This window comes from Cohnella sp. GbtcB17, from assembly GCF_019091135.1.
GTDB lineage: Bacteria > Bacillota > Bacilli > Paenibacillales > Paenibacillaceae > Cohnella.
In genome coordinates this window covers 1-57,671 of record NZ_JAGXJW010000031.1, presented here as the reverse complement: position 1 = coordinate 57,671, position 57,671 = coordinate 1, and the positions used below count along the sequence as shown (strand labels likewise).

Annotated in this window: 45 protein-coding genes, 1 pseudogene and 1 riboswitch; of the genes and pseudogenes, 34 read left to right on the top strand and 12 right to left on the bottom strand. The window is 62.1% G+C overall.

The window, feature by feature from the left end; genetic code table 11:
* Nucleotides 1-279: 279 nt before the first annotated feature.
* Nucleotides 280-1,221, bottom strand: coding sequence for an NHL repeat-containing protein (locus KVT38_RS17920; RefSeq protein ID WP_217595111.1), 942 nt, complete (start codon nt 1,219-1,221; stop codon nt 280-282).
* Nucleotides 1,222-1,415: 194 nt separating this feature from the next.
* Complete coding sequence (locus KVT38_RS17915) at nt 1,416-2,222, bottom strand: phytanoyl-CoA dioxygenase family protein (RefSeq protein WP_217595110.1); 807 nt, start codon at nt 2,220-2,222, stop codon at nt 1,416-1,418.
* Between the two features lie 117 nt (nt 2,223-2,339).
* Between KVT38_RS17915 and KVT38_RS17910 the strand changes: the two genes are divergently transcribed.
* Complete coding sequence (locus KVT38_RS17910; protein WP_217595109.1) at nt 2,340-3,248, top strand: AraC family transcriptional regulator; 909 nt, start codon at nt 2,340-2,342, stop codon at nt 3,246-3,248.
* A 26-nt stretch (nt 3,249-3,274) separates the two neighbouring features.
* On the opposite strand, the gene KVT38_RS17905 is transcribed toward KVT38_RS17910, so the two are convergent.
* The gene (locus KVT38_RS17905) at nt 3,275-3,859 is read right to left on the bottom strand and encodes a hypothetical protein (RefSeq protein ID WP_217595108.1); all 585 of its coding nucleotides are present in this window, start codon (nt 3,857-3,859) and stop codon (nt 3,275-3,277) included.
* 252 nt (nt 3,860-4,111) lie between these two features.
* On the opposite strand from KVT38_RS17905, the gene KVT38_RS17900 reads away from it, so the two are divergent.
* Complete coding sequence (locus KVT38_RS17900; RefSeq protein WP_217595107.1) at nt 4,112-5,662, top strand: histidine kinase N-terminal 7TM domain-containing diguanylate cyclase; 1,551 nt, start codon at nt 4,112-4,114, stop codon at nt 5,660-5,662.
* Between the two features lie 68 nt (nt 5,663-5,730).
* On the opposite strand, the gene KVT38_RS17895 is transcribed toward KVT38_RS17900, so the two are convergent.
* Both KVT38_RS17895 and KVT38_RS17890 read right to left on the bottom strand, forming a co-directional pair.
* On the bottom strand, nt 5,731-6,798 hold the full coding sequence (locus KVT38_RS17895) for an asparaginase (RefSeq protein WP_217595106.1): 1,068 nt from the start codon (nt 6,796-6,798) through the stop codon (nt 5,731-5,733).
* Between the two features lie 93 nt (nt 6,799-6,891).
* Nucleotides 6,892-7,938, bottom strand: coding sequence for a glycoside hydrolase family 130 protein (locus KVT38_RS17890; protein ID WP_217595105.1), 1,047 nt, complete (start codon nt 7,936-7,938; stop codon nt 6,892-6,894).
* A 129-nt stretch (nt 7,939-8,067) separates the two neighbouring features.
* Here KVT38_RS17890 and KVT38_RS17885 point away from each other — a divergent pair, with 129 nt between their 5' ends.
* Both KVT38_RS17885 and KVT38_RS17880 read left to right on the top strand, forming a co-directional pair.
* Entirely contained in the window at nt 8,068-8,829 is a 762-nt protein-coding gene (locus KVT38_RS17885) for a threonine/serine exporter family protein (protein WP_254639319.1), read from the top strand.
* Nucleotides 8,830-8,844: 15 nt separating this feature from the next.
* Nucleotides 8,845-9,303, top strand: coding sequence for a threonine/serine exporter family protein (locus KVT38_RS17880; RefSeq protein ID WP_217595104.1), 459 nt, complete (start codon nt 8,845-8,847; stop codon nt 9,301-9,303).
* A gap of 187 nt (nt 9,304-9,490) precedes the next feature.
* Here the strand turns inward: KVT38_RS17880 and KVT38_RS17875 are convergent, their stop codons facing one another.
* Nucleotides 9,491-10,645 carry a winged helix DNA-binding domain-containing protein gene (locus KVT38_RS17875; RefSeq protein ID WP_254639318.1) on the bottom strand — a complete coding sequence of 385 codons (1,155 nt, stop codon included), beginning with the start codon at nt 10,643-10,645 and terminating at the stop codon, nt 9,491-9,493.
* Nucleotides 10,646-10,786: 141 nt separating this feature from the next.
* Nucleotides 10,787-13,258: a PAS domain S-box protein gene (locus KVT38_RS17870; protein ID WP_217595103.1), complete on the bottom strand. Its 2,472-nt coding sequence runs from the start codon at nt 13,256-13,258 to the stop codon at nt 10,787-10,789.
* Nucleotides 13,259-13,559: 301 nt separating this feature from the next.
* Between KVT38_RS17870 and KVT38_RS17865 the strand changes: the two genes are divergently transcribed.
* The 10 genes from KVT38_RS17865 to KVT38_RS17820 all read left to right on the top strand — a co-directional run bounded on the left by KVT38_RS17865 (nt 13,560) and on the right by KVT38_RS17820 (nt 27,442).
* Nucleotides 13,560-14,567 (top strand): LacI family DNA-binding transcriptional regulator, encoded by a 1,008-nt coding sequence (locus tag KVT38_RS17865; RefSeq protein WP_217595102.1) that lies wholly within the window; start codon nt 13,560-13,562, stop codon nt 14,565-14,567.
* Nucleotides 14,568-14,584: 17 nt separating this feature from the next.
* Nucleotides 14,585-15,556 carry an N-acetylglucosamine kinase gene (locus KVT38_RS17860; protein ID WP_217595101.1) on the top strand — a complete coding sequence of 324 codons (972 nt, stop codon included), beginning with the start codon at nt 14,585-14,587 and terminating at the stop codon, nt 15,554-15,556.
* A 25-nt stretch (nt 15,557-15,581) separates the two neighbouring features.
* Nucleotides 15,582-16,880 carry a 6-phospho-beta-glucosidase gene (locus tag KVT38_RS17855; RefSeq protein ID WP_217595100.1) on the top strand — a complete coding sequence of 433 codons (1,299 nt, stop codon included), beginning with the start codon at nt 15,582-15,584 and terminating at the stop codon, nt 16,878-16,880.
* A gap of 247 nt (nt 16,881-17,127) precedes the next feature.
* Nucleotides 17,128-18,771, top strand: a complete 1,644-nt coding sequence (locus tag KVT38_RS17850) for a 3-keto-alpha-glucoside-1,2-lyase-like domain-containing protein (RefSeq protein WP_254639317.1) — start codon at nt 17,128-17,130, stop codon at nt 18,769-18,771.
* A 727-nt stretch (nt 18,772-19,498) separates the two neighbouring features.
* Nucleotides 19,499-20,833, top strand: coding sequence for an ABC transporter substrate-binding protein (locus KVT38_RS17845; RefSeq protein WP_254639326.1), 1,335 nt, complete (start codon nt 19,499-19,501; stop codon nt 20,831-20,833).
* 90 nt (nt 20,834-20,923) lie between these two features.
* Complete coding sequence (locus KVT38_RS17840; protein ID WP_217595098.1) at nt 20,924-21,844, top strand: carbohydrate ABC transporter permease; 921 nt, start codon at nt 20,924-20,926, stop codon at nt 21,842-21,844.
* A gap of 12 nt (nt 21,845-21,856) precedes the next feature.
* Complete coding sequence (locus tag KVT38_RS17835) at nt 21,857-22,669, top strand: carbohydrate ABC transporter permease (RefSeq protein WP_217595097.1); 813 nt, start codon at nt 21,857-21,859, stop codon at nt 22,667-22,669.
* Between the two features lie 23 nt (nt 22,670-22,692).
* Nucleotides 22,693-24,492 (top strand): sensor histidine kinase, encoded by a 1,800-nt coding sequence (locus KVT38_RS17830; RefSeq protein ID WP_217595096.1) that lies wholly within the window; start codon nt 22,693-22,695, stop codon nt 24,490-24,492.
* Nucleotides 24,493-24,509: 17 nt separating this feature from the next.
* On the top strand, nt 24,510-26,105 hold the full coding sequence (locus tag KVT38_RS17825; RefSeq protein WP_217595095.1) for a response regulator: 1,596 nt from the start codon (nt 24,510-24,512) through the stop codon (nt 26,103-26,105).
* Nucleotides 26,106-26,161: 56 nt separating this feature from the next.
* Nucleotides 26,162-27,442 carry an extracellular solute-binding protein gene (locus KVT38_RS17820; RefSeq protein WP_217595094.1) on the top strand — a complete coding sequence of 427 codons (1,281 nt, stop codon included), beginning with the start codon at nt 26,162-26,164 and terminating at the stop codon, nt 27,440-27,442.
* A gap of 318 nt (nt 27,443-27,760) precedes the next feature.
* Here KVT38_RS17820 and KVT38_RS17815 read toward each other — a convergent pair whose 3' ends face one another.
* Nucleotides 27,761-28,132 carry a DUF3889 domain-containing protein gene (locus KVT38_RS17815; protein WP_217595093.1) on the bottom strand — a complete coding sequence of 124 codons (372 nt, stop codon included), beginning with the start codon at nt 28,130-28,132 and terminating at the stop codon, nt 27,761-27,763.
* Nucleotides 28,133-28,363: 231 nt separating this feature from the next.
* On the opposite strand from KVT38_RS17815, the gene KVT38_RS17810 reads away from it, so the two are divergent.
* A complete protein-coding gene (locus KVT38_RS17810; RefSeq protein WP_217595092.1) occupies nt 28,364-29,020 on the top strand; it encodes a Uma2 family endonuclease in 657 nt (218 codons plus the stop codon).
* A 128-nt stretch (nt 29,021-29,148) separates the two neighbouring features.
* Here KVT38_RS17810 and KVT38_RS17805 read toward each other — a convergent pair whose 3' ends face one another.
* Nucleotides 29,149-29,769 (bottom strand): GyrI-like domain-containing protein, encoded by a 621-nt coding sequence (locus KVT38_RS17805; RefSeq protein WP_217595091.1) that lies wholly within the window; start codon nt 29,767-29,769, stop codon nt 29,149-29,151.
* 185 nt (nt 29,770-29,954) lie between these two features.
* On the opposite strand from KVT38_RS17805, the pseudogene KVT38_RS34840 reads away from it, so the two are divergent.
* The 7 genes and pseudogenes from KVT38_RS34840 to KVT38_RS17775 form a co-directional block, all read left to right on the top strand.
* Nucleotides 29,955-30,668, top strand: a pseudogene (locus tag KVT38_RS34840) (DUF3900 domain-containing protein); the annotation flags it as partial.
* Entirely contained in the window at nt 30,654-31,346 is a 693-nt protein-coding gene (locus tag KVT38_RS35210) for a DUF3898 domain-containing protein (protein WP_306795331.1), read from the top strand. The pseudogene KVT38_RS34840 and the gene KVT38_RS35210, both read left to right, overlap by 15 nt.
* Nucleotides 31,347-31,442: 96 nt before the next feature.
* Nucleotides 31,443-34,130, top strand: a complete 2,688-nt coding sequence (locus tag KVT38_RS17795; protein WP_217595089.1) for an SLC13 family permease — start codon at nt 31,443-31,445, stop codon at nt 34,128-34,130.
* 151 nt (nt 34,131-34,281) lie between these two features.
* Nucleotides 34,282-36,594, top strand: a complete 2,313-nt coding sequence (locus KVT38_RS17790) for an alpha/beta hydrolase family protein (RefSeq protein ID WP_217595088.1) — start codon at nt 34,282-34,284, stop codon at nt 36,592-36,594.
* A gap of 162 nt (nt 36,595-36,756) precedes the next feature.
* The gene (locus KVT38_RS17785) at nt 36,757-37,407 is read left to right on the top strand and encodes a nitroreductase family protein (protein WP_217595087.1); all 651 of its coding nucleotides are present in this window, start codon (nt 36,757-36,759) and stop codon (nt 37,405-37,407) included.
* 571 nt (nt 37,408-37,978) lie between these two features.
* A complete protein-coding gene (locus tag KVT38_RS35390) occupies nt 37,979-41,053 on the top strand; it encodes a histidine kinase (RefSeq protein WP_217595086.1) in 3,075 nt (1,024 codons plus the stop codon).
* A gap of 18 nt (nt 41,054-41,071) precedes the next feature.
* Nucleotides 41,072-42,235, top strand: coding sequence for a response regulator (locus KVT38_RS17775; RefSeq protein ID WP_217595085.1), 1,164 nt, complete (start codon nt 41,072-41,074; stop codon nt 42,233-42,235).
* A 196-nt stretch (nt 42,236-42,431) separates the two neighbouring features.
* Here KVT38_RS17775 and KVT38_RS17770 read toward each other — a convergent pair whose 3' ends face one another.
* On the bottom strand, nt 42,432-43,583 hold the full coding sequence (locus tag KVT38_RS17770) for a DJ-1/PfpI family protein (RefSeq protein WP_217595084.1): 1,152 nt from the start codon (nt 43,581-43,583) through the stop codon (nt 42,432-42,434).
* A gap of 55 nt (nt 43,584-43,638) precedes the next feature.
* Nucleotides 43,639-43,720: riboswitch (ZMP/ZTP riboswitch) on the bottom strand.
* A gap of 43 nt (nt 43,721-43,763) precedes the next feature.
* Nucleotides 43,764-44,765, bottom strand: a complete 1,002-nt coding sequence (locus KVT38_RS17765) for a helix-turn-helix transcriptional regulator (RefSeq protein WP_217595083.1) — start codon at nt 44,763-44,765, stop codon at nt 43,764-43,766.
* Between the two features lie 160 nt (nt 44,766-44,925).
* Here KVT38_RS17765 and modA point away from each other — a divergent pair, with 160 nt between their 5' ends.
* On the top strand, nt 44,926-45,801 hold the full coding sequence (gene modA / locus KVT38_RS17760) for a molybdate ABC transporter substrate-binding protein (protein ID WP_217595082.1): 876 nt from the start codon (nt 44,926-44,928) through the stop codon (nt 45,799-45,801).
* A 12-nt stretch (nt 45,802-45,813) separates the two neighbouring features.
* The gene (gene modB / locus KVT38_RS17755; RefSeq protein WP_217595081.1) at nt 45,814-46,473 is read left to right on the top strand and encodes a molybdate ABC transporter permease subunit; all 660 of its coding nucleotides are present in this window, start codon (nt 45,814-45,816) and stop codon (nt 46,471-46,473) included.
* Between the two features lie 37 nt (nt 46,474-46,510).
* Here modB and KVT38_RS17750 read toward each other — a convergent pair whose 3' ends face one another.
* On the bottom strand, nt 46,511-48,661 hold the full coding sequence (locus KVT38_RS17750; RefSeq protein ID WP_217595080.1) for a YhgE/Pip domain-containing protein: 2,151 nt from the start codon (nt 48,659-48,661) through the stop codon (nt 46,511-46,513).
* A gap of 238 nt (nt 48,662-48,899) precedes the next feature.
* Here KVT38_RS17750 and KVT38_RS17745 point away from each other — a divergent pair, with 238 nt between their 5' ends.
* The 10 genes from KVT38_RS17745 to KVT38_RS17700 all read left to right on the top strand — a co-directional run bounded on the left by KVT38_RS17745 (nt 48,900) and on the right by KVT38_RS17700 (nt 57,505).
* Entirely contained in the window at nt 48,900-49,640 is a 741-nt protein-coding gene (locus KVT38_RS17745) for a UTRA domain-containing protein (protein ID WP_217595079.1), read from the top strand.
* 210 nt (nt 49,641-49,850) lie between these two features.
* Entirely contained in the window at nt 49,851-50,675 is an 825-nt protein-coding gene (locus tag KVT38_RS17740; RefSeq protein WP_217595078.1) for a PfkB family carbohydrate kinase, read from the top strand.
* A 269-nt stretch (nt 50,676-50,944) separates the two neighbouring features.
* Nucleotides 50,945-51,727 carry a fructoselysine 6-kinase gene (gene frlD / locus KVT38_RS17735; RefSeq protein ID WP_217595077.1) on the top strand — a complete coding sequence of 261 codons (783 nt, stop codon included), beginning with the start codon at nt 50,945-50,947 and terminating at the stop codon, nt 51,725-51,727.
* A 53-nt stretch (nt 51,728-51,780) separates the two neighbouring features.
* Nucleotides 51,781-52,653, top strand: a complete 873-nt coding sequence (locus tag KVT38_RS17730) for an amidohydrolase family protein (protein WP_217595076.1) — start codon at nt 51,781-51,783, stop codon at nt 52,651-52,653.
* Nucleotides 52,641-53,069, top strand: a complete 429-nt coding sequence (locus tag KVT38_RS17725) for a secondary thiamine-phosphate synthase enzyme YjbQ (RefSeq protein ID WP_217595075.1) — start codon at nt 52,641-52,643, stop codon at nt 53,067-53,069. The genes KVT38_RS17730 and KVT38_RS17725 overlap by 13 nt, the downstream gene beginning before the upstream one ends.
* Before the next feature lie 20 nt (nt 53,070-53,089).
* Nucleotides 53,090-53,935 (top strand): sugar phosphate isomerase/epimerase family protein, encoded by an 846-nt coding sequence (locus KVT38_RS17720; RefSeq protein WP_217595074.1) that lies wholly within the window; start codon nt 53,090-53,092, stop codon nt 53,933-53,935.
* The gene (locus tag KVT38_RS17715; RefSeq protein ID WP_217595073.1) at nt 53,932-54,768 is read left to right on the top strand and encodes a sugar phosphate isomerase/epimerase family protein; all 837 of its coding nucleotides are present in this window, start codon (nt 53,932-53,934) and stop codon (nt 54,766-54,768) included. Before KVT38_RS17720 ends, KVT38_RS17715 begins: the two co-directional genes overlap by 4 nt.
* A 44-nt stretch (nt 54,769-54,812) precedes the next feature.
* Nucleotides 54,813-55,664, top strand: coding sequence for a TIM barrel protein (locus tag KVT38_RS17710; protein WP_217595072.1), 852 nt, complete (start codon nt 54,813-54,815; stop codon nt 55,662-55,664).
* A 14-nt stretch (nt 55,665-55,678) separates the two neighbouring features.
* Nucleotides 55,679-56,518: a TIM barrel protein gene (locus tag KVT38_RS17705; RefSeq protein ID WP_217595071.1), complete on the top strand. Its 840-nt coding sequence runs from the start codon at nt 55,679-55,681 to the stop codon at nt 56,516-56,518.
* A gap of 66 nt (nt 56,519-56,584) precedes the next feature.
* Nucleotides 56,585-57,505: a transporter substrate-binding domain-containing protein gene (locus KVT38_RS17700; RefSeq protein WP_217595070.1), complete on the top strand. Its 921-nt coding sequence runs from the start codon at nt 56,585-56,587 to the stop codon at nt 57,503-57,505.
* The last annotated feature ends 166 nt before the right edge of the window (nt 57,506-57,671 follow it).

The window sequence follows — 57,671 nt, the reverse complement described above, 5'->3', positions numbered from 1 at the left end:
CAAATAAATGGTGAAGCAAGGGAAAAAAGTTACTCTACAGGTCTGCGGCCCGTTCTAAATGGTGCCGTAAAGACAGAAAGTTACTCTACAGGTCTGCGGCCCGGTCTAGATGGTGCCGTAAAGACAGAAAGTTACTCTACAGGTCTGCGGCCCGTTCTAAATGGTGCCGTAAGGGAAAAAGTTACTCTACAGCCTCGCGGGGACCGCCGGCTGCGTACCTTCACGCGAAAAAAGCTGTCCCCCGCGCTTACAATGCGGCGGACAGCTTTTTCCATCAACTCAAGCTTGCGGCACCCACTTCGTGATCCGTCCTTCCGGCACCCACTCCACGACGTAGATGGCGCCTTCGCCGTCCACGTGCACCGCGTGCGGGGACACGAACCCGCGCTCCGGCCATTCGGCCGGCGGGATCGCGGGCCATCTGGCGTCCTGCCAGAGCGGGCTCGTCTCGCCGAGCTGCGCGACGACGTTAAATTCGCGATCCGCGACGACGACGCGACTATTGAGATCGGGGATGCAATAATAGTCGCCTGCGCCGACCAGATCGCATGGCAGCATGTAGTCTCCCCCGAACGTGCCGAGGAGCTCGCCGTCCGCCGCATACTGCACGAACCGCCGATGCCTGCGATCGGCAACGTAGACGGTCGTGGCACCGGATTCGGAGCCGTCGACCCACAAGCCGTGCGGCTCGTACAGCTTCCCATCCTCCGCGTCTCCGCGTCCGCCCCAGCTTTGCAGCCAGCGTCCGTCTTTGTCGTAGCGGTGAATCAGATATTCCCCGTAGCCGTCCGCCACGTAGATATCGCCGTTCGGCGCGACGCCGACATCGGTCGGACGATATTTGTCCGGCGTCTCGTAAATGTCGGACAGGGGAGGGACGTCGAGTACCAGCACCTCACGGCCGTCCAGCGTATGCTTGGCGACGCGATGCCTGCGGATGTCCGTTACGTACAAATATTCCGTGCCGTCCGCCCCGCTGGCCAGGCAGAGACCGTGAGCGCCGGCAGCGTATTCTTCGCCCCAAGAGCCGACATATTCGCCGTCCGGCGTAAATATCGCGACCGCATGCCGGCTCATGTTAAACACATAAATTCGTCCTGTCGCATCCTCGGCCAGTCCGTGCGTATACCCGAGGGCGACGCCCTCGGGCAGCTTGGCCCACCCGGAGAGCGGCGAGTAACTCGCCGCCTCCCGGATGCCGTTCTTACGCATATCCGTCATTTTCGATCCGCCTTCCTCATTTTATCGCGCGTTCGTTTTTTTATCGCCGCTCATATTATCGCTTCTTATTCTTATCGTTGCTCGCGCTCGCGGCCTCGTTGCCGCGTCCCGTCGTCTCCGGTCCGCTTCGCGTCTCTTCTCGTCGGCAGCCGCCCGGGCAAGCGCCGGCGCATCCGCTCGGCCTGCACATCGGCTCAGCCCTCCCTGGCGAGCAGCGGGAAACGCGGCCCCGCGATCGGTTGGCCCTTTTCCAGTCCCGCCCCGTCGGTGATGACATGCGCGTCGCCGCTGTAGGTGACGCCGTCCGGCATATAGATGATGGCCAGCACGCGCCTCGGGCGGTCCGTCGAGTTGGCATGCGCGTAGTGGAAGGTCAGGCCGTCGTGGAACGTGCAGCTTCCCGCCTTGAGCGGTACGACGACCGGTTTCTGCGTATCCGCCTGGCCGCCTTCCACGTAGCCGAAAATGTTTTGCGGGTCGGTCAAGTCGATGCCCTTCAATTTGCCCAAGCGGTTCGACTTCGGCACGAAGGCCATGCAGCCGTTGCGTTCGTCCACGTCGTCAAGCGTCAGCCAGATCGACATCATGCCGGGATTTTTTTCGTTTACCGGCCAGTACGGCGTGTCCTGGTGCCAAGGCGTTTCCTTGGAATCGCCCGGCATTTTCCAGAGGCCGTGATCGTGAAATAGACGCATGCCGGACGCGCCGGCCAGCAGTCTCGCCGATTCTGCGAAGCGAGGGTGTGCGGTGTACCGACCCATGCCCGCATGATCGCGCCAGACGTTTACTTTCTGATTGAGCACCCGATAGTACAGACCGCCCTTTTTGTCGGTGTTGACGGCGCGGTCTCCGTCGTTCTGCATCGCTTCCTCCAAATATTCGCGCAGCTCGGCCAGTTCCTCCGGCGTAATCATGTTGTCCACCTGCACGAACCCGTTCTCCCGATAGAAATCGATATGCGCTTGCGTGATCGGCGTTTGTACTTGCGTCTGAGTCGTCATCGCGCTGCAGCCTCCTTGTGATTTGCTGTAGTTCAAGCATAATAGGTAGAGGAGTCGCAGTGGATGGATAGAAGTTCGCCGTATTTGTAAAAAGGTCGGAAAATAAGGAGCGCTTACATGCTTGTCCCGCAGAAAATCGATTACCGCCTGCTGTCGCCCTACGTCCGCTACGTGCACGAGATCGAGATTGCGCCCGGCTCCCGCAACGACGACCGGCATATTTACGATTACGAGTTCATCTTCGTCGTCAGCGGCGAAGGCAGATTGCGGCTCGGCGACCGCGTGCATGCGATGAAGGGCGGCGATCTGTTCTATATCCGGCCGCATCTGAGCAACGCGATGGAGATCGTCGGAGCACAGCCGATGGACTGCTTTGCCGTTCATTTCGATTATATGTACCTGGGAGAGGGACACGAGTTTTCCCCATATGCAGTGTATATGGGGCAGGGCGTGGAGGAGAAGGCGGGACGCCTGCACGAAAGGCCGGCCGTCGAGCCTTCGGAGCTGGACATTCCCGAAGCGATCGCGGTCGGAGACGTGAAGGGCTTCTACGAGACGTTCAAGGAGTTGAACGATTGCTTCAATCGTGCCGGCGTCGGCGCGAGGCTGCGGCTCAAGTCCGCCATGCTGCGGCTGCTCGGGTTAGTATACGAGGAATTGATGACGCGGGAAGGCGTGCGGATCGGGCATCCGCACGCGGATATGGTGCTAGAAGCAATCCAGTACATGGAAGCGCACTACGTGGAGCGGATCGACGCGCAGCTGCTAGCGGGCAGGGCCGGCTTTACGCCCAAGTACTTCGGCACGCTGTTTAAGCAGGCGACTGGCACCACGGTATCGGCCTACCTGCTTCGCTTGCGCATGGAGCGGGCCAAGCAGCTCCTTGCCCAGCGCAAGCTCTCGATCGAGGAGGTGGGCGCTCGCGTGGGCATTGGCGATCTTTATTATTTCAGCAAGCTGTTCAAAAAAACGGAGGGCATGTCCCCAAGCCGGTACGCTTCGTCGATCTCCTGGCCTGCGCAATAGTCTGTCGTGCGCCCCGTCCGAACCGCTCAGGCCGCGAGCTTCTTGGCCAGCGCGGCAGGCTGCTTCTGGGACCAGTTCTGGAGCGCCGTCGTCAGCAGCGGATCGTCGTTTGTCCAGACGCCGCCAGATTGCATGAACTTGCCCTCGCCTGCTTTTCCGGCGATGCGATAGACGTCCGGCGCCTGGCCCTGATCGGCGCGCAGCATGAGCAGGTAGCTCTCCCCCGAGCATAACGGAGAGCTGTCCGGGCCGATCGACTGAACGATGCGGATGTAGCGGGCGGTGCCGCCCTTCAGCCAGTCGCGCACCTCCAGCGTCGTCACGGCCGAGTTGCCGTCCAGCGCATGCGCTTCCGCGATGACGGTTCCGGTCGCGACGGCGTCGGCCGCATTCATCAGGCTCAACAGGCGGGCGGCGTCTCCTTGAACGGCAGGACCGCCCGCGGCATTTTCTTGTCCGTCGGCAGGAAAATCGAGGTGAACGGGAGGCAGCGGCACGATCTGTTCGGCGGGGGACAGGGCAAAGGAAGGCGTCAGCGGACCGTTCAGGAGCAAGCCGCCGGCGATCAGCACGGCTGCGAGCAGGACGGTTCCGAACAGTTTGATCGACATAGGGGCACCACCGTTTCCGAGTTGTCTTTGATCTCTTGACGGAGGCAGCGTGACAAATGTTCCACTTTGACGCAAAGAAACGATCGTTCAATATTTGGAAAAGACGGTTATCGCTAGTTACGCATGAAATTCAAAAATAAGGAGAAGTTGGATTTTCATAGCGGTATCATCTTCGCATGGAATTTGTCGAACATTTCCATTGAACCGGCCTAACGGGTGATATAATAAAAGCCTGAACGGAGGTGCCTCTCCATGACGGCCTGGTTGTTTTTATTCGGCGGATTGCTCTCGCTCTTGGGAGTCGTCTATGCCTATCGCGTGCGGAAGATGCCCGGGGCGCTTCCGCTTTTCGCGCTTTTTGCGCTGACCGGGATCATTATGTTCGCATCCGGCAGGGAGGAGCTGCTGCCGGACCTCGCGGACAAGCTGCTGTGGCGCAACGTCCAGCAGATCGGTTATCTTTACGCCCCGCTCGCCGTCTTATGGCTTGCCTTGACGTATACGCGAGAGGGATCCAGGCTGACCCGCCATACCGTCGTTCTGATGCTTGCCATCCCGACAGCAGGGCTGATTCTCATCTATACCGACACGTTTCATCATCTCATGCGCGTGCAGGTTTACATAAATGAAGCGGGAATGCTTGTCATCCAACGGACGTTGCTGAACCAGGCGGTCTACGGTTTTTCTCTGCTCGTCTCCCTCGTCGGCTTGTACGTCCTCGTTCGCAGCGTATTTTACACGCGCGGCGTACAGCGCAAGCAACTGCTGTATCTGATCGCGGGCATGTATCTGCCGTCGGTATTCGCATTTTTGCGCGGAGCGGGTCTGCTCGGCGTTCAGGGACATACAACCTCGATCGGCATCATCTATTTGCCCGGCCTGCTGATCGTCGGATGGGGCGTGCTGCGCTATCACCTGTTCGATTCGGTTCCCTTCCCGCGCAACCGCCTGTTCGACATGATGAGCGAAGGCATCGTTGTGCTCGATGCGGACGGACGGCTTCAGGATCTGAACGGCGCGGCGAGACGGATGCTCCGGATGGAAGACGGGATGTGGCAGAGAAGGCTTGTCACCGACACGCCGCTGCCTTCGGAGCGTTGGCTTGCGGCGCATCGGAATCGTGTCGAGATTGTATCGTTTGATTTTGCGTTGGGCGAAGGAGAGGACGAACGGCAGTTCACCGCCAAGATCACGCCGATTTTCCATCGGAACCGCGTGCTGCTCGGCTCGCTGTCCGTGCTGACGGACCGTACGGAGGAGCACCGGCGGGAGCTTGCGCTGCGGCGGGCGGCCGTGACCGACGGCTTGACCGGCATTTACAATCGCAACGGCTTCATTGACGAGCTGACGCGCGTGCTCGAGCATGCCCGGGTGCGAGCGGAGCAGCTGTCTTTGCTTGTGCTCGACATCGACAGCTTCAAAAGTGTGAACGACAGGTACGGCCATCTGGCGGGGGATCGTGCGATTCGCGCGTTCGTCGATTCGGTGCGCGCGACCGCAGAGGGAATGGGGCCGTTCGGCCGTATCGGCGGCGAGGAATTTGCGTTGGCGCTGCCCGGACTGGCTGCGGGCGAAGCGTTCGAATGCGCGGAGCGCATTCGTCTCGCGATCGGGAGAATCGAGATCGAGGACGGGCTCGGCGGCACGTTCGGCATCACTGCGAGCATCGGCATCGCGAGCCTTGGACCCGACGATCGATCGTTCGAGTCGCTGTACTCTCGGGCGGACGCCGGCTTGTACGAGGCGAAGCGCTTCGGGCGCAACGCGACGCGCGAAGGCGGTCGGACGACGATGCATGCATAGTCAGGCAATCAAAAAGGAGAATCGGCATCAAGAAGCCGGTCCTCCTTTTTTGTTCCTTTATCGCTCCGTTACGCCATGTACTCGAAAAACAGCGGTGTCCGCACCAACCGCTCGACCTCGCGGGCGTCCGCGGATACGGCGCAAGCGAGGAGAAGCTTCATCAGCGCGGCCTCGGACGAGATGTTGCCGAGCGCGATCCCGCCCGCAGCGGTCAGATGCGACGACGAGGCGTACATATCGCCTTCGGGGCTGCGCATCGGCACAAGATAGACCTCCACCCCGCGCTCGCGGCAGTAGGAGATGAACGAGACGAGGGACCGGCTCTCCGCGCCTTCCCGCGCGTTCGCCGTGCCCGAATGATAGGTGTCGTGCAGCACGGCGCGCGGGCGGCGGGAGTCGAAGTCATACGCACCGTAGTCCAGGCCGGGATACGGCTTGATGTAGAGCACGGCCGGCCAGGCGTCGTCGCGCGCCTGCGGCGCGGGCGGGTTCGGCGGCGCCGGACGTGCGAGCGCGGCGGGGGACGGATTGAGCGGATGCGGATTCGGCTCGAAGCGGCCCTCGCGCATTCGCCCGAAGGGCGCTCCGTACGGCGCGTCGAATTGATCGGTGAACGGCAGCGCCTGCGTGATGCGCGTGCCGAGGTAGACGACCGAATCGCCGCGGTCGTCGCCGAACAGCGCGAAGACGCCGGGCAATGCGGCGTCCGCGATGAAGTCGACCGATGCGGCGAAGTTGGCGAGCCCGTTGCTCCGCGGGTCGTCGAGCGGATAGTTGGCGGCCGTCAGCACGACCGGGAACGGCGCGTCGCAGCACAAGTAGGACAGCATGGCCGACGAAAAAGAAAGCGTATCGGAGCCGTGCGTGACGATGATGCCCGCGTATCCGGCCCCATACGCGGCGCGAACCGCTGCGGCAAGCGTAACCCAGTCGGACGGCACGAGGTTTTCGCTGAGCAGGTTGCAGGGCTGCGCGGTGTCGAATTCGATCCCGCGCGTTCCGGCGAATTGGGCATACTGCTCCATAAGGAAGTAGGAGCCCGACGCATCGACGTCGATGCCGCGCGCGCCGCGCCGGCTGCCGATCGTGCCGCCGGTGAAGAGGACGAGTATTTTATCGGACGAGTTTACTGGCAAGGGGACAGACTTCCTTTCGTTTATCTTATCGCGCAGGCCGTGTTGCGCAGGTCGTTCCCTCGCGGCGTCGGTTCAGCCTCTCGGTCAGCTCGGTCAGAAGCTGTCCCAAATATCCGCCAGCGGAATGTCCGCGCGCGCCATCACTTCGTCGGCCGCTCCGTAGTACATGCGGACCGTGTCGCCATCGAGGATCGCGCCGCAGGAGAACACGACCTTGCCGAAGAAGCCGTTCACCTCGTAGTCGGCTTCCGGCGCCAGAATCGGCACGCGGGAGCGGGCCAGCACCCGTGCCGGATCCTCAAGGTCGAGCAGGGCCGCGCCCATGCAGTACCGGCTGTCGGCATCGGCGCCGTGGTACAGCGCCAGCCAGCCGCGATCGGTCTTGATCGGCACCGCGCCGCCGCCGATGCGGCCGCCGTCCCAGTGGCCGGGCCGCAGCCCCATCAGATACCGGTGGCCGCCCCAATGGAGCAGGTCGGGCGATTCCGCGACCCACATCTCTGGCGCGCCGATCGACTTCGGCACGGGACGGTGCAGCATATAGTATTTGCCGTTAATCCGCTCCGGAAAAAACATCGCGTCTTTATTTTCCGGCGGCAGGATCATGCCGAGCCGTTCGTAGGCGACGAAATCCCGGGTCACCGCCAGCCCGACGCCGACGCCCCGGGAGCTGACCGCGCTGTAAGTAATATAATATTGATCGCCCATCTGCGTGATCCGCGGGTCCTCAATGCCCCAGGCTTCGTCCTCGCCGGTCGGGAACAGCGCGGGCTGCTCGTCGACGACGAACCGCACGCCGTCCCGGCTGCGGGCGACGCGCAGATGAGACATCGAAGTCAGGTAGGCGTAGGAGCCGTCGTATCCTTTGATCACGCGCGAGTCGGAAAAATCGTAATTCGAATCGTCCGCCGTCAATCGAACGAGCTGCAGCTCGCCGTCATTCTCGCCCAGCATAGGCACCAGCACGGCGCCAGATTCCGGCTGCAGCGGCATCTCGGCTACGCGAAGCAGCAAGATGACTTCGTCCCCTAGCTCGGCGACGCCCGCATTAAAAGCGCCGACGACCTGGAAATCGGGACGGGAAGGCTTGACATGACCGACGGTCACGACGGGACCGTCCGCCATACGAAGGACTGCCATTTGACGCTCACCCCGTTTGCATCTTATTCTAACCCCATACTACTTTACAAGTACCCAATCTCCAAGCGATGGCCTCCCGATCGGGCCGAGCCGGCGCGGGAGGTGGCGGAGATCGAGGGATTCGATTCGATGGAACCAATGAACGCGCGAAGCGCGGAGATCGTCGAGGTGTGCCTGCTGGCCGGCAAGATCATGCTGGAGAACGGCGGGGAAACGTACCGCGTGGAGGACACGATGATCCGGATCGCGTCCGCCTACGGCGCGGAGGGTCCGCAAAGCTTCGTAATGCCGACGGGAATCATGTTCGCCATCGAGGGCTCGGAGTCGGCGACGCGGCTCGTCCGCATCTCGCAGCGGTCGACCAACCTGAACAAGGTGACCGAGGTGAACGACATCTCCAGGCGCATCGCAGGCGGCCATCTGCGGCCGGAGGAAGCCTGCAGGCTGCTTAAGGAAGTCCAGCGCGGCACGCCCGTCTACCCGCTGGGCGTCCAGCTCGTGCTGGCGGCGCTCGCAAGCGGCTGCTTTCTCATCCTGTACCAGGGCACCTGGGCGGACATGCCGGCGGCTATGCTCTGCGGCGGAACGGGCTTCTGGCTGCTCGGACGGGTGGCGAAGCTCAGCTCGATCCGCCTGTTCGGGGAGCTCATCGCCGCTCTCGCCGTCGGCCTGCTGTCCTATCTGGTCGTGCGGCTCGGCATCGGCCAGCAGCACAGCACGATTATGATCGCGTCCGTCATGCCGCTCGTGCCCGGGCTGCTCATCACAAACGCGGTTCGCGATTTAATGGCGGGGCATCTCGTATCGGGCATTTCGAAGGGGGCGGAGGCGTTTCTGACGGCCTTCGCCATCGGCGCAGGCATCGGCATCGCGCTGACGCTGAACGGATAAGGGGGCAGGCGGATCATGATCGCAGATTACATCTCTCAATCCGTGGCGAGCTTCGTCGGGACGGCGTGCTTCGGCGTCATCTTCCAGATTCCGAAGCGGAGCCTCATGCAATGCGGCCTGACGGGCATGGTCGGCTGGCTGGTGTATTACGGCCTGGACCAGGGCAGCGCCGGACCGATCGCGGCGACCTGGGCGTCCGCCGTGCTCATCGGCCTCATTGCCCATTATCAGGCGATCCGCTTCAAGGTGCCGGTCACCGTATTCAGCGTATCCGGCATCATCCCGCTCGTGCCGGGCGGCATGGCGTACGACGCGATGCTGCGGGTCGTGCAGAACGACTACATGTCCGCGGTCGAGCTGGGTGCCAAGGCGTTTATGCTGTCCGGGGCGATCGCGGTCGGGCTCGTGTTCTCCGAGGTCGTCAACCAACTGGTGAAAAGGGCGCGGGCGGGGATGTCGCGAGCGGGCGGCTGAAGCTTCGATAGACAGCGAAGCCTGTTTCCTGTGGGCGGATGACGAAGACGCGCGTTCGCGAGCTGAGTTGTGCGACAAGATCGTGTAACTCCGGGGTAAACGCTGCTTGGCAGCGGAGTTGTGCGGTAAAACCGTACAACTCCAGCCACTCCAGACATTCCCGCCCCCCGCCACTCGCCACGCCCGTTCAGTCCGCCGCGCCGTCAGCAAACCGGATCTCGTGGCTGCAACCGCTCGCCGCAAACGCGAGCAGGCGAGCGCCTTCCACGCCGAGCGCTTCGCGGTCATCTGCCGACAGCGGGGCGAACGGCTCGACGAGCAGCAGCGCTTCGCCGCCACGCCGCCGCAGCTCCCACTTGCCGGCGACGAAGCCGTCCAGCAGGAAGACGGGGCGCACGAGCCCGTTGGCGGTGAAGACGCGCCGCTTGTGCGCCTCGCTCAGGATGCGGGAGCGGTCCGCGTAGGCGAGCAGCATCTGGTCGAATTCGCCGAGGAAGCGCGGCGGACTTGGGGCGCTCCCGTTCGGACGGGGAGCCTCCGGCAAGTCGAAAAGTTCGGTTCCCTGCTCGTCGCGGAATCGGACAAGCCGACTGCCGAGACGCCCGACGGCAGCCTGCAGCTTCGTGAGACCCGACCAAATCTGCATATCCTTGACCGACGCCGGCCCGAAGGCGGACAGATAGCGCACGACGAGCGCCTCGTCCGTGTAGTCTGCCATACGCTGCCCACCTGTCCACGCTTCGAGCGGCGTATGCAGCGCTTGCCCGCTGCGGCCCCACAGGCCGCGGGGCGGCGTCTGCACGAGCGGCACGCGCGCCCGCACCGCGGCCGCGAGCGCCTCGGGCTCGCGGTCCGGCCAGCGCTCGGCCAGCCGCGCGCCCAGCTCCGCGAAACTCAGCGGCCGCTCGGCTGTCCATTCGCGCCCCAAGGCGGCGATCGCGTCCATATCTACGCCGGCGAGCCGCTTGCCGAAGGCGCCGGCCAGGCCGCGGTCCTGCACGGGCCGGAGCAGCGGCCGCAGCGCCAGGGCGTCTCTGGCAGAAACGAGGTGGAGCGTGGCCCGCATCAAGGCGAGCCGCACCGCCTCGCGTCCCTGGAGCAGACCCTCGAGCTCGGCGGGATCGAAGGCTTCGAGCCGCGTCCAGAGCGCGTAATACGGCGCCGTCGGCGACTGCGCCTGAAGACCGCATAGCCGCTCGAGCGCTTCGAGCGCGGTCATGCGCGCCGGCCGAAGGAGCAGCTGCCTGGCCAACAACGCCCGATTCAACGCGCGGCGGTCGAGCGTGGGGACAACCGCTCGGCCGATATTTGGCGAAGTCGGGTCCATCGGGCTTTCGTCCATGCGAATCGTCCTCCTTGGCGAGGCGTTCCGCCTCATCGCTTACTCCAAGAATAACGCCAGCTCTCTGACAGCAGTCTGTCAGGAAGGAATGCCGTATCGCGCTTTCGTTTCGCGTCGTTGCCATTGCCGCACCTTTAGCCTTTAATACGGGAGTCGGATCTCGACGCGAGTTCCCTGGCCCAGTGCGCTCTTGTAGCGGATCGTGCCCCGGTGTCCCGCCAAAATCTGCTGGCTGACCATGAGGCCGAGGCCGTGCCCCGACGCTTTGTTGGAGTAAAACGGTTCGCCGAGATGTTTGAGCTCCTCTTCGGAAATGCCGAAGCCCTCGTCCTCGATGACGATCAGGATGCTGTCTTCCTCAGTCGGATCGGAGCGGACTGCCATCCCGGACATCGCCTCCGCATCGGCCGACGTGATCCCCGTCTCGCGCGCCGCCGCGGCCTCCGTTTCCGCAGCGCTTCCGCGAGCCGCAGCGCCCTCGTCGATCGAGGCCCTCCCGCTGATCGTATCGCCCGCGCCAGCCGCATTGCCTTCGCCGGTCTCGGCTTCTTCGCCCGCAGCCTCTCCGTGCCGCTCCGCCCAGATGCCGATGCGCAGCGTGCCGCCGTCCGGCATCGCCTCCATCCCGTTTTTGAGCACGTTCAGGAACACTTGCTTCAGCTGGTTGGGCTCGCCGTTTAACGAGGGGAGCTCGCCCGCTTCGCGCAGCTCGAATTGCACGTTGTTCATGATCGCCTGCGCTTCGAGCAGGGCGACCGTCTCCCTCATGATGGCGCGAATGTCGATGAGCTGGAAGCGGATCGCCTGCGGCTTGGACAGGACGAGGAATTCGCCGACGATGAAGTTGATCCGGTCGAGCTCGGACAGCATCGTCTCCAGATGCACAGGAGTGATGCGGCCGGTCTTCTGCTGGAGTTGAACGAATCCTCGCAGCGTCGTGAGCGGGTTGCGAATCTCGTGCGCAACGCCGGCGGCGAGCTGGCCGACCATCGACAGCTTCTCCGTGCGTCTTAGCATTTCCTCGGTCGCCTTGCGCTCGGTAATGTTCCGCGAGATGGAGGCGATGCCGACGATCTCGCCATGCTCGTCGCGCACGGGCGACACGGTGATGCTGACGTCGATCCGCGAGCCGTCCTTGCGGTAGCGGACCGTCTCGCAGTCGGCAACCGAGCCGCCTTTGACGACTTTCCGCAGGATGCGAGCGTCGTCCTCCCGGAGTTCCTCGGGCACCTCTGGCAGTCTGCGGCCCAGCGCTTCCGCGGCGCTCCAGCCGTACATTTTCTCAAACGCGGCATTCACCTGCATCAGGTTCCCGAGCGGGTCGGCGACATGGATGGCGTCCGAGCTGTGATGCACGAACGACTCGAGATACTGCTTGGTGCTCCGCAGCTCCGCCGCCGTGTCTCTCAAGCGGCTCGTATAGGTGCTGAGATTGCTCGCCATCGTATTGACGCGTTCGGACAGCCGGCCGAGCTCGTCGTTGCTGGCGACGGACAGCGGCTCGTCGAAGCTGCCTTCGGCCACGGCGTTGACCTTGTGCAGAATCTGCTGCACCGGACGGATCATCAGGCCCGACAGCCAATAGCTGGTCAAGACGGTGGCGGCCAGCAGAGCGAGGCCGATGACGCCGCTCAGCAGCAGCTGCCGGTGAAGGTCGCCGCTGATCGCGGCGCGGTCGAAGCTTACGGTAACGATATAATCCCGGTCTCCGTGAATCGGGATATAACTTTTGAGCAGCCGTTTGCCGCCGGCGCTGCTGTTCGCGGTCACCGTTTCGCCCGTGGTGATGGCGGTATTCACGTGCTCGACGTCGGCTTCGTCCTTGAAGGCGTAGGTGCCGAACACAATGTCGCGTACGTCCAGATTGTAGACGGGCTTTCCTTTTTTTATTTTGATAATCGGCGCTTTCCCGAAGAAGGCGGGATCGATGCCGGTGATCTCCACGAGATCGGCGTTGTCCTGCAGCAGCCGCTTGATGAGCTTCTCGGTACCGACGGAATCCTTGAAGTCGACCAGGACGTCTCCCCGCATGAACGGATTGATCATATAGTTCGTCGTGCCGTCGTAGTAGTCGCCCCACTTCAGGATGAGGTCTGGATCCGAGGTGGCGAAGTTGAACGGGCCCGACCAGAAGTTCGGCAAGGCGCGGCCGAAGCCGACGTCGACCGGCTGAAGCGCGAACAGCTGCTGAAACGCTGTGTACCAGTAATCCATCGTATTGGAACCGAGATTGATCTCTCCGGGCTTCGAGGACTTCTTGACGACGATGTCGTTCGGCGTCCGCACCCAAAGCGAGATCCCCTCCAACTGAAGCTCCTCGGACAGCTTGACGAGCTGTTCGTTCGTCACATTTTCGATATCGGGATCCAGCGAGCTGCGAATCGCGATCGAGGCGGCAAGCAGCTTTTCCTCCTGGGCCCTCTCCAGCCGTTCGAGCTCGTCTTCGTACGATTTGATGGACTCGCCGATCTGCTTCGAGATGATGTCCATGCGGTCGATCGCCGACTTTTGCATGCCGGCCTTGGACCAGAAGTAAGTGATCGACAGGTTCAGCGTGAGGATCGCCGCGACGAGAAGAGACAGGAAGACGGTAAGTTTAAGCTTTATGGACAAGGCGGAAAGCCTCCTAATAGTATGGGGACTGGACACGGGTGACTGGTTTGGATGACTGCGCGAAAGCCGGTTTTTATAAATTCTGTGCGCTCGCCCATAATCCTGCCATGTGGCGTCAGCTAAATGATGTAAAGCGCTTCTTTGCATAAAAGTATAAGCGTTTAAATTTTAGGGATTGAATTTTCATAAGGAGTTACGATAAAATGGTTGCATAAAAGTTAAAGCGTTTAAACTTTAGCGATGCTTGCGGCATGCAGCGGGCGCAGGGATCTCTTTCGAAAAAGAAAAGGAGCGCGTCACCGTGAAAATCAGCATCTTCGACGTCGCCAAAAAGTCGGGACTGTCCGTCGTCACCGTATCCCGCGTCATTAACAACGCGCCGTCGGTCAGGGAGAAAAACAGGGAAAAGGTGCTCCAGGCGATGAAGGAGCTCGGCTACCATCCGAGCGCCGCGGCGCGCAGCCTGGCCAGAGGACGGACGGGCGTCATCGGCCTTACCTTGGCGACGCTCCAAGACTCGTTTTTCGATGCGGTCGTCAAGGAGATCGGCGACCGGCTGGCCGAGCAGGGCTACTTCCTCGCGCTGTCCGTCGAGACGGGCGCGGGCGGAGGCGCGGGCAGGCTGCTGTTCGAGGAGGACCGCGTGGACGGCGTCATCGTGCTGTCGCCGATGCAGGAGGACGGCTACGAGCTCGAGCTGCTCCAAAAGCGCATCCCGTACATTTTGCTGGACAATCAGCAGCCGTCGCCTTCGGCGCCGTCGGTCGTCGTGAACAACTTCAAAGGCGGCTACGAGGCAACGCGGCATCTGATCGGCCTTGGGCATCGCAAGATCGCGCATATCGCCGGACCGCGCACGTTTTTAAGCAGCCGGGATCGGGAGCGCGGATTTATGCAGGCGCTCGCGGAGGCGGGACTTGCGCCCTGGAGCGTCGAGCCCGGCGAGTTCAACATCGACTCGGGCTACCGGATCGCGGAGGCTTGGATCGCGGCAGGCAGCCTGCCGGAGGCCGTGTTCGCGGCGGACGACCATATCGCGCTTGGTGTCGTCGACGCGTGCAAGAACGCGGGACTTCGCGTGCCGAGGGACCTGTCGGTCGTCGGCTTCGACGACCAGGTGCTCGCTTCGGCGCTGCGTCCCGCGCTGACGACGGTCCGCCAGCCGGCGGACAAGATCGGGCGCCGGGGCGTAGAGCTGCTGCTCGCGGCGATCGAGGGGCAGCAGCGGCGACATGTGACGGTACAGATCGATCCGGAGCTGATCGTCAGGGATTCGACGGCGGCGGCCAACCACGCAGGGAACGAATAGCGGGAGGAGAGACGAGGATGAAATATTATTTGGGCGTCGACGGCGGCGGGTCCAAGACGTATGCGCTCGTCGCGGACGAGCGGGGACGGGTCGTTGGGAAAGGCAAGAGCGGCAACGGCAATCATCAGATCGACCGGGAAGTCGCGCGGCGCAGCATCGGGGAAGCGACGGCGATGGCGCTTGCCGATGCGGGCATCTCGCGGGAGCAGGTGGTGTTAGCCTGCTTCGGCTTGGCCGGCGCGGACCGCGAGGCGGACTTCCGGATCCTTCGTCCGATGATCGCCGAGCTTGGCTTCGCGCGGCACGAGATTTACTGCGACACGATTATCGCGATGCGCGCCGGCACGACCCGGCCGTACGGCGTCGTGCTCATCTGCGGCAGCGGCACCAACGGCGCGGGACGCAATCCCGCCGGGGAGAGCCTTCAGGTCGGCGGCTTCACGTATATGACGGGCGATTTCGGCGGCGGGATGGCGCTGGCCATTGAAGCATTCCGCACGGTCATCCGCGCCTGGGACGGCCGCGAGGCGGAGACGGCGCTCACGCCGCTCGTGCTGGCGGAGACGGGCTATTCAACGGTCGAGGAGATGTTCCACGATTACCTCGACCGCGACCTGCGTCCGCCGCTTCGACTCGCGAAGCTGCTGTTCGAGGCGGCCGAAGACGGAGATGCAGCCGCGCAGGCGATCTTGCGGAAGCAGGGCGACGAGCTCGGCAGGCAGGCGGCTGCGATTATACGCAGGCTTGGCATGTCGGACGACACGTTCGACGTCGTCATGGCCGGCAGCATCCTGACGCGCGGCAAGGGCGACTTCGTGCATGCCGAGATTCGGCGGGCAGTGGCCGCCGCGGCGCCGAACGCTGCCGTCGTGAAGCTGGCGGTCGAACCCGTCGTCGGCGCGCTGTGGATGGCGTTCGAGGCGGACGGCCCGCTTCCTGAGACGGCGCGCGAGACGCTGAAGGACGCGGCGGAATTTGAAGCGATCTGATCTATTGACCAGGAGGGTGATAAGCATGGCGCAAGGACTGAAGGTGGCCGTCATCGGCGGCGGTTCCTCGTATACGCCGGAGATTGTGGAAGGCTTCATTAACCGGTACGATCGGCTTCCGATCCGGGAGTTGTGGCTCGTCGATATCGAAGCGGGTTGGCACAAGCTCGAGATCGTGGGGGCGCTCGCGAAGCGTATGGTCGAAAAGTCGGGCCTGCCGATCAGCGTGCACCTGACGCTGAACCGGCGCGAGGCGATCGAAGGTGCGGACTTCGTCTCGACGCAGATGCGCGTCGGCTTGCTCGAAGCCCGCAAGTCGGACGAGCACATCCCGAATCTGCACGGCGTCATCGGCCAGGAGACGACCGGCCCCGGCGGCATGATGAAGGCGCTGCGCACGATTCCCGCCTTGCTCGACATTTGCAGGGACATCGAAGAGCTGGCTCCGAACGCCTGGCTGCTCAACTTTACGAATCCGGCCGGCATGGTGACCGAGGCGATCCGCCGCTACTCCAATGTCCGCAGCATCGGATTGTGCAACGCGCCGATCGGTCTCACCAAATGGCTGACCGCCAAATACGATACGACGCCGTCCCGCATTTACACGGAGTTCGTCGGGCTCAACCACCTGCACTGGGTGACGCGCATCGAGGTCGACGGCGTCGACCGGCTGCCCGAGCTGCTCGACAAGCGTCAGGAATACAGCGGCAAAAACGTGCCTGCATCCGAATGGGACCCGGATTTCCTCCGCTCATTGGGCGGGTTTCCTTCGTACTACCTCAAATACTTTTACATGACGGACGTCATGCTCGAGGAGCAGCTGGCGTCGCTGAAGAGCGGCGGCACTCGCGCCGAAGTCGTGAAGAAGGTCGAGGACGAGCTGTTCGAGCTGTACAAGGATCCGAACCTGCAGGAGAAGCCGAAGCAGCTGGAACAGCGCGGCGGCGCCTATTACTCCGAGGCGGCGGTCAACCTGATGGAGTCTCTCTACGGCGACAAACGCGATATTCAGACGCTGAACGTGCCGAACGGCAACACGCTCGATTTTCTCCCGCCGGACGCCTGCATCGAGGTGAACTGCGTCGTGACCGGCCAGGGACCGCTGGCGCTGCCGGTGACCCGGGTGCCGGAGCAGGCGAAGGGGCTCATCCACGCCGTGAAGACATACGAACGGCTCACGATCCGCGCGGCCGTGGAAGGCGACCGGGATGTAGCGCTGCAGGCGATGGCGGCGCATCCGCTTGTGCCGTCCGTGCGCGTGGCAAAGCAGCTGCTGGACGAGATGCTGGAGAAGAATCGTCCGTATTTGCCTGCGTTTTTCTAAAAGATTGATGGTGCAAGAGCCTCCTGTCGCAGCCAAGTCTGCGCAGGAGGCTTTTTCGTGCGCGCCGACGACAAACGTAACTTTGTGCCCTCAATGCCGCACGATTTTAGGTTTTCGGAAGAGAGCGGTTCTTTTACCATTTATTAATGAAAGCACTTACATTTGACGGAGAGAAAGGAGGGATAGCGCAGGACAAGGCGGATGGCAAGCGGCTAGGCGTATTTATTTTCATAAGGAGGGAACGACATTGATTAAAAAGTGGTTGGCTTCTTTGGCAGGACTCATGTGCCTGGCGATCGTCGCGACGGCGATGCCCGCATTTGCGGCTAACGGTCCGGTGGTGTGGGGCACGTCCTCGACCGTTACGAACATCAGTACTTTCACGGACGCCGGCACGGACGCGCGCGGTCTGCATCCGGGCACGTTCGGCGCCGAATACCCCCGCATGGTCAAGCTGGCGAACGGCACGTGGCTAGCGGTCGCCGCCATTTACGACAACAACGGATATACCAAAGTATCCTGGGGCGGCACCCGGCTGCAGGTGTTCCGCAGCACGGACAACTGTCGGACGTGGACGCTCGCCGCCACGCTGTGGGAGGACGGCCGCGATCTGGACAACGGCCAGCTGCTCCAACTGCCGAACGGCGATATTCTGCTCGCCATGCGCTCGGTCCGCTGGCAGGAATCGTATCAGCTTCGCGTGTACAAGAGCACCGACGGCGGTACGGGCTGGAGCTACCTGAGCACGATCGATCAAAATAACGGCGCGCCCGGCGCGCTGGGCAATCCCGACAAGGGCGTGTACGAGCCGCACATGCAGCTGCTGGACAACGGCTCAGTCGCCGTCATGTACGCGAACGAAAAGCACGTGACGGAGAGTCCGTCCTACAGCCAGATCATTTCCGAAAAAATCTCGACGAACGGCGGCGCATCCTGGGGCAGCGAGATTTACGTAGCCTGGGACCCCTCGAACGCAGGCGCGCGTCCCGGCATGCCCGTGTGGACGAAGATGACGAACGGGCAGTACATCGTCTCCTACGAGGTATGCGGCACGCAAAACTGCCGGATCTTCACCAAGAAAAGCGCGGACGGGACGACCTGGGCCAGCGGCATCGGCACGATGGTATCTACGAACCAGCAAGGCGGGCCTTACCTGCTGTCGCTGGCCGACGGAAGACTTGTGCTCACCTCCAACTCCAACGTCCTGTCGCTGAGCAACGATTTCGGCAATACCTGGTACAACAACGACGTCCCCGCCTTCGGCAATACGCTGTGGGGCGCGCTCTACCAGACGGGGACGAACGAGATCGCGATGATCGACTCCGTCGACCGCAGCGTGGGCGGGCATAACATTCAGGTCCGGTTCGGCGCACTGACAGGCTCCTACGCCAACGATTTCGCGGCCAACGACAACGGCTGGGTCAAATACGGCGGCACCTGGAACGTGGGCGGCGGCACGTATAACGTGACGTCCGCCAATGCCGACAAAGCGCTGCTGACGCCGTATCCGTCGAAGGCAAGCTATACGCTGGAAGGCGACATCAAGCTCAACAACGCCGGTCAGGCCAGCCTCGTTTTTAACGTGACCAATCCGGGCACCGGCCCCGACGCCCAGTCGGGTTATGCGGCGGGCATCAATTCGGACGGCGTCATCTTCCTGGGCCGCTTCAACAACAATTGGACGGCGCTGCAGACGCTTAATACGGCGATCGCGACCAACACATGGTACCACATGAAGGTGACCGTGAACGCCGGCACCATCCGCGTCTACGTGGGCGACATGGCGACACCGAAGCTCACCGCGACGGATTCGACCTTCACCGCCGGCACGATCGGCGTGCGCGGCGGCTTCAACAACAGCGTCAGCTTCGACAATATCAATCTGTACTGATTGGCCGGATTAAAGAACCTTCCGGGCATTCGAGCAAAGCCGTTCCCAGGCGCTTCGGGCCTGGGAACGGCTTTTTGGCCTGGGGGAGGGCATCGAACGCAGGAGTAACACGGAAAAACCGTGCAATTCCCGTAGCAGGTGCCGCCCGGAAGCAAAATTACACGGAAAAACCGTACAACTCCCATAGTAAGTGCAACCGGTAGCGGAGTTACACGGAAAAACCGTGCAACTCCATGCCGATAAGCGCAAATGGGCACTAACGCCGCACCAACAACACTCTAAAGGCTGCAGATAAGAGCAAATGGGCACTAACGCCCCGCCAACAACACTCGGATAGGTGCCGATAAGCTCAAATGGGCACTAACGCCCCACAACAACACTCGGAAAGGTACCAATAAGCGCAAATGGGCCTTAACGCCGCACCAGCAACACACGGCTCCTTAAGATTGCCCGACCCCGTGCGCCCTCACCTAAGGTTGCCCCGCCCTACACCCCCAACTAAGGTTGCCCCGCCCCTACGCCCCACCGTAAGTTTCGCCACCGACCTTAACATTGTCCACCTTTTCTTACCGGGACCGCCGGCAACATCTGTATTTTGTCGCATCAGAAGCGGCTGATCGTCGGTTCATCGGATGCCCTGCCGCAGTTAAAGTTAAGCATGAAGAAAGCACTTACAACGAGGCTTTCTCGGCACGCATCTCTTATAAAGGTGGGGTCATACGTGAAAATGAAAAAGAAATCCGCAACGCTCCTGACGACGGGCATGGCGCTGACGCTGGCGCTGGCCGGCTGCGGCAACGGCAACAACAATAACAACGCAGCATCGTCCGCGCCGGCGAGCGGCAGCGCATCCGCGCCGGCATCCAGCCAGGCCGCAAGCGCGGGCAACGCAGGCAGCGCCGTCGAGATCACGTTCTGGAACATGTTCGGCGGCGGCGAGGGCGACTTCGTCGACCAGATCATCAAGGGCTTCAACGATTCGCAAAAGGAAGTCGTCGTCAAGCAGCTTCGCCTGGAGTCCAATGAATATTACGCGAAGCTCGGCACGGCGCTATCCTCAGGCAAGGGACCGGACGTGGCGGTGGCGCACGTGGACCGCATCTCGCCCTTCGTGAAGGCGAAGCAGATCGTACCGGTCGACGACCTGGCCTCCAAGGTCGGCTTCGATCTGTCGCAGATCACGGCATCCAACCTGCGGAGCGTCACTTACGACGGCAAGCCTTACGCCGTGCCGCTGGACACGCACTTTCATATGTTCTACTACAATAAGGACCTGCTGAAACAGGCCGATATGCTGAACGAAGACGGCACGCCCAAGCTGGGAGAAATGACGCCGGAAGGATTCGAGAAGACGCTTGCGCAAATTCAATCGAAGGTGCCTGACATTCAGGCGCTCGCGGTCAATACGCCCTATTTCCAGGAGCCGTTCCTGAACTTGTACTACGAGGCGGGCGGAGACATTCTGAACGCCGACATGACGAAGGCCGCGATCAACAACGACAAGGCGCTGTCCGTGCTGAAGTTCTACATGGACGTCTACAAGAACAAATATGCCGACCTGAACGATAAAAATCCGTGGGACAGCTTCAGCAACGGCAAGGCGGCCTTCTGGTTCGGCGGTGTCTGGGAAGCGGGCGTGCTGCTCGGCGACGCGTCCAAAAACATCGGCGCGATGCCGTTGCCGCCGATCTTCGGCAGCCAGACGCACTGGGCCAGCTCGCACCTGCTCGTCGTTCCTTCCTACGTGTCCGCGGAGAAGCAGGAAGCGTCCGCGAAGTTCATGAAGTATTTCTCCGAAGTCGGAGGCTCGACCTGGGGCAAAGCGGGCCACGTGCCGGCCAACGCCAACGTCACGGCGAGCGACGAATACAAGAGCCTGCCGTACCGCGACCAGTTTATCGAAGCGCAGAAGACGGTCAAGTTCGCGCCGCAGACGGATAAATACACGACGATCGTCACGACGATCGCGGAGTCGCTCCAGAACATCATCTTCGGCAGTGAATCGCCGGAGGACGGCCTGAAGGACATGGAAAAGCAGATTAACGAAGTGCTGGACAACTAAAGAGAAAAGGCGGAGAGGAACCGGCATGGCGCGGACGCGTCTGCGGCTCCTCTCCCGCTTCATAGAAAGCCTGCTTAAGGAGAATGGCGAATGGAGACGCAAATCACTGGACGCAAAGCCTCCGTTGCTTTGCGAAGACGCGAGCCGCTGCGCCTGCGGACCGAATTGAAGGCCGTATTGTATTTGATTCCTTTTCTGATTCCTTTCGCCGTATTTTATTTGTGGCCGGTCTGCCGCGGCATATGGATGAGCCTGCACGTCTGGGGCATACGGGGAATGGAGAAGTACGTCGGCATCGCGAACTACGATAAAATTTTCAACAATCCCGATTTTTACGTCTACTTGTGGCATTCCTTTTACTTCGTGCTGCTGTGCACGCCTACCGTCATCGCGCTGGGGCTGGTCCTCGCCCTCCTCATCAACGAGCGCATTTGGTTCCGAACGGCGATCCGCTCCGCCTTTTTCCTGCCCTACGTCCTCTCCGTATCGGTCATCAGCTTTATCTGGCTGCATCTGTTCGACGCGAAAAACGGTCCGGTCAACGCCCTGCTCGGCTTGCTGGGCGCAGGCGAGCTTAACTGGCTGACCGACCGGGGGCTCGTCTGGTGGGCGATCACCATCGTGACGGACTGGTGGACAGTCGGGTTTGTCATGGTCCTGTTTCTGGCCGGCCTTCAGGAGATTCCCCCCGATCATTACGAAGCGGCCAAGATCGACGGGGCGGGCGCCTGGCAGCGATTCCGTCATATCACGATGCCCGGCCTGTCCAGCGTCATGAAAATCCAGATTTTCTACCAGGTCATCGCCAGCCTCAAGCTGTTCGGCCAGGTGCAGATCATGACGGGCGGCGGACCCGGCGACTCGACGAATACGATGATCCGCTACATCTATGTGACCGGCTTCAAGAAGGACATGTTCGGTCTCGCTTCCGCGCAGTCGATCGTCTTCTGCGTCATCATGCTGATGATTGCCGCGATCCAGTTTAAATTGACCGACCGGAAAGACGGATGAGGAGAGATTCGCATGAAAAGGTGGTTTTTGAATATCGCGGCGGCGCTGCTGGCGCTGCTGTTCGTTTTCCCGCTCGTCTGGATGCTGCTCGTCTCGCTGAAGCCCGACGGCACGACCGTGTATTCGCTGTCCGATTGGGTGGACTGGTCGGGCCTGAACGCCGACAACTACGCGAAGGTCATCCGCGATTCGCAAATTTTGCGCTGGACATGGAACAGCGTCGTCATCGGCTTTCTCACGACGATCATCGCCGTCCTGTTCAGCTCGCTCGCGGCCTTCTCGTTTTCCAAGCTTCCCTTTAAGACGCGTGGCATTTTCTTTGTCCTGATCGCGTCCGGACTGCTCATCCCGACGGAGGCCATCCTGATCCCGCTCTACGAGACCGCGCTTCATCTCAAGCTCATCGACAATATATGGGCGATCATCCTGCCGGGCCTGACCAATCCGATCGGCATCCTGCTGCTCAAGCAGTTCATGGACGGCGTGCCCCGGGATTATCTGGAGGCCGCGCAGATCGACGGCAGCCGCAGCTTCGGGCTGTGGTGGCGCGTGTGCCTGCCGTTGACGCGTTCGGCGATGATCTCCGTCGGCATCTTCTATTTCATTTTATCGTGGAACAACTTCCTGTGGCCGTACCTGTCGATCACCTCCGCGGAAAATATGATTCTCTCGGCAGGGCTGCCGACCTTCCTGTCGAATAATACGATGTCCCTGAACCTGATTATGGCGGCCAGCGCGATCGCGGCGATCCCGACCATCCTCGTATTCGTGCTGCTGCAGCGGCACATCGTGCAAGGGGTATCCATGTCCGGCGTGAAGGGATAATCGCAAGAGAAGAGGCTGGAGGCATGAACCTTGAACCCGAAGCGCCTCTCCGGAGACGCGTTTGGCCGCCGATACGCATATGGAAAAGCAGCATGCGCGCCAAGTGGATGCTGCTTTTATTTCTGTTCTCTTTGACGCCGCTCGTAGTCATGGGGATTATTTCGTTTTCGATCTCCAGATCGACGATCAACGAGAAGGCGACCGAATACTCGGAGCATCTGCTCGATCAGACCGCCGACAATCTGGACACGCGCCTTGGCATCTACAAGGAAATGATGATGCAGGTGCTCGGCAACGCGGAGATCGTCTCGATGCTGCGCAAGCTGAGCGATGCCGATCCGGCGCAGTACGACCTCGACAGCCTGTCGCTGACCACGAAGCTGTCCACGATCGTGGCGATCAACCAGGATGTGCAATCGATATCGTTCATATCCGATCGGCACTATATCAAAGGCATCTACCGCTGGAGCGAGCGTTCGGAAAAAGAGTCGCGCCCCTTCCTCCGGACGCTGGACGACGGCGACTTCCACTGGTATCCGACGCGCTACGGCACCTACGTGGACAGTCTGAATTCGCAGAGCACATACGTCTTTTCGCTCGCCAAGCAGCTCTATAAAATATCGGACGGCAGCCCGCTCGGCATCGCCGCCGTGCTCGACATTCGCGAGGATGTCATCAAGGAGCTCGTCTCGAAAGCCGCGAGCAACAACCGGGACCTGCAGAGCTTCATCGTCGACGGCGGCGGCCGGCTCGTCTCCTATCCGGACAGCGCGATGATCGGGCGATCGGTGTCCGAGGTGCTCGGCGAGCGGGGCTACGCGCAGATCGCGGGAGCGGGCGCCGGGGAGCTGAAGTTTCCGCTGAAGTACGGGGGCGACAAGCTGATCGTCAACGTCAAAAAGCTCGCGACAAACGACTGGATGGTCGTCAACGTCATTTCCAAGTCCGCGCTGTACCAGGATTCCGACAGGCTCCTGCAGATTATATTGCTGATCGCCCTGTTCTGCATCGCCTTCTCGATCATCGCGGCGATCGTGCTCGCCGGCTCGATCACGAAGCCGATCCTCAAGATGATCCGGCTCATGAAGCGCGTCATGGACGGCGAGCTGTCCACGCGTTACCAGACGAAGCGCAGGTACGACGAGTTCGACGAGCTGGGCGGCAACTTCAATGCGATGGTCGCGCGGATCGACGAGCTGCTGAACGCCGTCTATGTCGAGCAGGATCAGAAGCGGGTGGCGGAGCTGAAGGCGCTGCAGGCGCAAATCAACCCGCATTTCCTGTATAATACGCTTGATATCATCAAGTGGACGGCATTGATTCAAAAGGCGAACCACGCGGCGGAGATGGTCAGCCTGCTCTCCCGGCTTCTCCGCATCAGTCTCGGCAAGGGCGAGGAGACGGTGACCGTCGAGGAGGAAATCGAGCATGTCCGCTGCTACCTCGGCATCCAGCAGTTCCGCTTCAACTTCAACATCGAGACGTCCGTCGAGATGGCCGATGAGGTCCGGCTGCTCCGCACGCCGAAGCTCATCTTGCAGCCGCCGATCGAGAATGCGATCCTGCACGCCTTCGAGGGCCGCGAGAGCGGCGGCCGGATCGAGATCGCGTGCGCCCGCGAGCCGGGCGGCGGCATGGATCCGAAGGCGGCGCAGCGAATGCTCGAGCAGCCGGGGGGCGGCAAGGATAAGCCGGGCGGGATCGGCCTGGCCAACGTCGACGAGCGGATCAAGCTCATCTGCGGGCAGGGATACGGCATCCGGATACAGAGCGAGCTCGGCGTGGGCACGCGCATCCAAATTCGGCTGCCCTTGATGACTTAGGAAGGAGGGGGGGGCGCATGCATCGCGTCATGATCGTCGAGGATGAGCCGATCGTGAGATTCGGCATCCGGTCCATGATCGATTGGGACAAGATCGGACTGCGGCTCGCGGGAGAGGCGGCCAACGGCAGGGAGGCGCTGGCGCTGATCGGGACCGAGCCGCCCGATATTCTCATTACCGATATCAAGATGCCCGTGATGGACGGGATCGAGCTGATCGCCGAGGTGCGCAAGACCGCGCCGGACATGAAAATTATCATTTTGAGCAACCTCGAGGACTTCCAATACGCGAAGGAAGCGATCAAGCACGGCGTTTCCGAGTATTTGATCAAATCGGATATGATGCCGCGCGACTTCGAGCAGGCGCTGCTTAGCGTGAAGGACAAGCTGCATGCCTCGGCGCGCGGTGCCGAGACTTCGGACCCGCAGGCGGAGCGCCTTCACAAGGAGCGGCTGCTGGCGGAGCTGGCGGACGGTGCGGCCTGCGACCCGGCCGAATGCGACGAGCGCGCGGCGCGGGCCGGGCTGGCTCCGATTCGCTCGGCTTATGTGCTGCTGATCAGTCTGCAATCGGCCGGACAGGGCTTCGAGGAGCGGCAAGCGGCGGTCAGGGAAGCGATCGGCCGGATATGGACGTCGGACGACGGCGATTATGAAGCGTTTGTCGACAAGCAAGGAGACGTCTGCGTCTTGTGCGACGCGGGCAAGCATGCGGCGGGAGCGGGGCTCGAACGCGTCAAGCGGCATGCGGAGGCGCTTATTGGCTTGCTCCTGGACGAGTGCGGCTTGAAGGCGGCGATCGGCATCGGGGGGCGCATCGGGGCTTGGGCGGAGCTGAAGGCGTCCTACGCCCAGGCGGCGGAAGCTGCCAAGCAAAAAATGTTCCTCGGAAGCGGCCGCGTCATCGTCCACGGCACCGACGACAAGCGCGTGCCGGCGGAGCATGCGGAGCCGATCCGCATCGGTACCAGCCAGATTCAGTCGATGGTGTACGCGTTCCAATCCGCCGAGCTCGCGGCATACCTGGATGCGCTGTTCGATCGGTTGTCCGTTCGCCGCGATCCCGATCTGGCGCATATCATCACCTTCGAGCTGCTCATGATCCTGACGACGCTATGGCCGGACGTGGCGAACGACGACCGTCAAGTGACGGAGCTGAAAAGGCAGTATTACGACCAGTTGTCCAGGCTGGAGACGGTCGAAGAGAGCAGGGCGTGGTTCAAGCAGTCGTTCGAAGCGCTGGTGCGTCATATCGCCGGCATGTACAACAGCGACCGCAACAGCATCGTCAAGGCGACCCAGTATATCAGGCAATATTACGACCGCGAGATTTCGCTCCAATTTATAAGCGGCCTCGTGCACCTGAGCAAAAACTACTTCGCGAATTTGTTCAAGAAGGAAGTCGGCGAGAGCTTCCTCGAGTACCTGACGCGGATTCGCATCGACAACGCCAAAGAGCTGCTCAGGCAAGAGATGAGAACGGGAGACGTCGGCAGCCTGGTCGGCATTCCGGATCCCAAGTATTTCTCGAAGGTGTTCAAAAAAATAACGGGGCTGTCTCCTTCGGAATATCGCGCCCTGCACCGGGACGCATCGATCGATACCGGGCCGTGAAGATTTGTAACCGTTTGCCGAACGGGGAAAACGAATGAGAGGAGCGTGAGCACGCGATGCGAAAGCGCGCGGGTTTGCCGGCAATCTCGCTGTGCCTGCTGCTGACGGGCTGCTTCGGCGCGCCCGCGCCCGGCGGCGGCGTAGGGCCCGGAGCGAGCGAAGACAGCCCCGCGCCAGTGGTGCTGTCCTTCTGGAATCCGTTCGGCGGAGGAGAGGGCGAATTCGTCGAGCGCATTATCGGGGACTTCAACGCTTCGCAGGATGCCGTGTTCGTGAAGCAGCTTCGCCTCGAGTCCAACGAATACTACGCCAGGCTCGGCACCGCGCTCTCCTTCGGCAGCGGGCCCGATGTCGCGGTCGTTCACGCCGACCGGCTGTCGCCGCTCGTCAAGGCGGGCCGCCTGTCGGAGCTTGACGGGCCGGCGGAGCAGGCCGGCTTTCGTTTTGACGAGATCGATGCGGCCAGCCTGCACAGCGTCGCGTTTGGCGGCAAGCATAATGCGATTCCGCTGGATACGCATTTCCATATGATGTACTACAACAAAGACATTCTGGCCCAAGCCGGGTTGCTCGGAGCGGACGGAACGCCCCGGCTCGGGGAAGCCACGCCGGAAGGCTTCGTGCGGTCGTTGAAGCAGATCCGCGATCGGGTGCCCGACGTGCAGCCCATGGCCGTGAACACGCCGTATTTTCAGGAGCCGTTTCTGGACCTGTACTATGAGGCGGGCGGCGATTTACTCAGCCCGGACGGCACCCGGGCGGCGATCGCGGGCGATGATGCCGTGCGGGTGCTCGCCTTCTACCAGCGGCTGTTCGCCGAAGGCTTGAGCGATCTGAACGACAAGACGCCATGGGACTCCTTCGATCGAGGACGGGCGGGGCTGTGGTTCGGCGGCGTCTGGGAAGCGGGGCATTACCTGGCCAACCCTTCTTTAAACGTGGGCATTATGCCGCTGCCGCCGATTTTCGGAAGCGAGGCGCATTGGGGCAGCTCGCACACGCTGGCGATCCCGGCTTACGCGACCGACGCGAAGCGGGACGCGGCCATGGCTTTTATCAAGTACTTTTCGGAGGTCGGCAGCGTCGTGTGGGGAGAGGCAGGACATATCCCGGCCAATACGGCCGTCATGACCAGCGCGGCTTATCAGGCGCTGCCTTATCGCAAGCTGTTCGTCCAATCGCAGCGGACCGTGAAGCCGGCGCCCAGGACGGACAAGTATGCGGCGTTGTTGACGGCCTTGTCGGAGGAGCTGCAGAGCATCATACAGAACCGAACGGAGCCGGCAAGCGGACTGGCTGCGGCGGAGCGGCGCCTGAACGAGATTTTGTCGAATTGAAAAGACGGCGCTCCCGAACCGCCAGGCGGCCGGGGGCGCCGTCTTTTGTCGCGCGCTGCGACGGGAGACGAACGGGAAAGTTGATGGGCCGGAGCCTGCTCGGGGCAGGGCGGCTATGCGGGCTTGCTGTGTCCAGGGTTCGTCTACCCGCAGATCGTACCGCCGTGATCGAAGCGCAGTCGGCAGCAGCGCCCGGGCGCGAGCCCGGGGAACGACGCGTCCAATGACTCATGGCTTATTGTGTAATTAAACGCTTGCGCGCGCCGTCAAACGACAAATTGCGATTTGGGCCAAAAAAGGGAATCCATAGCTGCTGCCCTAGCGAGGTGTCTCTCTCATGTCCACAGAGACGAGACGGTCCTCGGCATCGTTGAACCGCACGGTGACGTATACGCCGAACTCGCGGTCGGCCTGGCGGAGCCAAAGCTTGAACTTCTCCTCGCAGAGACCGCCTTCGAGCTGCGTTCTGCCGATGTGCGAATAATCGACCAGCGCAGCCTTCGGGTACTTGAGCTTCGTCTCCTTGATCGCGATGAGGCTCCATTTGTGGTAGGTCGTGTCCGCGGCGTCCGCGCGACCTGTGCGAACCGCCAGGCCGATCCAGACGGCGGCGGCCAGCAAGGCGATGCAGGCGAGCAGGTAGCCTGTACGAACCGTACCTGTTGCAGACTTGGAATAGCGTCGACTCATCGTAGCTGCGACCTCCTTGTTCGTCGGTTGCGACCGTACCATTATGCCCCAATCGAAGCGGATGATGCCCAGTTGGTCAGGCAAAAGCGCAGCAAAAATAAGGATTGACACGGTTCGACCGCAGAAGCATAATATTGGTAAATAAACGCACGGGGAAGCGCCCCGTCAGAGCCGCGCACGGGTCCGTGTCGCTTTGACGGGGCGCTTTTTTTACCGTAGAGGGAGCGGGCCATGGACGACGAGAATAAGAAGGGCAAGGAAGGCAAGGAGAGTAAGGCGGGTCAGGAAGGCAAAGAGAACAAGGAGAGTAGGGCGGACGAGGTCCGCGAGCAGATTGTGACCTACGAGATGTACGCGGACATGCCGGACGACGGCAATCGTTACGAGATTTTTGACGGCAAGCTGGAGCTGATGTCCGGACCGAATATTTTTCATCAGGCCATCAGCGGCAAGCTGCATCTGCTCCTGCAAAGCTGTACTTCGAACTACATTGTGCTGTATTCGCCGCTGGACGTCATTTTGAGCAAGACCAACGTTATGCAGCCGGACCTCGTGCTCGTCAGCAAGGACCGCTGGGAGATCGTCAGCAAGCGAGGCGTGGAGGGAGCTCCGGATCTCGCCGTCGAGATTCTGTCGCCCGGCTCGCGCAAGCGCGATCGGGTGCGCAAGCACGCGGTCTACGAAAAGCACGGCGTATCCGAGTACTGGATCGTCGACCCGACCGCGCGAACGCTGGAGCAGTTCATTCTCGTCGACGGACGCTACCGGGTAGGCGAGCTGTTCGAGGAGCAGGACCGGGTCGTCTCGGAGCGGTTCCCGTGCGTCTCCTTCGCGGTGGACGGGCTGTTCAAGGGCGACGTGCTGGAGCGGCTGGCCGCGCTGAACTGAGCGAAGCAGGCGCGTGGCCGGCCTGGCGCGCTAAAAGGCACGATATTTACTTGGAACACACAGGAACTCGCTCGATGAGACCAGCTGCAGTAAATTTTTGCGCGAAAGCTTCCACGTTGGCAGACAGACTACTTCTTTACCGCAAACCGCAGCACCGTACGCAGCTTCTCCGGCGCCGTCCTGCGCCGATCGGAGATGTAAATCTCGCGGTGCAGCTTCGATGCGCGCCGGTAGCCCGCTTCTTCACAGTAGGCTTCCATCCGCTCGAAGCTGGCCGTCTCATCGTCGTAGCTGCCCGTGTGCATCATTTGACAGCTTGGGCCGTCCTCTATCGTTATGAATTTCAGCCTGTCGAGCATCGGATTCGGCTTCTTGGCCGCCGTTTTGCCGACGAAGTATCGAAACCCCTCCTCGGTCAAAAAGTCCGGCTGCCGGATCATCAGCTTGTACTTCAGATTGCTTTTATCCGTAGCGGGCCGCGTCAGATCCACCAGGCTCCATATCCCCTCCAGCGGATAGACCGTGTAGTCGTAGTACCCCTCCGGCGCGTCGCTTCCTCTATACGACATTTTGACGGCGTAGCTCAGCGCGAACAGCGCCCCCGTCTCCAACGCGAATTCGGGGCGGTTCGGATCCCCCTCTCCCTCGATGGAGACGAAGGGCATGGCGGGCACGTCGAGGATGACAGGCTCCCCTTTAGGCAAGTAAAGCGCTTTGTCGTGTTTTTTGTAGTCGATTTTGGCGGACATAGGCGGGCCTCCTAGCTTGGAATAACGTTATATTAAGGCATGACCGGTGACAACAGGGTGTCAGCGGCGCAATCGAAAAGGCCTCGGGGCTGGACAAGCCCAAGCCGCGATCGGTACACTTGGCATAGAGCGCCAAGCGCCGCAGGTCAGCTATCGATTCGAACAAAGCAGGGAGACCGTATCCGATGAGATTTTCCATACAATTTTTGTCCTTTTTCGTCATTCAGTCGGAAAGCGACAAGGAGACCGACACGAACAAGCGGTACAAGCACTACAAAACGCTGGATCACTACGACTACGAGGACAGCGAGATCAAGTCGTTCCTCGACGAGGAGTTCACGCGGATCGGCAAGCGCAAAGCCGACGTGAACCCGGACACCGCGGCGGCGCCGACCAAGATCGGCCGCTTCGTCATGGAGCCCGGGCAGGAGCCCGAGAGCAATCCGAACTACAATCTGTTCCAGCGGCTGCGCGTGGCCACGAACAAGGAGCAGTTCCACTACGCCTGCGACGACGTGCTGCGGAGCTACATGGACACGAGTGCGGTGCGCGGAGGCGCGTTTATCGTGGCGGCGGCCAAGATTAACGAGCTGTTCGACGAGCCGTTCGTATTCGTGCTGAAGTGCGACTTCGAATCGAAGATCGCCCGCATCTCCGACGAGCGCAGCCTGATCTCGAAGGTCGACATGGCGATCAGCGCGCGCAACATCAAGTCGATCCAGTATCCCCACATGCCGGAGGAGGGGATGCTCGAGCCTTATGAGCTCAAGATTCATCAGGCGTCGCACGCGCGATACTTCGAGGACTTCCTGAAGTACGTCTCGTACGAGAAGTCGAAGCCGGAGATCGTGAACGATCAGGTTCTGGGCCTGGTGCAGGAATATATGGAACGCAAATGGTCGGGAGACGGCACGGGAAGCGAGGGCGGCTATGCGGCGGACGGAGGCGCGGGAGCGATGCCGGGCATGGCGGCCGGTCCGGAAGCCGGATGGCCCGCGGATTTCGGGACCGGCGCGGATGCCGCCGGCGGACAAGCCGCCTACGAGGCCATTCGCGAGCGCGACCCGTCGTCGGGGTCGGACTACGGCGCGCCGGGCTATGACGCGTCGGGTTATGGTGACGATGGCAGCCAGGGCGGCGACGCTTACGGCGGCGCGTATGGCGGCGGTCAGGGAGGCGGCTACGGCGGCGGTGCCGGCGGCCTGTCACGAGCCGCGCGCGGCAGCGGGAGCTGGGCGCAGGAGGCGCGCGAGTTCGAGCTGTGGGCGGCCGGCGACAAACGGCAGCTGCAGGAGAAGTGGACGCATGAGGACGTCATGGGCGCGACCGCCCATATCGTCGAATATCAGCCGGACCTGGAGCTGAAGTTCAAGGCCGACGATATCGCCGTCCGGGCCAAGATGAGCGACTACGGCGATTCGATCCACATCGCCCGCATGAACGGCAAATACGTGCTGCTGATCGAGGCCGACGGTCTCCATTTCGAGAAAGGCATGTCCCCGATCGAGCTCCTCCATCCCGAGGACATCGAGCAGGTGCTGGCCCGCATGCGCGGCCGTCCGCGTCCGGGGCATTGAGGCGTTAACTTTTGACAATGGTCAAGCTCGGCCGCCTGTCGTAGGATAGGTTGCCTAGAAGCCTAAATTCAGTTACTCCTAAGTCGAGGTATGCATGTGAATATAGCGGATATTGCGCTGTTTAAAGGGCTGTCCAACGTGGACCTGGCCAAGGTGCTCGGTCGTCTGGAGCGGCGTACGTTGCGGGCGGACGAGACGCTGTTCCGCGCGGGCGACCCGGGGGATGGGATGTACATCGTGCTGAGCGGCCGGATCGCGCTGTATGTAGAGCCGAACGAAGGCGCGCGGCGCGCGCTGACGGTGCTGCGCGAGGGCGATATGCTCGGCGAGATGGCGCTGCTGACCGGCGAGCCGCGCAGCGCGACCGCGGTCGCGGCCGCCGAAACGGAGCTCTTCGAGATCGGCGAAGAGACGTTCCGGCAGCTCATCGAGGAGCATGCGGTGCTGTCGGCGTATTTTATCCGTCTGCTGTCCGGCAGGCTGACGCAGACGAACGCACGGCTGACGGAGACGCGCGAAGCGGAGACCGCGCGCATCCGGCAGCAGGCGGCGCGCTGGCCCGCCGAAGTCGCGGAAGCGATGTTCGCGGCGGCGGCGCTGCCTTTCGCGGACAAGCCGCTGCTGGAGCGCGCAGCGGGTCTTGCATCCTTCGATGCGGCGCTGGCGGCGGATGCGGAGCTTCGCGCGATGATCCGCCAGGATCCGGCGCGACCGGCGCGCGTCTCCGTCATGCCGGCCGTTCGGGCCGTCCTGACGGAGCTGTATGTCGAGCGGCACGGGCATGGCGCGCGTGCGCAATTAACGCAGCAAGCCGCGCATTATTATGCGGCGGCCGGCGATCCCGCCGCGGCAGCTGCGGTGCTGTCGGACGGCGGGGCCTGGGCGGAGCTGCTCGCGCTGCTCGAAGGCCAGCCGTCCGCTTCAGTCGCTGCCGGCGCCACGCCAGCCGCCGCCGCGCCCGAAGCTGCCGCGCGCCGGCGTGCCGACGCGGCTCCGGCGCTACCGCCGGCTCTGCCGCTCGCGGACCTGCTGGCACGCTGCCCGGACGAGCGGCTGTTCGCTCGTCCGGGGCTGTTCGCCGCCTACCTGGACGATTGCCTCGCGCGCGGCCGCGAAGAGGGCTACGTCCGGTTCGAGGCCGCGCTCGAGACGGCGTCCGGCCGCTTCGATCCGGCGCAGACGGCGGCGCTGTACGCTTGGGGCGCCGAGTGGTGCCGACAAGCGGGGCGGCCGCATAAGGCGCTCGAATACATGCGGCTCGCCGAGTCCCTCCCCGGCACCGAGCCGGAGAGCGCGGAGCAAAGTCTGCGAGCAGCCAGAGACAAGCTTCGGGACGAGCAGAACAAGCGGCTCGTCGAACAAGCGGGCGCGCTGCTCGGACGGGGCAGACTCCCTTTGCTTGTGAGCCTCGCGCTCGCGCTTTCCGGCCTGCTGTATTTTCACTTTGCCGATCCGTTCGCCGGGCTGACCCGACAGGGCATGGACTTCATCGGCATCGGCCTCGCGGCGGTCGTCATGTGGATCGTGCGCGTCGTGCCGGACTACCTCGTGGCGCTGTTCATGGCGATGCTGTGGGTGGCCGGCGGCGTCGCCGAGCCGCCTGTCGCGCTGTCCGGCTTTGCCTCCCCCAGTTGGCTCTACATGCTGTTCATTCTGGCGCTGGGCGCGGCCATCACGAAGTCGGGCTTGCTGTACCGCTTTTCCCTGCTCGCGCTCAAGCTCTTTCCGGCGAGCTACCGCGGGCAGTTCTGGGGGATCGTCGCGAGCGGTGCGCTGCTCAATCCGCTGATCCCCTCCTCGTCCGCGAAGGTGGGGCTCGGCGTGCCGATCGCGCGTACGCTGTCCGAAGCGATGGGGTTCGCCGACCGCTCGCGGGGCATGGCGGGCCTATCGCTCACGGCGATGGTGTTCTACGGCTTCACGGCCCCGTTCGTGCTGACCGGCTCTTACACCAACGTCATGGCGCTCGGCATGGCCGGCGGGACGGCGGGCGTGAGCTGGTTCCAATGGCTGATCTACGCGCTGCCGGCCTTCCTCGTCTTCGGCGGGGCGATGGCGGGCTACATGGCCTGGACCTTCCGCCGCCGGGAGCCCGGACGTCCCATCCGCAGAGAAGTGCTGGACGATCAGCTGAAGCTCATCGGGCGCTGGACCCGAAGCGAACGAGTGACGGCCGCCGCGGCGCTCGGTTCGATCGCGCTGCTGATTTTGCAGCCCTTGCACGGACTGGATTATGCCTGGGTCATGCTGCTCGGGTTCGCGGCGCTCGTCATGTTCGGCGTGCTCGACGGTCAGACTTTGAAGACGGGCATCGATTGGCCGTTTCTGCTGTTCATCGGCGTCGCCTTCAGCTTCGCCGAGGTGGCCGAAAAGGTCGGCGTCGTGGATGCGATGTCGGACGTGCTCGGCGCCCGAATGGCCGCTTTTTCGGGGGCGCCCACGCTGTTTCTCGTCTCGGTCGTGCTGCTTTCATTTCTCGTGACGCTGGTCGTTCGCGACGACGCGGCCGTCATTTTGCTCGTCGTGTCGACGGCGGGCTTGGCGGCGCAGGCGGGCATCCACCCATGGGTACTCGTATTCGTCATCCTGTTATCGACCGACCCGTTCTTCTTCGCCTATCAATCTCCGACCTATCTTACCGCTTACTATAGCGCGGAAGGCCGGTCATTCACGCATCGCCAGGGCCAACTGACCGCACTCGGCTACGGCATCGCCGTGCTGCTGCTGACCGTCGCCTGCGTGCCGTATTGGAAATGGCTCGGGCTCATTGGCGGTGGAGGCTGACGGCAGAGGTTGAAGGCGCACGCGAAGGCCAGCGCGCCGTTCCTGAAGTTGGTCGTAGGTTGGCGCCGCTTGCCGGCGTTATAATAGATTCATTAAATAGATTCAGTGAATAGCTTCATCGAAAAGAGAGACGAGAAAGGGGCGGGCGCGCATGGACGACAGAGAGGCCGGACTGGCGCCGGCGGGCCGCGCCTTCGGCCCGCTGACGACAGAGCGGCGGCTAGGCCGCGCGCTGGCCGGCGACCGCGGCCCTTGGCGCGGCGCGATCCTCGGGCTTTGGATCGCGGGAGGAGCCGCCGCCGGTACGGGCATGCTGGGGGCGCCGACAGGCTTCGGGACGCCGGTCGATCTTGTGTCGGCCGTATCCTCGCATACGGCGGCGTTCGCTTTATTGTCGCTGCTCGTCGCATGGGCGCTCACGTTCGTTCCCCGGCTGTCCGGTCCGTTCGCCACGGTCGGCGGGTTGCTGTACACGGGCACGCTCGTCTTTTTTTTGCTGTTTTTCAGCGATATGGGCGTCGTCCTGTCGCTTCTGTTGGCATGCGCGTATACGCTCGCCGCCGCAGCGACGGGCTGGCTTCTAGCCGCCGCGCTCGCACGGGACACTGGCTCGCGCCTGCGGACCTCTTCCATCCTTGCGCTGGCGCTAATAGGCGGCGCGATCGTCTGGGCGGCGGATCCTTCGCTGCTGAAGCCGAATTGGCCGCGCCATGTCTCGATGGACGACGCCGATTCGGCAGCCGGCGCGGACGGAGCGAGCGACGGTGCGACGGTCGGCGCCTTCCGTCCATTCACGGCCGGCGATCCTTCACAGCCCGGCAGCTACGCCTACGATGCCTTCACCTACGGGAGCGGCGACGACCGGCGTCCCGCGTTCGGCGAGGAAGCGCGGCTCGTCTCCAAGCCCGCGGACGCTTCCGCCTATTTGAAGGACTGGCCGCTTTTACGCAAATGGTACTGGGGGTTCGGCCCGAAGTCGCTTCCGTTGAACGGGAGCGTATGGCTGCCGCGGGGAGAAGAGGCGTTTCCGCTCGTGCTCATTGTCCACGGCAATCACGCGATGGAGGATTATTCGGACGGGGGGTACGCCTATCTCGGCGAGCAGCCCGCGAGCCGCGGCTTCCTTGTCGTTTCCGTCGACGAGAATTTTCTGAATTATTCCGTCTGGTCGGGCATCCCCGATCAGGATATGAAGCTTCGTGCCTGGATGCTGCTTCGGCATATCGGCCAGCTCCGCGACTTTAACGCGGATCCGGACTCCCCGCTCTACGGCAAGGCTGATTTGCAAAAAATAACGCTGGTCGGGCACTCGCGGGGCGGACAGGCCGTCGCGATGGCGGCGGACCGGGAGCAATGGTTTGCGGATGACGCGTCCTTGCCGCGGGCTTCGGACTATCGGATCGTGTCGGTCGCGGCGATCGCGCCGACGGACACCGTCGTAGACGGCAAGCAGGCCCGTTTGCGGAACATTTCTTATTTGACGCTTCAGGGCGCATCCGATGCCGATATCAACGATTTTTTCGGGGACAGGCAGTATATGCGCACGACGTTCGCGACCGATGGAGCCGGGCAAGCCGGTTCGGCGTTCAAGGCGTCTCTCTACATTGAGGGCGCCAACCATGGGCAGTTTAACGAGAGCTGGGGCCAGCGCGACAGCTCCCTGCCGGCGGGACTTTTTCTCCGCAAGCCCGCTCTCCCCGGAGAGGAACAGCGGCGGATCGCCAAAGTCTACCTGACCGCCTTCCTGGAGGCAACGCTGCACGGAGACGATGCTTACAAGCCGCTGTTCGAGGATTATCGCTCGGCGCGCGCCTATCTTCCGGACACGCGGTACGTCAGCCGGTACGAAAGCGGCACCTTCCGGGCATTAATCCGGTTCGACGACGAGGAGGCCGTCCCCGGAATGCCGAGCGCAGACATCGCGGGGACTTCGTCCGCCGGAGTGACCGCAGAGGTCGCCGAGGCGTTGGACCGTCAGCGGCGCGGCAAAGGCACGCACGGGCTCTTGCTCCAATGGGCGCAAAGCGGCGAATATACGATGACTTGGGCAAAGGCTGTTCCGACAGGCGTGTCCGTCGACGATCGCGCCGTGCTCTCCTTCGCCATGGCGGATCTGTCGCGGGATCTGCCGGAGCAGGACGGAGCGCCCGCGGCCTCGGACATTCGGATCGGCCTCACCGACGCGAACGGCGTCTACGCGGAGCTGCCGCTTGCGGCGTTCGCTTCCCCGCAGCCGCTATTTCGCGCCGAGATTACCCGGCTGGGCCCGCTTGAGCCCCTGGTGGACGGCGGCAAATACCGGGAGCCGTACGAGCCGGTGTTCCAAACCTATCGCATGCCGCTTAACGACTGGACGAAGGCGAATCCGTCATTCAATACGATGTCCGTCAGCCGGATCTCTATCCTGTTGGGCAATGGCCCCGGCAAAGTGATGCTGGACGATATCGGATTTGACGCGCCATGATCCGAGATGCGAACTGTAATTCGCATGTTGACAGTTGGCGCGCGGCGGCCGTATACTGTGTTTGAAAGAGCACAGTTGAAAGCCATCCCGATACCGCTGCAGCCGGCTCACGACGTTAACTGTGCTTACATTAGACATAGTCAATCAAGTGGAGGGAATATTATGAGCGAAACGATCACCCGCGTCGCCGATTATGCCAGCGTAGTCAGGGAGCGCCACTCCGTACGTCATTACGATCCGAACGCGATCATCTCGGAAGCCGAACTGAAGGAGATTCTTGCCGAGGCGTCGCTGGCGCCGTCGAGCAGCAATACGCAGTCCTGGCGCTTCTTCGTCTTCCATGACAAAGAGCTTCAGAAGAAGCTGCTGCCGATCGCGAACAACCAGCAGCAGATCGTCGACTCGTCCGCGGTCATCGCGGTGCTGGCGGATCGCGAAGGCTTCAAGCGGCTAGGTCAAATTAACGACATCGCCGTTGAGAAAGGCGTCATGACCCGCGAATTCGCCGACCAATACACGGAGCGCGCTATCGGGATATACAGCAGCCTGAGCACGGAAAAGCAGACGCAAATCGCGCTCGTCGACGGCGGACTCGTGAGCATGCAAATCATGCTGTCGGCCAAAGCGCGCGGCTACGACACGGTACCGATGGGCGGCTTCGACGCCGTACGTCTCGTAGCGGAATTCGGCATTCCCGAGACCCTCGTGCCGGTCATGATCATCGCAGTGGGCAAGGGAACGGCTCCTGGCAGAGCGACGGCGCGCCTGCCGCTCGACGAGATCACGTTCTGGAACGGCCAAGGCCTGAACTAAAACATAGTCTAGCATCGACAAGGACGAAGCGGCTCGCACCGCTTCGTTTTTTGCGTTCTACCACCAGGCTTCGCTTGCTAGCCCTGCGGGAAGCAGTTAAATAAAAGTCAGGCCGAGTTAGGCCGAGTCAGGCGGAGCGAACCGTTGCCGGACTCCGGAGGCTCTATTTCGTAAAAAACGGTCCGAATTGCGAGATGTTCGGACCGGAGAGGCGTTATTGAATCGAATCAAGGCCGAACTTGGCCGGCAATCCCGCAATAGCGGCCGCTGTGTCCGCAAGCGTGCCGCGAATCGCGATAAGAACTAAAATAAGGGCTCCTGGGTCCGTCAGCTGCGCGCCAGGGCGCAAGCAACTGGCCGCAGGCGGCTTTTTTTACATGCGTAAAAATTCGGTTAAGCGGCTGTTAAGCGCTTTGATGTAAAACTAGAGTGTGAACGCTGCGCCGGAGGGGGAGCCGAAGCGCAGGGTAAGTCATTCATAAAAGGCTACCTATTACAGTCGTTCGGAATTACAATAGATTATAAATCGACAAAGTTGTAAATCAACGGAACAAATTCGACGGCGGGCGCGGTGAAGAACGTGGGAGTGCGGGGCATCAAGAATATAGCGGGCGGACTCGACCGGTTCCTCATCGGCCTTGCGATCGTCGTCATTTTACTCGGCGCGGCGATGTTCGTCATGAATCAATCCGTCCGGGGAGGTCCTCAGGCCAAGCAGGGGACGCTCGACCTGTCCGGCTGGGATTTCCGCGCCGACGGGACGGTCCGGCTGGACGGGGAGTGGGCGTTTTATCCGGATCGGCTGCTGACGCCCGCCGACTTCGCGAGCGGCAGGGAGCCGGCAGGCAAGCGGTATATCCAGGTTCCGGGCGTCTGGAACGGCAAGGGCATGAAGGGGTACGGGCATGCGACTTATCGCCTGACGATCCGCATACAGCCGACCGATCGGACGCTGGCCATCCACAAGCAGGTCATCCGGTTTTCCGACCGGATGTACCTGGACGGCAAGGAGCTGGCGTCCTCCGGTTCGCCGGGCGCCTCCCGCGGGAGCTACGAGCCGGGCAACTTCCCCTATACCGTCTCGTTCGTCGCGCAGGGCGATACGATCGATCTGCTGATCCAGGTCGCCAACTACGACTATCCGACCGGCGGCATCGCGCTGCCTCTGCGGCTGGGACTGTCCGACGACATTCAGATGTCCAGGGCGGCGCAGACGATGTTCGAGTGGGCGGGCGCGATCATTTTTCTCCTGTTCGGCATCTTTTCGCTGTCGCTGTATTTCTTTTTTCAACGACGTCTCCCGTTCCTGTCGTTCGGCTTGTTTTTCCTGTGCTTCGCCGTGCTGATCGTCATGAACGGACAGCGTATGCTGTTCCAGCTGCTGTCGGACATGCCCTTCGAGCTCATGTGGAAAATCAAGGATCTGTCCATCCTGCTCGCGATACCGTTTCTTAACGTGTACACGGCGTATGCCTACGCGACCGGCTTGGCCCGGCGCTTGCTGCTCTATTCCGCAGGCGCGATCGGGCTGCTCTGTTTCGTCATCGTTTGGGTGCCGTACCGCGCATATGCGCCTGCGCTGGACGGGATCATGCTGACGTTCATGCTGCTGCTCATGACGCTTGCCGCATACGTCCTCGATCTGTACCGCAAGCCTGCGACCGCGGCATACTCGAAGCGTGAGCTCAAGATGTACCTGATGGCGCTGGTGTCTCTGCTGCTGCTCCTGGTCAGCGCCGCCTTTCTGAACCAGGGCGACGGCACGTTCCTGCCGTCCATTCTGTCCGACGTGCTGGGACTCTCGTTCGTCAACTTTATCGTGGCGATGCTCGCGCAAAATTATTTCTCGACCTACCAGTCGATGGTCAAGCTCACTGCGGAGCTGCAGGCGGCCAACCAGCTGAAGGACGAATTCCTGCTGCGGACTTCCTACGAGCTGAATACGCCGCTGCAAGGGATCATGAACCTGTCCCAGTCGCTTCTCGACAGCTCCGCGCATCTGCCGAAGGACAGGCGCGTCGGCAGCCGGGACAAGCTTCAGATCATCCGCAATACGGCATACCGGATGTCCAATCTGGTCAACGACATTATCGATCTCACCCGGATCAAGGACGGTCATCTGGAGGTCTCGCTCAAGCCCGTGGATCTGGTCGCCTGCGTGGCGATCGCCTTCGAGGTGAACGGGTTTCTGGCGCGGGAGAAGTCCGTGCGCCTGGAGCATCGTCTCGATCCGGAGAGCCGCTACGCGACGGCGGACGAGAACCGGCTTATGCAGGTGCTGTCCAACCTGATCGACTACAGCATGAAGTTCGACGATCTAACGGCTATCCTGGTGAGCGGTCACAGGCGGGACGAGATGTCCGTCCTCCAGATCGAAGCGATCGTCTGGGGCGTCGGGATCACGGCGGATTCGAAGTCCCGCCAGCCGGGCTTCTTCGGCGCCAATCTGGCCGCGGCGATCGAGCTTACGCGGCTGATGGGCGGCGAGATGCGCTTGCTGCCCGGCGAGCAGGCGCGCGGCAGCGTCATCTTCGAACTCGAGCTGCCGATGGCCAAGCCCCCGAATCGCGATCGCGACGGCGTCATCCTGCGGGAGATCGGCAAGCGGACGCAGGACGGATCGGCTTCGCACGGACAGTCGGGTGGCGTCTACACGGTGCTCGTCGTCGAGGAGGAGCCGCTCCATCTGGAGCTGATGGTGAACTTGCTCATCAGCGAAGGCTACCTGGTGCTGACCGCCCGCTCGGGGGAAGAGGCCATGGAGCGGCTCGAGGGCAGCGCACGACCCGACATCGTGCTGCTCGACGTGCTGCTGCACGGAGGCGGCAGCTACGAGATCAGCCGCCAGATCCGCAAGCAATACACGCCAATCGAGCTGCCGCTGCTGTTCGTCGCTGCGCGGACGACGCCGGCAGACGTCGAAGCGGGACTTGCAGCCGGCGGCAACGACTTCATCTCCAAGCCGCTCGACGCATCGGAGGTCCGGGTGCGCATTCGCACCCAGCTGGCGATGAAGCGTCTTGCGAAGGAAGCGACCGCGAGCGAGATGGCGTTTCTTCAATCGCAGATCAAGCCGCACTTCCTCTACAACGCGCTCGGCACGATCATGTCGCTCTGCTATACGGACGGGCCGCGCGCAGGCGAGCTGCTGGCGGTGCTGAGCAAGTATTTGCGGATTATTTTCCACGAGGATCACAAAGAAGAGAGCGTCCTGCTGTACAAGGAGATTGAGCTGGTCCGCGCTTATGTGGACATCGAGAAGGAACGGTTCGGCAACCGTCTGGCCGTCGAGATGGATGTGGACGAGCGCCTGATGTCCTTCAAGGTCATGCCGCTGACGATCCAGCCGCTCGTCGAAAACGCGATTCGCCACGGTGTCGCAAAGAAGCTCAGCGGCGGGCGGGTATTGCTGTCGGTGCAGCGGCGCGGCTCCGAGGTGGAGATCGTGGTCGAGGACAACGGCGTCGGCATGGCCGAGCGCCAGGTGCGCGACCTGATGGATACCGCCGGGGGCGCGGCGGACGGCGTCGGCTTTGCCAACATCGCCAAGCGCCTCGCTCATCTCAACGGCAGCCGGCCGCTCATCGAGAGCGAGCCGAACGTCGGGACGCGGATCACCATCAGGCTGCCGATCAAGGACGACTAGTGAAAGGAGGAATTCATCATGATCACTGCATTGTTGGCGGACGACGAAGCGCATGCGCTCAGCCTGCTGGAGCTGCTGCTCCATCAGACGGGCGAAGTGAAGGTCATCGGACGCTGCGGCAACGGCATCGACGCGATCGCGGAGATCGCGCGGCTCAAGCCCGACGTCGCTTTTCTGGACATCGAGATGCCCGGCATGAACGGACTTGAGGTGGCCGAAAGGCTTGGCTCGGCGGTTTGCGATACGCAGATCGTATTCGTGACCGCCTACGACCGGTATGCCGTGTCCGCTTTCGAGAACGATGCGCTCGATTATTTGCTCAAGCCGCTCGAGGTAGACCGGCTCAACCGGACCGTCGGCCGCGTGAAGCGGGCGGTCGCCCGCAGGAAGTCCGAAGCGCCGTCCGAACCGGCGGACGCGGGGAAGGCCGCGGCGAACCAGCCGCCTCCGGAGCTGCAGGTGCAGCTGCTCGGCGAGATTCAAGTATCCGTAGAAGGCAAGGGAAGGCTCAAATGGCGGACCTCCAAGGAAAAGGAGCTGTTTGCATACCTCGCCGTCCATTACGGCAACCGGATCCACCGCGACGTGCTGCTCGACGAGCTGTGGCCCGACGAGCATTACCAGAAGGCCAAAGTTTATTTGCATACTTGCGTGAGCTACTTGCGCCGCGATTTCCGCCAGTTGGGCATGGAGGACGCCGTCATTTACGAAGACGAAAAATACTCGCTTGCCCCGCAGCTCGAGCGTTCGGACTACCGGAAATTCGTCGACGCAGCGGCCGGTCTGCTGCAATCCGGCGGCAACAACATCGAGCAGCTCGAGCGAACGGTGAACCTGTATAGCGGACGGCTGTTCCGTAGCGAGGACTACCAGTGGGCGGACGACGAGATCCGGCACACCGAGGCGGCGATCGAAGCGCAACTGCTGAGGCTGACCCATCTCTATGAGGAGCGGCGGGACTTTGGACGGATGATCGCCGCAGGACGCAGGCTGCTGCAGCATTCTCCGTACAATGAGGAAGCCTATCGTACCCTTATGAAGGCTTACGCAGGCAGCGGCAAGCACGACGAGGTGTATCGCGTGTACGAGGAGATGGGGCGCAGGCTCGACGAGCTGCAAATCCAGGCGTCGGACATGACGCTCAGTCTGTACGAGGGCTTGCGGGTGCGAAAACGGGGCTGAGATTCGGTTCGACGCGGCGAATTTTAAGCGAAACTTCAGGTTGCGCTCATACGCGCTTAAGCAGAGGGGGATAAGATGATCTCAACCCCCCCTTTGATATAGCAAGAACCATTGGACCCGCGACGACGCGGGTTCCTTTTTTTGGCTGTTGAGCGTTGGTTGTGCGTTTAAGACAACGATGGGCGGGAAAAACGGACTAGCTGCGTCCGCCGACCTTTCGCTCGTAGAGGCTCGCGCTCCCGTCCCGGCCGTCGAAGCGGCCGCGATATTGCAGTCCTTGGCGCGCGTAATACGCGTTCAGCGACGGATTGTCCGCCATGCAGTCGAGCCGAAGCCAAGATCTGCCCTTCTGCGAAATGATGCTTTCCGCTTGCAGCAGCAGGAGCCGGCCGATCCCGAGCCCCTTGCGGTCCCGCGCCACGGCCAGGCGGTGGACATAACCTGCGTCCTCATGGTACAGCGCTCCCCAGACGACTTCCGCTTCCTCCCAGTTGATCGAAAAAGCGCCGGCGAGCCTGCCGTCCAGCTCGGCGACGTAGACGTCCTGCTCGCGGAACAGCTGCTCCACGTTCGCGGGCGAGAACATATCCGAGTTCCACTGCCGGATGCCCTTGGCCTCCTGAATCCATTCTACGGCTTCGAGATACAGCGCCCGCAGCGCTTCGGCGTCGTCCATGGTGGCGGGTCTGATGTCCAAGCCGGCCGGAGCGGCGGATTCGGAGCGTGTGTCCGAACCCGCTTCGCCAGGCGGCCCGGACGGCTCCCGCCGCCATGCGTATTCAAGCATAGACGCCGATGCGAGCGCCCGCTCGACGCCGAACAGCCGCGAGACGATGTGCAGCGCTGCGTCCATGCCCGTCGTGACGCCGCCGGACATGACGAGCTTGCCGTTGTCGACGTAACGGACGTCCCGCACGATCGTCGCGCTCGCCGGGGCCGCCGCCTCCAGCAGATCGAATGCTCTCCGGTTTGTGGTGATCCGCATGCCCTCGAGCAGGCCGGCCTTCGCGAGCAGCAGCGCGCCGGTGCAGACCGAGAGGACGACCTCGGCGGACTGCGCGGATTCGCCGATCCATTGCACGAGCCGCTCGTTGTGCATCTCCTTCCGCGAGCCGAGGCCGCCGGGAACGACCAGGATGTCCGGCGCGGGGCAATCGGTCAAGCTGTAGCGCGGCTCGAGCACGACGCCGCTTACCGTCCTTACGGAAGCGGCATGCTCCCCGACCGTGTAGACGTGCAAGTCCTTCCCCCAATCGCTGGAAACCGCGAACGCATCGAGCGGACCCGCCACATCCAGCGTATCGACGCCCTCGTAGATCAGTACCGCTACGTTTCTCGCATCCTTCATGCTCACCATCTCCTTTTTTTCGACAAATAAAAAAAGCATTTGACCTGAAGATCAAATACTTTGCCCAGGCGATCGGCCTATGAAGAACGCGCTCCCCCGCAGTACGCTGCGTCGAATCGCCAGTCACGCGCCCCATGAATGCTTATTGCCTATTATAAGCGGATGCGTCGCGTTATCAAGCTATTCTTCGTGAACGATCTCGCCCGTACGCGACAGATCGTAGCCGGGGATCGCGGCCAGCTCCCGCTTGAACAGGTCGGAGCGCAGCTCGGCGAGCAGTCCTTCGATCCAGGGCAGATTCGCCGGCGTCTTCAGCGCGACGAGGTCGTAGCTCTCCTGAATGAGGGGGATAAAGTCGATCCGTCCGACGATCGCCGCCGCCTTCTCGATGCCGACGCCGAAGTCGGCTTCCCCCGAGGCGACCTTCGCGGCGACCGCCATGTGGCTCGTCAACTCGTCGGTATAGCCCGAGATGCCGCTCGCACGGATGCCGCGCACCCGAAGCTGCTCCTCGAGCAGCACCCGCGCGCCCGCGCCGCGCTCGCGGTTGGCCAGCCGCAGGCCGGGCCGCGCCAGATCCGCCCAGTCCGCGAGCCCCAGCGGATTGCCCCGTTGGACGTACAGGCCGGCCGTGCGGCCGAGCAGGCGTACGACCATATACGGGGCCCCGATCAGGATGCGCCGGATATAAGGCAGGTTGTACTCGCCGGTGTCCCCGTCGTAAAGATGCGTGCTGACGAGGTCCGCCTCGCCGCGGTACATGGCGATCAGCGAGTCGAGGCTGCCCGCGTAGGCGCGCAGCGGACGCACGCCGCCGGCGCGCGGATTGCGCTCGAGATGCTTGGCGAGCAGGTCGAGGCTCATGTCCTGGCCGGTGATGACGAGCGGTCGGATCGCCGAAACAGCGGGCTGCGCCGAAGCTGCGGACTGCGCTGAAGGCGCGCCGCCCGTCTCCGCTGCCGCGGATCGCTCTGCAGACGGCTGGCGCGGAGGCTGTCCCTGAGACGCGGGGGAGCGCATGCGCTGCTTGTAGGCTTCCAGGTCCGCGGCGTCGACGCGCATTTGCTTGCCTACGCGGTAGGAGGGCAGCTCGCCTTTTTTAATCAGGTCGTAGACGGTCAGCTTCGATATTTTGAGCATTTGGGCGATCTCTTCGGTCGTATAGGAGATACTGGTGGTCATATCGGGCAAGCTCCTTATCGGCGAGGGTCCATTATGGAATCTATTGTAGCACAATGGCCGAACGGGGCGCCGCAAGCACACGTTTACAGCATATATTCCGTTATATATAATGATATTTAAATATAAATAGATATAATCAATAGGAGAGTGTGGAGCTGCTATGTGTAAAATGATGAAATTTAGCGCGATTTGGATCGTCTGCCTTGCCGTGGTGCTCGGGCTGTCCGCTTGCGGAGGAGCGAACGACGTTAGCAGCTCCAACGGCTCGCCGTCGGCTTCTTCAGCCGCCTCGCTGCCCGCTTCTTCTTCTGCAGCTGCGCAAGCTGCTCCGTCCGCGGAGGAGACCGAGCTCACGGTGTCCGCGGCGGCCAGTCTCACGGACGCGCTTGGCGAGCTGAAGGCGCTGTACGAGACCGCGCACCCGGAAGTGACGCTGAGCTTCAACTTCGGCGCTTCCGGCGCCTTGCAGCAGCAGATCGAGCAAGGCGCGCCGGCAGATCTCTTCCTGTCCGCCGCAACCAAAAACATGCAGGCGCTTGTAGATAAGGGGCTCATGCAGGAGCAGCGCGACCTGTTGAAAAACGAGCTCGTCGTCATCGTGCCTTCGGACGGAGCGGCCCCCGTCGCGAAGCTGGAGGACCTGTCCGGCGACGCGATCAAAAAAATAGCCGTCTGCATTCCCGAGAGCGTGCCTGCGGGCGGCTACGCAAAGGACGCATTGACGGCCGCCGGGCTGTGGGACAGCCTGCAGGCCAAGCTGGTGCAGGGCAAGGACGTGCGCCAGGTGCTGCAATATGTGGAGACGGCCAATGCCGACGCCGGCTTCGTCTACAAGACGGACGCGCTGTCGTCCGACAAGGTGAAGGTTGCCTTAGCCGTCGATCCGTCGCAATACAAGCCGATCGTCTACCCCGTCGGCGTCGTCAAGGCGACGAAGCATGCCGATGCCGCGGAGCGTTTCTACGAATATCTCCAAACGCCGGAAGCGGCAGCCGTCTTCGTCAAGTACGGATTCTCGGCAGCCGCTGCCGGGTAAGCGCGGCACCCGATGGATTGGCAAGCGTTCTGGCCGCCGGTTCGGCTCTCGCTGCAGGTCGCGCTTTTGTCGAGCGTCGTCGCGCTGGCGCTCGGCACCGTTGGGGCGCATCTGTTGGCGAGACGCCGGTTCAAAGGCCGGTCTCTCGTCGAGACCGCCTTCATGCTCCCGCTCGTGCTGCCGCCGACGGTCGTCGGGTTCGTCCTTCTCGTCCTGCTGGGAAGGCGCAGCGGCGCGGGCCGATTCATCGAATGGCTGACGGGCGCGCCGGTCATCTTCTCCTGGTGGGCGGCCGTCATCGCTGCCGTCGTCGTTGCTTTTCCGCTCGTCTATCAGACGATGAAAAGCGGCTTCGCCTCCGTCGACCGCGAAGCGGAGGAGGCCGCGCGGGTCGCGGGCGCGAGCGAGCTTCAGGTGCTGCTCTATATTACGCTGCCGCTTGCGGGACATGCTTTTCTCACGGCGTTCGTGCTGGCGTTCGCGCGCGGGCTCGGCGAGTTCGGGGCGACGCTGATGATCGCGGGCAACATTCCCGGACGGACGCAGACCGTGCCGACCGCGATCTACGTGGCCGTGGACGCCGGTCATACCGGGATGGCATGGGCATGGACGGCGGCGGTCATCGGCATCTCGTTCCTGCTGCTGCTGTTCACCGGGCGCGCGGGGAAGTGAGCCATACAAAGAACCTGGCGAAAAATCGCCAGGTTTCTTAGTGCAGCAGCCTGCTCTCCTTCGCCTTGCGCGTCGATGCGGCCAGCAGGCGGTTGATCGGACGCTTCAGCGCGAGCCCCAGCACGAGGGCGGCGGCGGCGTACGCGGCAGTGAACGCCAGGCATCGGCGTACGATATCCCACAGGATGCCGCCGACCGCTTCTCGCATCATGGAGATGGCATAGGTGAACGGCAGATACGGATGGATTTTCTGGAAAAAAGGCGGCGCCATCTGGACAGGGAACGTCCCGCCCGCCCCGCCGAGCTGCAGCACGAGCATGACGATGGCCAGCGCCTTGCCGACGTTGCCGAATACCGAGACGAGCGTGTAGACGATAAGCATGAACACCGCCGACAGCAGCATGCCGAACAGCACGAACCACCCCGGGCGCGCGACATAGGCGCCGAGCACGTAGATGTCCCCCAAGGTGACGCAGAGCGATTGCAGCACGGCAAGCGTCCCGAGCGTCAGGTATCTGCCGAAGTACACGTGCCGGCTCCGGTAGGAGACACCGGGCTCGTCTACGTCGACCGTCATGACCGATACGAGCAGCACGGCGCCGACCCAGAGCGACAGCGTGGTGAAAAAGGGAGACATCGCGGACCCGTAGTTGGGGATCGGGTACAGCTTGTTTTCTTTGAGCGAGACGGGCGCCGCGAAAAACGCGCTTTCCCTCTGCGCGTCGTGGCGCAGCAGCTTGATGATGTCCGCCAGGTTGTTTTCCTTCTCGAACGCGCGGATCTTGTCCGCGATCTCGCCGATCTTGCGCTGCGCCGCCGGCAGCTCCGCCTTCGCCTTGGTCAGCTCCGCACCGCCCAAGGTGAGCGCCGATGCCGCGTCCGCCAGCACGCGCTTCGCGTCGGGCATCGCGGCCGACGCATCCTTGAGCACGGCCTGCGCCGTGTCGGCGGCGGCCGCGGCTTTGCCGAGCGCCGCGTCGATGCGCGGCGCGATCTCGCCGTCGTAGGCGCCGAGCAGCTCGCCCAGGCGCACCTCTCCCTCGCCGGCCAGCGCATTCAGCCGGCCTGCCAGCGCCTCCGCGGGCGCTTCGCCCCGCCCGGCCGCGTCCGCGATGCCTTCGAGCAGCTTCGCCTGCTCGAGCATGCCGGCTTGCGCCTGCTTCAGCCTGGCCGCCGGCGTGGACAGCGCGGACGCGCCAGACATGGCGTCCAGCTGCGTGAGCAGGCCGCCGAGGTGCCCGGCTAAGTCCGCGCCGGTCCGCAGCCGCTTCGCCGTGCCGGTCGCAGCCGATGCTGCGGCGTCCAGGTCCGGGTTCGCGGCCTGAAGCAGCGCCGTCACCGAGCGGGCCGCCCCCGCAAGCTGCTGCAGGCTCAGCAGATCCTGCTTGATCTGCGGCCCCATTTGCGCCAGCGCCGTGCGGCTTTGCCCAAGCAGAGCGCCGGTCTTCTCCGCCAACGTCTGACCTTTCGCGGCAAGCGCGGCCACGTCGGGCAGGCGTTTTTGCGCTTGCGCCACGACGCCGCTTGCGAGCCCGACGTCGCGCTGCGCCGTATCCGCGGCGGCATTGATCTCGGGGAAGGCCGCCTCAAGCTTGAACAGCAGCGTCTTCACTCTTTCGATCGAGGGGAGGCTGGCTTCAAGCTCGCTGCCGGCTTCATTGAACAAGCCGAACAAAATGCCACTCGCCGTCTCGACGAAGCTTTGACTGACCTCCTGCACGATGCCGGTCGCGCCTTTCGAGGTGATTTTCGGCGCAATCGCGTTGATTTTCTCGTTGACGTAATAGTCCAGTGTCGCGGGCGACGGCTCCGAGGCCAGAATGGTGGCCAGGCTCGCGGAGAAATTGTCCGGAATGACGATGGCCGCGTAGTAGTCGCCGTGCTTCACGCCCCGCATCGCCTCGGCCCGGCCTGCGAACGTCCATCCGACGCTCGGGTTGTCCGCCAGCTTGGCGGCGATCTCCTTGCCGACGTTGACGGGCGTGCCGCGGATCGTCGTGCCCTTGTCTTCGTTCGCGACCGCGATCGCGATGCCGCCGGTCTGCGCATACGGGTCCCAGGACGCCTCGATATTGAACCACGCATAGAGCGAGGGCAAGCCGACGAGTCCGAGGAGGATGACGGCCGCAGCCGGATTCGTGAATGCGCGGCGCAGATCGCGAAGATAGATGGAAAAGACGGATTTCATGCGCACTCTCTCCTTTCCGGCACAACAGGGACTAATATTCCCTGTTCGGCACGCATCTCATCCGAACGAACTGGCCATTACCCGTGCGGGCGCAGAACGTCGCTTCGATCTATTTCCTAACTGCGCCAGGTATGTTAGTATGAGTGAAACAGGGCGCCTTATATATGACAACATATGATATAATAATTGATTACATAGATACTTTTGGGCGAATTTAGGGAACCGGAGGAGCTTCGGCATGAAATTGAACGTGTCCAATCAAAACCCGCTGTACTTGCAATTGAAGCAAATCATCAAGGAGGATATATCGAGGGGCGTATACAAGGCGGGACAGAAGCTGCCGCCCGAAGCGGAGATCGGGAAGACGTACGGCGTAAGCCGAATCACCGTGCGGCGGGCGATTACCGATCTGGTGGAGGAGGGCGTGCTGCACAGCCAGCAGGGCAAAGGCAGCTACGTGCGCGAGCTGAAGGAGAAGCGGGAGCTCATCTCGGTCGGCAGCTTCTCCGACATGACGACGGCTTCGGGCAAGACGCCGAGCAATCAGATTCTGTCCAACCTGATCATCGACGCCGACGAGAAGCTCGCGGAGACGTTCCGCATTGCGGTCGGCGATCCCGTGCTCAAGCTGAACCGCTTGCTGTTCATCGACAATGAGCCGTTTATCATCGAGACATCGTACTTCCCCCTTGCCCATATGCCGGATCTGGAGAAGTATGTCGCGGCCTCCTCGTCCACCTACCAGATTCTGAAAAGCAAATACGGCATCGAGCCGGCTTATTCCGACAAGACGCTGGAGGTTGTGCTGGCTTCGGACTACGAGTCGGGGCTGTTCCAATGCGACCGGGGGACGCCGCTTTATTTGATCGACAAGATCACCTACGACAAGCAAGATCGTCCGCTTCATTACTCCCAGTCCCAATACTTGACCAGCAAGGTGATCTTTACGATTCATACCGGCAAGCGCGGCTCGGACTGATCGGCGTCTTCAAGCGCGCTTCGCATCCAGGCTTTCCGTCTCTTGTCCGGCTGTCGTCGGTCGGAGCCGGGAGGCTTTTTTTGTGCAAGGCGACAGCGGGGCGCGGGGCGCGGGGCGCACGGCTCGTCCGCGAGAAAGCGCTTGACGGATCATGTTGTAATTGTATTTAATTATTATATTACAACTAATAACAAGTCAGGAGGCTTTTCGATGAAACTGATCGCGATCGGCGATAACGTGGTGGACTACTACCAGGATCAGCGGATGATGTACCCCGGGGGCAACGCCCTGAACGTAGCCGTGGCAGCGAAGCGCATCGGGGCGGAGAGCTGCGCGTACCTCGGCATCACGGGCGACGACGCGGCCGCTTCCCATGTGATCGAGTGCATGCGCCTGGAAGGCATCGACGCTTCCCGCATTCGCCGAACCTACGGTCCCAACGGCGAAGCGGTCGTGACGCTGAACGAAGAGGGGGACCGCATATTTGTCGGTACGAATCGCGGCATCCGCATGCCGTCGCTGCTGCAGCTCAAATTGACGGAAGACGATCTTGCGTATGCCGAAAAATACGACCTTATTCATACGAGCGTCAACAGCGATATCGAGCATGAGCTGGCGCGACTGTCCGCCCGGCGTCCGGTCGCGTTCGACTTCTCGACGCGCAAGAAATGGGACGAGGCGTACTTGCGGCAGGTATGTCCGCATTTGACCTATGCGTTCTTCTCGGGCAGCGACATGGGCCAGTCGGAGATCGCGGAGCTGACCGCGTTTGTGCATGAGCTGGGCGTAAAGGTAGTCGGTGTGACGCGCGGCGCCGATCCGGCCCGGTTCTCCGAGGCGGGCGCCTTGTATACGCAGGAGCCGATGCCCGTGCGTATCGTCGATACGATGGGCGCCGGCGACTCGTTTATCGGCGGATTTCTCGCTTCGTATCATGGCAAGGGAGACATGCGTGAGGCGCTTGCCGCGGCCGCGCGGGCTGCGGCGACCACCTGCGAACATTTCGGCGCGTTCGGATACGGCATGAGAAAATAGGCAAGACGGTGGCTTCACGACTGGAGCGCGTGAGAATACCTCACGCGCTTTTCTTATTTTTTTCGTTCAGGAATTATGGAAGCGTTACATGTGATTTAAGCTTTCATTATGAAAACATTTTCATTCAAAAACCCTGTTGACTGTCATGTATAGAGATGCTATATATTATAATATAACAACATATACAAAGTTAAAGACGATTAGCGATTGCCAAGCAGGCTTGGAACAGGACCCGGGCAGGGTTCGCAGGTGGAGACGGGGAGGAACCTATGCGGATAGCGGGCGTTGGATTCAACTGTATCGACATTTACGATAACTTGAACAAGTATTACCCGACCGGCAACAGCGTCGACTTCATCGTCCATATGAGCCGGTTCGGCGCACAGACTGCCATGGTCAGCGTGGTGGGCGATGACCCGTACGGCGAGCTCATGCTCGATATGCTGCGGAAGGAGAATGTCGACGTCTCCCATATGCCGGTGCGCGAAGGACGGACGGCGGTGTTCAAGATGGACCTGAACGGCAACGACCGGGTTCATAAGGAGAAGATCGAGGGCGTGATGGCGGACTTCGCTCTGACCCCGCAGGACAGGGAATTCATCGCGGGCTGCCGGGCGATGCATACGAATCTGTCGGGCAAGGTTGAGGCGGAGCTGGCCGGCTTCCGAAGCGGCGGCGTGGAGGTCGTGTTCGACTTCTCGACGCGGACGACCCGGGAGATCGCCGGGCCGGTGCTGCCCGACACGGACTATGCATTCTTCTCCTATCCCCAAGAGGATGACTATATATTGGAGTTCATCCGATGGGCGCAGGAGCGGGGGCCGAAGGTAGCGGTCGTCACCCTGGGCGAGCACGGCAGCCTCGCGTACGACGGCGATCGTCTCTACCGGGAAGGCATCGTACCCGCCGAGGTGGTCAATACGGTAGGGGCCGGCGACTCCTTCTGCGCAGGCTTCATGTACGCGGCGCTGTCGGGACGGACCGTGCAGGAATCGCTCCGGTCCGGCGCGGAGACGGCAGCGAAGGTCGTTGCCAAGTTCGAGCCCTACTGACTTATATAGAAGCTTCACATATCCGGACCGACCGGCGGAAAGGCGGAAATCAATTGATCATCGATGTGCATACTCACCCGATTTTCTACAAGGCGATCAGCGAAGACAGGGATACGCTCGACTATCGCAAGCGGCAATTCGGCGTCTTCAAGCAGTCGCCGAGCCCGATCGAATCGACGCTGCAGGAGATGGATTACAACGGCGTGACGCGCTCCATCCTGCTGCCGATCGACCTGACGACGCAGAGCGGCGGCTGGATCGTCTCCAACGACGACGTCAAGACGATCGTCGATCTGGCGCCGGACCGGTTCATCGGCTTCGCCAGCGTCGATCCGTATCGCGAGGATGCGCTGGAGGAGTTGGATCGCGCGTTCGGCGAGCTCGGGCTGAAGGGCCTTAAGCTGCATCCGTCCAAGCAGAAGTTTTATCCGAACGACGAGCAGCTGAAGCCGATCTACGAGAAGTGTCTGGCGTACGACAAGCCGATCATGTTCCACGCGGGCATGAGCTGGGAGCCGGACGCGCCCTCCAAGTACTCGCATCCGCTGCACTTCGAGGACGTGGCGGTCGCCTATCCCGAGCTTCGCATGTGCCTCGCCCACTTCGGGTGGCCGTGGGTCAAGGAGACGGTTATGCTGCTGCTGAAGTACCCGAACGTGTTCACGGACACGTCGATCCTCCATATGGACAATGCGCTCGACTTCTACAAGCAGGTGTTCAAGGTAGACATGGGACCGCTGTGGATCGAGCGCAACCTGAACGACAAGGTGATGTTCGGCACGAACGGTCCGCGCTTCAAGGCGAAGCGGCTGCTGCCCGCTTTGCAGGCGATGGATTTCCGGCCTAAGACGCTGCAGAAGATACTCGGCGGCAACGCGGAAGTATTTCTGGGCGAAAGGAGGAACGAGCGGCCATGGTTAAACTAGAAACGATCGTCATCCGGTCGACCGCGGAATTCCAGATGATTAAAATTACCGAGCAGGTTCGGGACATCATCGCACGCAGCGGCGTGCAGAACGGGCTGGCCGCCGTCATCTCGGCCCATACGACGACCGGCATCATGATCAACGAAGGGCTCGAGTGCGTGGAGACGGACATCGAGGAGCTGCTCGAACGCCTCGTGCCCAAGGATATGCCATATGCGCACGCCCACTTCCTGCCCTCCTACGGCGCGACGGGCAGCAATTCTCCATCCCATCTCAAGTCCATGCTGGCCGGCAACAGCTGTATGTTCGTCATTCAGAACGGCGTCATGCTGTCCGGCGACGCGCAGGACGTCTACCTGACCGAGTTCGACGGACCGAAGGGCCGCAAGGTGTATATTCAAATCATCGGCGAGTAGACGCCGGGGAGGAGTCCCGCATGACGCATCTGGCTATGTCGCAAATCGCGGGCATGAACGAGCATTACCGGCTGTATCCGCTCGATTATTTCCTGGACGATATGGTCCGACTGGAGCTTGAAGCGATCGAGCTGTGGGCCGGAGCGCCTCATCTGTATATCGAGGACGCGACCGCGGCCGACCTGCGCCGGATCCGTGCCGGCATCGAGAGCCGGGGACTCAAGCTGATCTGTTATACGCCCGAGCAATGCCAGTACCCGTTCAACATCGCGGCCAAGGAGCCGGAGCTTCGCGCCAGAAGTCTGGCCTACTTCTTCAGAAGCCTGCAGGCCGCATCGGAGCTGGGCGCCCCGATGTTCCAGACCGTGCCCGGCTGGGGCTACTTCGACGAACCGGCCGGCGAAGCCTGGGAGCGGACGCGCGACGCGCTGGCCGCCTTGGCCAAAGAGGCCGGCAAGCACGGCATCGTAATAACGCTGGAGCCGCTTGAGCGCAGAGGCACGAACATCGTTACCGACCTGCCTGCGCTGAAGCGGATGCTGGACGACATCCGCTCCCCTCACTTAAAGGTCATCATTGATACCTGTCCGATGGCGGCCGCGGGAGAGACATTCGACGATTACTTCAAAGCGTTCGGCGACGATGTCCGTCATATCCACTTCGTCGACAGTCTCCACAAAGCCTGGGGGGACGGCGACTTCCCGCTGGCGGACTGGCTCGAAAAGCTGAACAGGCATCGCTATCGGGGCTATCTGACGCTGGAGATTTGCGCCCGCGCCACGTTCACGGAGCCGACGGAGGCGGTGCGCCGCAGCCTGTCGCTGCTGCGGAGCGAGCTTGCGAAGCTGAAGGGGGTGACGGCGTGAGGGAGCGCGTGCTTGCGGTCGCGCCAAGCAATGTGCTTTACAAGTTTCACTCGCTGGACAGCTTCCTGGCGGAGGCGGTCCGCTGCGGCTGCGGAACGATCGAGCTGTGGGGCGGCGCGCCCCACCTCGATATCGAAGCCGCGACGCCGGCGGATCTGAAGGAACTGCGGCGGCGGCTCGCCGAGCTGGAGCTTCGCGTATGCTGCCTGACGCCGGAGACCGGCCTGTACCCGGTCAATATCGCCTCGAACGATCCGGTGCTGCGGCAGCGAAGCGAAATATACGCGATGAAGTCGCTGGAGGCCGCAGCCGAGCTGCAGGCGCCGATCATGCAGGTGACGAGCGGCACGGGGTACTACGACCGCCCGGCAGAGGAGGCATGGCGGCGTTCGGCGGATTTCCTGAGCCGGCTCTCCCATCGGGCCGACAAGCTCGGTATCCGGCTGGCGCTCGAGGCGCTGCCCGTGCATGAATCGAATCTCGTGCGCGACGCCGCCTCGCTGCGCCGCATGCTGGATGAGGTCGGCCAGCCCTCGCTGGGCGCGCTGCTGGACACGTCGACCGCCGCTGCCTTGAGCGAGTCGCCTGACGATTATATCCGGCTGCTGGGCGCGGAGCGGATCGCGCACATCCAGCTGGTCGACGGGCCGGGCGGCCATCTGGCTTGGGGCGACGGCACGCTGCCGCTCGCGGACTACCTTGCCTCAATCAGAGCCGCCGGGTATGCGGGATCGCTCGGACTCGAGCTGTTCGATCACAAGTATTATGTCGACCCGGCACCCGTTCTGCGGCGGGCGGCAGGCGCGCTCAGCGAAGCCTTGCAGCCTGCATAACCAAGCGAAAGCGTTACGATTACTCAACGGGAGGACCTGCCCTCATGCGCAACGTGTCGGTCATGAACTACAACTACCAACGCTACCCGCTGGAATACTTTCTCGAATCGATGAATCGCCTGGAGGTCGGCGCGATCGAGCTGTGGGCGGCCGAGCCGCATCTGTACGTCGAGGACCTGCCGGCAGCCCGACTCTCCGCGCTGCGGCGCGAGATCGTCTCCAGAGAGCTGAAGGTCGCCTGCTTTACGCCGGAACAGTGCGTCTATCCGATCAACATCGCCGCCCGCGACGAACGGCTGCGCGCGCGCAGCGTCGATTACTTCAAGAAGAGCCTGGCCGTGGCCGCCGAGCTCGAGTCTCCGCTGCTGCTGGTCGTTCCGGGATCGGGCTTCTACAATGAGCCCAAAGAAGAGGGCTTCAAGCGATCGGCCGAATCGCTGCGGACGCTCGGCGAGGAAGCGGCCAAGTACGGCATCCATATCGTGATGGAGACGCGGACGCCGTACGGCACGAATCTGGTCAACAACATCGGCGATCTCCGCCGGCTGATCGACGAGGTCGATTCCCCGTTCGTCGATCCGATGCTGGACACGGTGCCGATGAATGTCGCCGGAGAAGATGTGCGCGCCTGGCTGGACGCATTCGGAAGCCGCCTGCGCCACGTGCACTTCTGCGACGGCGACGGCAAGGGCGGATCCAACATGGCGGTCGGGGACGGCGTGTTCCCGATGCGCGATTATTGGGAGCTGCTGAACAAGGAGTATGAAGGGTACCTGACGCTGGAGCTCGTCGTCAATCGCTACTATCTGGAGCCCGAGAAGGAAGTCCGCAAGTGTCTGGAACGGCTTCAAGCGATGTCGGAGCCCGAAGCGGGCCAGATTCGGCAAACCATCTAAGGAGGCGTACAAGCATGGCCAAGATCGCAAATATGAACTTTCATTATCACCGTTATCCGTTCGAATACTTCCTCGATTCGACCGTCAGACTCGGTCTTCCGGCTGTCGAGCTGTGGGGCGGCGCGCCGCACCTGTACGTGGACGACGCGTCCCATGCCGACATCGTCTCCATGCGCCGCGAGATGGAGCGCCGCAATCTCGAGCTCGTCTGCTTTACGCCCGAGCAGTGCATCTACCCGATCAACCTGTCCTCGAAGGACGACACGCTGCGCAAGCGCAGCATCGAATACTTCAAGAAGTGCATCGGCGTCACGAATACGCTCGAGACATCGCTGCTGCTCGTGACGGTAGGCTACGGCTTCTACAACGAGCCGTCCGAGGAAGCGTGGGCGAGAGGCAGAGAGTCGCTGCGCATCTTGGCGGAAGAGGCGGAAAAGCAGGGCGTCGTACTCGCTCTCGAGCCGATGTCCAAGGCGGGCTCGAATCTCATCACCGATCTGGCGACGCTCAAGCGGATGTACGACGAGGTGAACTCGCCGGCGCTGAAGGCGTTGATGGATACGGTGCCGATGACGCTCGGCGGCGACAGCATCGAGGCCTACGGCGAAGCGTTCGGGCAGGATCTGGCCCATATCCACTTCCTGGACGGCGACGGCAAGACCTCCGCGCACCTCGGCTGGGGCATGGGCGTATTCCCGCTCGAGGCGTTCGCGGAGAGCTTGAAGAAGATTAGCTACGAAGGATGGCTGACGCTCGAATTGATCGGTCCCCAATACAACTGGGAGCCCGAGGCGTTTACGCAGAGAAGTATCGACCGTTTGTCCGAAGTATTCGGATCGATCGTCGCCCGCTAAGGCGGACCGGCGTTTGCTCATATTTCCTGACCCACATTAAAAAAATTGGAAAGCGGGGAAAAGAAAATGAAAAAGGGAACGGGCAAGTTTACGATGGGCAGATGGGTGACGATTCTTTCGCTGGCGCTGATCGTGTTAATCGCGGGCTGCGGCAGCAACAACAACGGCAACAACGCGCAGGGCGCCTCCGGCAGCGCGTCGTCGAGTCCGGCCGCGAGCGGATCGGCCAGCGCTTCTCCGAGCGATGTGCCTGCGCTGCCGGCGGACGTCAAGAAGCGCGGCAAGCTCGTCGTCGGCGTCAAGGTCGACTACCCGCCGCTCGGCTACCTGGACGAGAAGGGCAAAAATGCCGGCTACGAGATCGGCGTCGTCAAGAAGATGGCGCAGTACGCCTTCGGCGACGAGAATGCCGTCGAGTTCGTGGCAGTTAACGCGACGAACCGCATTCCTTATCTTGAATCCAAAAAAATCGACTTCATCGCGGCTACGCTCGGCGTGACCGAGGAGCGCAAGAAGCAGCTCGACTTCTCCACCAACTTCTTCGACGGCGGCGCCGTCACGGTCGTCAAAAAGGGCAGCGACATCAAGCAAATCCCCGATCTGGCCGGCAAGAAGGTCATCGTCATCAAGGGTTCGACGGGCTCCACCTATCTCGAAGAGAATGTGCCGACCGCCGAGCAGATCAAGATCGAGAGCAATGCGGACGCGCTGCGCGCGCTGAAGGACGGACGCGCCGACGCTATGTTCCACGATGCCGTACTGATGTCCGAATTCGTCAAGACGTCGACCGATTATACGATCGTCGGCGAACAGGTCGCCTTCGCGCCGATGGCGATCGGCGTACGCAAGAACGAGCCGGAGATGCTCGCCTTCGTCAACGGCGCGCTGGAGCAAATGCGCAAGGAAGACTACTTTAAGACGCTGATCGAAGAATACCTGCCGCAAGCGGGCGACCTCGATCCGATGAAGATGATTCCGCGCCCCTAACGGCATACCGATACGGGAGGTAACACCACGATGAGCGACAAACCGAAACTATCCATCCGCAACCTGCAAAAGCAGTATGGGGACAATGTCATCCTGCGCGGCGTCGACATCGACGTTCATTCCCGCGAAGTGATCGTCATCATCGGGCCGAGCGGCTCGGGCAAGA

What these genes read in the sequence shown, in the direction of transcription:
- KVT38_RS17705 (WP_217595071.1), top strand. Translation starts at nt 55,679, where the DNA reads ATGGCCAAGATCGCAAATATGAACTTTCATTATCACCGTTATCCGTTC.
- KVT38_RS17720 (WP_217595074.1), top strand. Translation starts at nt 53,090, where the DNA reads ATGACGCATCTGGCTATGTCGCAAATCGCGGGCATGAACGAGCATTAC.
- frlD (WP_217595077.1), top strand. Translation starts at nt 50,945, where the DNA reads ATGCGGATAGCGGGCGTTGGATTCAACTGTATCGACATTTACGATAAC.
- KVT38_RS17885 (WP_254639319.1), top strand. Translation starts at nt 8,068, where the DNA reads ATGGAACCAATGAACGCGCGAAGCGCGGAGATCGTCGAGGTGTGCCTG.
- KVT38_RS17860 (WP_217595101.1), top strand. Translation starts at nt 14,585, where the DNA reads ATGAAATATTATTTGGGCGTCGACGGCGGCGGGTCCAAGACGTATGCG.
- KVT38_RS17910 (WP_217595109.1), top strand. Translation starts at nt 2,340, where the DNA reads ATGCTTGTCCCGCAGAAAATCGATTACCGCCTGCTGTCGCCCTACGTC.
- KVT38_RS17700 (WP_217595070.1), top strand. Translation starts at nt 56,585, where the DNA reads ATGAAAAAGGGAACGGGCAAGTTTACGATGGGCAGATGGGTGACGATT.
- KVT38_RS17710 (WP_217595072.1), top strand. Translation starts at nt 54,813, where the DNA reads ATGCGCAACGTGTCGGTCATGAACTACAACTACCAACGCTACCCGCTG.
- KVT38_RS17840 (WP_217595098.1), top strand. Translation starts at nt 20,924, where the DNA reads ATGGAGACGCAAATCACTGGACGCAAAGCCTCCGTTGCTTTGCGAAGA.
- KVT38_RS17820 (WP_217595094.1), top strand. Translation starts at nt 26,162, where the DNA reads ATGCGAAAGCGCGCGGGTTTGCCGGCAATCTCGCTGTGCCTGCTGCTG.
- KVT38_RS17740 (WP_217595078.1), top strand. Translation starts at nt 49,851, where the DNA reads ATGAAACTGATCGCGATCGGCGATAACGTGGTGGACTACTACCAGGAT.
- KVT38_RS17920 (WP_217595111.1), bottom strand. Translation starts at nt 1,221, where the DNA reads ATGACGGATATGCGTAAGAACGGCATCCGGGAGGCGGCGAGTTACTCG.
- KVT38_RS17775 (WP_217595085.1), top strand. Translation starts at nt 41,072, where the DNA reads ATGATCACTGCATTGTTGGCGGACGACGAAGCGCATGCGCTCAGCCTG.
- KVT38_RS17790 (WP_217595088.1), top strand. Translation starts at nt 34,282, where the DNA reads ATGGACGACAGAGAGGCCGGACTGGCGCCGGCGGGCCGCGCCTTCGGC.
- KVT38_RS17785 (WP_217595087.1), top strand. Translation starts at nt 36,757, where the DNA reads ATGAGCGAAACGATCACCCGCGTCGCCGATTATGCCAGCGTAGTCAGG.
- KVT38_RS35210 (WP_306795331.1), top strand. Translation starts at nt 30,654, where the DNA reads ATGGAACGCAAATGGTCGGGAGACGGCACGGGAAGCGAGGGCGGCTAT.
- KVT38_RS17825 (WP_217595095.1), top strand. Translation starts at nt 24,510, where the DNA reads ATGCATCGCGTCATGATCGTCGAGGATGAGCCGATCGTGAGATTCGGC.
- KVT38_RS17805 (WP_217595091.1), bottom strand. Translation starts at nt 29,769, where the DNA reads ATGTCCGCCAAAATCGACTACAAAAAACACGACAAAGCGCTTTACTTG.
- KVT38_RS17835 (WP_217595097.1), top strand. Translation starts at nt 21,857, where the DNA reads ATGAAAAGGTGGTTTTTGAATATCGCGGCGGCGCTGCTGGCGCTGCTG.
- KVT38_RS17875 (WP_254639318.1), bottom strand. Translation starts at nt 10,645, where the DNA reads ATGGACGAAAGCCCGATGGACCCGACTTCGCCAAATATCGGCCGAGCG.
- KVT38_RS17845 (WP_254639326.1), top strand. Translation starts at nt 19,499, where the DNA reads ATGAAAAAGAAATCCGCAACGCTCCTGACGACGGGCATGGCGCTGACG.
- KVT38_RS17890 (WP_217595105.1), bottom strand. Translation starts at nt 7,938, where the DNA reads ATGGCAGTCCTTCGTATGGCGGACGGTCCCGTCGTGACCGTCGGTCAT.
- KVT38_RS17810 (WP_217595092.1), top strand. Translation starts at nt 28,364, where the DNA reads ATGGACGACGAGAATAAGAAGGGCAAGGAAGGCAAGGAGAGTAAGGCG.
- KVT38_RS17880 (WP_217595104.1), top strand. Translation starts at nt 8,845, where the DNA reads ATGATCGCAGATTACATCTCTCAATCCGTGGCGAGCTTCGTCGGGACG.
- KVT38_RS17915 (WP_217595110.1), bottom strand. Translation starts at nt 2,222, where the DNA reads ATGACGACTCAGACGCAAGTACAAACGCCGATCACGCAAGCGCATATC.
- KVT38_RS17750 (WP_217595080.1), bottom strand. Translation starts at nt 48,661, where the DNA reads ATGAAATCCGTCTTTTCCATCTATCTTCGCGATCTGCGCCGCGCATTC.
- KVT38_RS17900 (WP_217595107.1), top strand. Translation starts at nt 4,112, where the DNA reads ATGACGGCCTGGTTGTTTTTATTCGGCGGATTGCTCTCGCTCTTGGGA.
- KVT38_RS17745 (WP_217595079.1), top strand. Translation starts at nt 48,900, where the DNA reads ATGAAATTGAACGTGTCCAATCAAAACCCGCTGTACTTGCAATTGAAG.
- KVT38_RS17905 (WP_217595108.1), bottom strand. Translation starts at nt 3,859, where the DNA reads ATGTCGATCAAACTGTTCGGAACCGTCCTGCTCGCAGCCGTGCTGATC.
- modB (WP_217595081.1), top strand. Translation starts at nt 45,814, where the DNA reads ATGGATTGGCAAGCGTTCTGGCCGCCGGTTCGGCTCTCGCTGCAGGTC.
- modA (WP_217595082.1), top strand. Translation starts at nt 44,926, where the DNA reads ATGTGTAAAATGATGAAATTTAGCGCGATTTGGATCGTCTGCCTTGCC.
- KVT38_RS17830 (WP_217595096.1), top strand. Translation starts at nt 22,693, where the DNA reads ATGAACCTTGAACCCGAAGCGCCTCTCCGGAGACGCGTTTGGCCGCCG.
- KVT38_RS17725 (WP_217595075.1), top strand. Translation starts at nt 52,641, where the DNA reads ATGGTTAAACTAGAAACGATCGTCATCCGGTCGACCGCGGAATTCCAG.
- KVT38_RS17770 (WP_217595084.1), bottom strand. Translation starts at nt 43,583, where the DNA reads ATGAAGGATGCGAGAAACGTAGCGGTACTGATCTACGAGGGCGTCGAT.
- KVT38_RS17765 (WP_217595083.1), bottom strand. Translation starts at nt 44,765, where the DNA reads ATGACCACCAGTATCTCCTATACGACCGAAGAGATCGCCCAAATGCTC.
- KVT38_RS17855 (WP_217595100.1), top strand. Translation starts at nt 15,582, where the DNA reads ATGGCGCAAGGACTGAAGGTGGCCGTCATCGGCGGCGGTTCCTCGTAT.
- KVT38_RS17815 (WP_217595093.1), bottom strand. Translation starts at nt 28,132, where the DNA reads ATGAGTCGACGCTATTCCAAGTCTGCAACAGGTACGGTTCGTACAGGC.